Annotated in this window: 50 protein-coding genes and 3 riboswitches (1 of these 53 running past the window's edge); of the genes, 33 read left to right on the plus strand and 17 right to left on the minus strand. The window is 32.6% G+C overall.

Annotation, left to right across the window (positions count from 1 at the left end; all coding sequences use genetic code 11):
• Positions 1 to 151: 151 nt before the first annotated feature.
• The gene (gene poxB, locus CN925_RS06325; protein WP_098845416.1) at positions 152 to 1,888 is read right to left on the minus strand and encodes a ubiquinone-dependent pyruvate dehydrogenase; all 1,737 of its coding nucleotides are present in this window, start codon (positions 1,886 to 1,888) and stop codon (positions 152 to 154) included.
• Positions 1,889 to 2,138: 250 nt separating this feature from the next.
• Here poxB and CN925_RS06330 point away from each other — a divergent pair, with 250 nt between their 5' ends.
• Positions 2,139 to 2,516 carry a MerR family transcriptional regulator gene (locus CN925_RS06330; protein ID WP_098845417.1) on the plus strand — a complete coding sequence of 126 codons (378 nt, stop codon included), beginning with the start codon at positions 2,139 to 2,141 and terminating at the stop codon, positions 2,514 to 2,516.
• A gap of 22 nt (positions 2,517 to 2,538) precedes the next feature.
• The gene (locus CN925_RS06335) at positions 2,539 to 4,203 is read left to right on the plus strand and encodes an acyl-CoA dehydrogenase family protein (protein WP_098845418.1); all 1,665 of its coding nucleotides are present in this window, start codon (positions 2,539 to 2,541) and stop codon (positions 4,201 to 4,203) included.
• A 65-nt stretch (positions 4,204 to 4,268) separates the two neighbouring features.
• Here the strand turns inward: CN925_RS06335 and CN925_RS06340 are convergent, their stop codons facing one another.
• Positions 4,269 to 4,817 (minus strand): hypothetical protein, encoded by a 549-nt coding sequence (locus tag CN925_RS06340; protein ID WP_098845419.1) that lies wholly within the window; start codon positions 4,815 to 4,817, stop codon positions 4,269 to 4,271.
• 117 nt (positions 4,818 to 4,934) lie between these two features.
• Here CN925_RS06340 and CN925_RS06345 point away from each other — a divergent pair, with 117 nt between their 5' ends.
• The 4 genes from CN925_RS06345 to CN925_RS06360 all read left to right on the plus strand — a co-directional run bounded on the left by CN925_RS06345 (position 4,935) and on the right by CN925_RS06360 (position 8,746).
• Positions 4,935 to 5,234, plus strand: coding sequence for a metal-sensing transcriptional repressor (locus CN925_RS06345; protein WP_098845420.1), 300 nt, complete (start codon positions 4,935 to 4,937; stop codon positions 5,232 to 5,234).
• Between the two features lie 15 nt (positions 5,235 to 5,249).
• A complete protein-coding gene (locus CN925_RS06350; protein ID WP_098845421.1) occupies positions 5,250 to 7,643 on the plus strand; it encodes a heavy metal translocating P-type ATPase in 2,394 nt (797 codons plus the stop codon).
• A 12-nt stretch (positions 7,644 to 7,655) separates the two neighbouring features.
• Positions 7,656 to 7,856, plus strand: coding sequence for a cation transporter (locus CN925_RS06355; RefSeq protein ID WP_098845422.1), 201 nt, complete (start codon positions 7,656 to 7,658; stop codon positions 7,854 to 7,856).
• A gap of 83 nt (positions 7,857 to 7,939) precedes the next feature.
• Positions 7,940 to 8,746: an EexN family lipoprotein gene (locus tag CN925_RS06360; RefSeq protein ID WP_098845423.1), complete on the plus strand. Its 807-nt coding sequence runs from the start codon at positions 7,940 to 7,942 to the stop codon at positions 8,744 to 8,746.
• 63 nt (positions 8,747 to 8,809) lie between these two features.
• Here the strand turns inward: CN925_RS06360 and CN925_RS06365 are convergent, their stop codons facing one another.
• From CN925_RS06365 to CN925_RS06385, 5 genes are read right to left on the minus strand one after another with little or no spacing between them, the layout of a single operon-like run.
• Complete coding sequence (locus tag CN925_RS06365) at positions 8,810 to 9,856, minus strand: ThiF family adenylyltransferase (protein ID WP_098845424.1); 1,047 nt, start codon at positions 9,854 to 9,856, stop codon at positions 8,810 to 8,812.
• Positions 9,853 to 10,620 (minus strand): thiazole synthase, encoded by a 768-nt coding sequence (locus CN925_RS06370; protein ID WP_098845425.1) that lies wholly within the window; start codon positions 10,618 to 10,620, stop codon positions 9,853 to 9,855. The genes CN925_RS06365 and CN925_RS06370 overlap by 4 nt, the downstream gene beginning before the upstream one ends.
• Before the next feature lie 2 nt (positions 10,621 to 10,622).
• Positions 10,623 to 10,826, minus strand: coding sequence for a sulfur carrier protein ThiS (thiS, locus tag CN925_RS06375; protein ID WP_098845426.1), 204 nt, complete (start codon positions 10,824 to 10,826; stop codon positions 10,623 to 10,625).
• A gap of 26 nt (positions 10,827 to 10,852) precedes the next feature.
• Positions 10,853 to 11,944, minus strand: coding sequence for a glycine oxidase ThiO (gene thiO / locus CN925_RS06380; RefSeq protein WP_098845427.1), 1,092 nt, complete (start codon positions 11,942 to 11,944; stop codon positions 10,853 to 10,855).
• Positions 11,928 to 12,542, minus strand: coding sequence for a thiamine phosphate synthase (locus CN925_RS06385; protein ID WP_098845428.1), 615 nt, complete (start codon positions 12,540 to 12,542; stop codon positions 11,928 to 11,930). The genes thiO and CN925_RS06385 overlap by 17 nt, the downstream gene beginning before the upstream one ends.
• 90 nt (positions 12,543 to 12,632) lie before the next feature.
• Positions 12,633 to 12,742, minus strand: a riboswitch (TPP riboswitch).
• 232 nt (positions 12,743 to 12,974) lie between these two features.
• Positions 12,975 to 13,089: riboswitch (TPP riboswitch) on the plus strand.
• Positions 13,090 to 13,225: 136 nt separating this feature from the next.
• Between CN925_RS06385 and thiC the strand changes: the two genes are divergently transcribed.
• A complete protein-coding gene (thiC, locus tag CN925_RS06390; RefSeq protein ID WP_098845429.1) occupies positions 13,226 to 15,004 on the plus strand; it encodes a phosphomethylpyrimidine synthase ThiC in 1,779 nt (592 codons plus the stop codon).
• Positions 15,005 to 15,251: 247 nt separating this feature from the next.
• On the opposite strand, the gene CN925_RS06395 is transcribed toward thiC, so the two are convergent.
• The 5 genes from CN925_RS06395 to CN925_RS06415 form a co-directional block, all read right to left on the minus strand.
• A complete protein-coding gene (locus tag CN925_RS06395) occupies positions 15,252 to 15,431 on the minus strand; it encodes a small acid-soluble spore protein H (RefSeq protein WP_056467551.1) in 180 nt (59 codons plus the stop codon).
• A gap of 144 nt (positions 15,432 to 15,575) precedes the next feature.
• Complete coding sequence (locus CN925_RS06400) at positions 15,576 to 15,701, minus strand: YjcZ family sporulation protein (protein WP_098845430.1); 126 nt, start codon at positions 15,699 to 15,701, stop codon at positions 15,576 to 15,578.
• A 171-nt stretch (positions 15,702 to 15,872) separates the two neighbouring features.
• On the minus strand, positions 15,873 to 16,133 hold the full coding sequence (locus CN925_RS06405; RefSeq protein ID WP_098845431.1) for a hypothetical protein: 261 nt from the start codon (positions 16,131 to 16,133) through the stop codon (positions 15,873 to 15,875).
• 181 nt (positions 16,134 to 16,314) lie between these two features.
• A complete protein-coding gene (bcaP, locus tag CN925_RS06410) occupies positions 16,315 to 17,721 on the minus strand; it encodes a branched-chain amino acid transporter BcaP (RefSeq protein WP_098845432.1) in 1,407 nt (468 codons plus the stop codon).
• Positions 17,722 to 18,144: 423 nt separating this feature from the next.
• Positions 18,145 to 18,324 (minus strand): H-type small acid-soluble spore protein, encoded by a 180-nt coding sequence (locus CN925_RS06415; RefSeq protein ID WP_056471502.1) that lies wholly within the window; start codon positions 18,322 to 18,324, stop codon positions 18,145 to 18,147.
• Positions 18,325 to 18,657: 333 nt separating this feature from the next.
• Between CN925_RS06415 and CN925_RS06420 the strand changes: the two genes are divergently transcribed.
• The gene (locus tag CN925_RS06420; RefSeq protein ID WP_098845433.1) at positions 18,658 to 19,617 is read left to right on the plus strand and encodes a LacI family DNA-binding transcriptional regulator; all 960 of its coding nucleotides are present in this window, start codon (positions 18,658 to 18,660) and stop codon (positions 19,615 to 19,617) included.
• Positions 19,618 to 19,755: 138 nt separating this feature from the next.
• On the opposite strand, the gene CN925_RS06425 is transcribed toward CN925_RS06420, so the two are convergent.
• Positions 19,756 to 20,655 carry a LysR family transcriptional regulator gene (locus CN925_RS06425; RefSeq protein WP_098845434.1) on the minus strand — a complete coding sequence of 300 codons (900 nt, stop codon included), beginning with the start codon at positions 20,653 to 20,655 and terminating at the stop codon, positions 19,756 to 19,758.
• Positions 20,656 to 20,786: 131 nt separating this feature from the next.
• Here CN925_RS06425 and CN925_RS06430 point away from each other — a divergent pair, with 131 nt between their 5' ends.
• The 7 genes from CN925_RS06430 to CN925_RS06460 all read left to right on the plus strand — a co-directional run bounded on the left by CN925_RS06430 (position 20,787) and on the right by CN925_RS06460 (position 28,295).
• A complete protein-coding gene (locus CN925_RS06430) occupies positions 20,787 to 22,052 on the plus strand; it encodes an APC family permease (RefSeq protein WP_098845435.1) in 1,266 nt (421 codons plus the stop codon).
• A 642-nt stretch (positions 22,053 to 22,694) separates the two neighbouring features.
• Positions 22,695 to 22,842, plus strand: a riboswitch (FMN riboswitch).
• 310 nt (positions 22,843 to 23,152) lie between these two features.
• The gene (gene ribE, locus CN925_RS06435) at positions 23,153 to 23,800 is read left to right on the plus strand and encodes a riboflavin synthase (protein WP_098845436.1); all 648 of its coding nucleotides are present in this window, start codon (positions 23,153 to 23,155) and stop codon (positions 23,798 to 23,800) included.
• A gap of 12 nt (positions 23,801 to 23,812) precedes the next feature.
• On the plus strand, positions 23,813 to 25,006 hold the full coding sequence (locus tag CN925_RS06440; protein WP_098845437.1) for a bifunctional 3,4-dihydroxy-2-butanone-4-phosphate synthase/GTP cyclohydrolase II: 1,194 nt from the start codon (positions 23,813 to 23,815) through the stop codon (positions 25,004 to 25,006).
• A 15-nt stretch (positions 25,007 to 25,021) separates the two neighbouring features.
• A complete protein-coding gene (gene ribH, locus CN925_RS06445) occupies positions 25,022 to 25,483 on the plus strand; it encodes a 6,7-dimethyl-8-ribityllumazine synthase (protein WP_088014180.1) in 462 nt (153 codons plus the stop codon).
• A 277-nt stretch (positions 25,484 to 25,760) separates the two neighbouring features.
• Positions 25,761 to 26,759, plus strand: coding sequence for an MBL fold metallo-hydrolase (locus tag CN925_RS06450; protein WP_483295173.1), 999 nt, complete (start codon positions 25,761 to 25,763; stop codon positions 26,757 to 26,759).
• Positions 26,760 to 26,832: 73 nt separating this feature from the next.
• Entirely contained in the window at positions 26,833 to 27,315 is a 483-nt protein-coding gene (locus CN925_RS06455; protein ID WP_180232875.1) for a YbaK/EbsC family protein, read from the plus strand.
• A gap of 158 nt (positions 27,316 to 27,473) precedes the next feature.
• Positions 27,474 to 28,295, plus strand: a complete 822-nt coding sequence (locus CN925_RS06460) for an MBL fold metallo-hydrolase (protein WP_098845476.1) — start codon at positions 27,474 to 27,476, stop codon at positions 28,293 to 28,295.
• A 47-nt stretch (positions 28,296 to 28,342) separates the two neighbouring features.
• Here CN925_RS06460 and CN925_RS06465 read toward each other — a convergent pair whose 3' ends face one another.
• Positions 28,343 to 29,530 (minus strand): YhgE/Pip domain-containing protein, encoded by a 1,188-nt coding sequence (locus tag CN925_RS06465; protein ID WP_098845439.1) that lies wholly within the window; start codon positions 29,528 to 29,530, stop codon positions 28,343 to 28,345.
• A gap of 182 nt (positions 29,531 to 29,712) precedes the next feature.
• On the opposite strand from CN925_RS06465, the gene CN925_RS06470 reads away from it, so the two are divergent.
• Positions 29,713 to 30,321: a TetR/AcrR family transcriptional regulator gene (locus CN925_RS06470; protein WP_098845440.1), complete on the plus strand. Its 609-nt coding sequence runs from the start codon at positions 29,713 to 29,715 to the stop codon at positions 30,319 to 30,321.
• 66 nt (positions 30,322 to 30,387) lie between these two features.
• On the opposite strand, the gene CN925_RS06475 is transcribed toward CN925_RS06470, so the two are convergent.
• The gene (locus CN925_RS06475; RefSeq protein ID WP_098845441.1) at positions 30,388 to 31,236 is read right to left on the minus strand and encodes a MurR/RpiR family transcriptional regulator; all 849 of its coding nucleotides are present in this window, start codon (positions 31,234 to 31,236) and stop codon (positions 30,388 to 30,390) included.
• Between the two features lie 580 nt (positions 31,237 to 31,816).
• On the opposite strand from CN925_RS06475, the gene CN925_RS06480 reads away from it, so the two are divergent.
• The 12 genes from CN925_RS06480 to CN925_RS06535 all read left to right on the plus strand — a co-directional run bounded on the left by CN925_RS06480 (position 31,817) and on the right by CN925_RS06535 (position 50,708).
• Entirely contained in the window at positions 31,817 to 33,076 is a 1,260-nt protein-coding gene (locus CN925_RS06480) for a helix-turn-helix domain-containing protein (protein ID WP_098845442.1), read from the plus strand.
• Positions 33,077 to 33,563: 487 nt separating this feature from the next.
• Positions 33,564 to 37,712: a S8 family serine peptidase gene (locus CN925_RS06485; RefSeq protein ID WP_098845443.1), complete on the plus strand. Its 4,149-nt coding sequence runs from the start codon at positions 33,564 to 33,566 to the stop codon at positions 37,710 to 37,712.
• Positions 37,713 to 38,291: 579 nt separating this feature from the next.
• Positions 38,292 to 42,461, plus strand: a complete 4,170-nt coding sequence (locus tag CN925_RS06490) for a S8 family serine peptidase (protein WP_098845444.1) — start codon at positions 38,292 to 38,294, stop codon at positions 42,459 to 42,461.
• Positions 42,462 to 42,627: 166 nt separating this feature from the next.
• Positions 42,628 to 43,698 (plus strand): GerAB/ArcD/ProY family transporter, encoded by a 1,071-nt coding sequence (locus tag CN925_RS06495; protein ID WP_098845445.1) that lies wholly within the window; start codon positions 42,628 to 42,630, stop codon positions 43,696 to 43,698.
• The gene (locus CN925_RS06500) at positions 43,695 to 45,161 is read left to right on the plus strand and encodes a spore germination protein (protein WP_098845446.1); all 1,467 of its coding nucleotides are present in this window, start codon (positions 43,695 to 43,697) and stop codon (positions 45,159 to 45,161) included. The genes CN925_RS06495 and CN925_RS06500 overlap by 4 nt, the downstream gene beginning before the upstream one ends.
• An 8-nt stretch (positions 45,162 to 45,169) precedes the next feature.
• Entirely contained in the window at positions 45,170 to 46,285 is a 1,116-nt protein-coding gene (locus CN925_RS06505) for a Ger(x)C family spore germination protein (protein ID WP_098845447.1), read from the plus strand.
• A gap of 125 nt (positions 46,286 to 46,410) precedes the next feature.
• A complete protein-coding gene (cobU, locus tag CN925_RS06510) occupies positions 46,411 to 46,977 on the plus strand; it encodes a bifunctional adenosylcobinamide kinase/adenosylcobinamide-phosphate guanylyltransferase (protein WP_098845448.1) in 567 nt (188 codons plus the stop codon).
• 10 nt (positions 46,978 to 46,987) lie between these two features.
• Positions 46,988 to 47,728, plus strand: a complete 741-nt coding sequence (gene cobS, locus CN925_RS06515) for an adenosylcobinamide-GDP ribazoletransferase (protein ID WP_098845449.1) — start codon at positions 46,988 to 46,990, stop codon at positions 47,726 to 47,728.
• Entirely contained in the window at positions 47,725 to 48,324 is a 600-nt protein-coding gene (locus CN925_RS06520) for a histidine phosphatase family protein (RefSeq protein ID WP_098845450.1), read from the plus strand. The genes cobS and CN925_RS06520 overlap by 4 nt, the downstream gene beginning before the upstream one ends.
• 15 nt (positions 48,325 to 48,339) lie before the next feature.
• The gene (locus CN925_RS06525; RefSeq protein WP_098845451.1) at positions 48,340 to 48,837 is read left to right on the plus strand and encodes an ECF transporter S component; all 498 of its coding nucleotides are present in this window, start codon (positions 48,340 to 48,342) and stop codon (positions 48,835 to 48,837) included.
• Positions 48,818 to 49,588: a hypothetical protein gene (locus CN925_RS06530; RefSeq protein ID WP_098845452.1), complete on the plus strand. Its 771-nt coding sequence runs from the start codon at positions 48,818 to 48,820 to the stop codon at positions 49,586 to 49,588. The genes CN925_RS06525 and CN925_RS06530 overlap by 20 nt, the downstream gene beginning before the upstream one ends.
• 31 nt (positions 49,589 to 49,619) lie before the next feature.
• On the plus strand, positions 49,620 to 50,708 hold the full coding sequence (locus CN925_RS06535) for a DNA alkylation repair protein (RefSeq protein WP_098845453.1): 1,089 nt from the start codon (positions 49,620 to 49,622) through the stop codon (positions 50,706 to 50,708).
• Positions 50,709 to 50,771: 63 nt separating this feature from the next.
• On the opposite strand, the gene CN925_RS06540 is transcribed toward CN925_RS06535, so the two are convergent.
• Both CN925_RS06540 and CN925_RS06545 read right to left on the minus strand, forming a co-directional pair.
• Positions 50,772 to 51,644 (minus strand): hypothetical protein, encoded by an 873-nt coding sequence (locus CN925_RS06540; RefSeq protein ID WP_098845454.1) that lies wholly within the window; start codon positions 51,642 to 51,644, stop codon positions 50,772 to 50,774.
• Positions 51,645 to 51,988: 344 nt separating this feature from the next.
• Entirely contained in the window at positions 51,989 to 53,236 is a 1,248-nt protein-coding gene (locus tag CN925_RS06545; RefSeq protein WP_286138280.1) for an MFS transporter, read from the minus strand.
• 496 nt (positions 53,237 to 53,732) lie between these two features.
• On the opposite strand from CN925_RS06545, the gene CN925_RS06550 reads away from it, so the two are divergent.
• From CN925_RS06550 to CN925_RS06570, 5 genes are all read left to right on the plus strand, one after another.
• Positions 53,733 to 54,107, plus strand: coding sequence for a hypothetical protein (locus tag CN925_RS06550; protein ID WP_098845455.1), 375 nt, complete (start codon positions 53,733 to 53,735; stop codon positions 54,105 to 54,107).
• A 273-nt stretch (positions 54,108 to 54,380) separates the two neighbouring features.
• Positions 54,381 to 54,659, plus strand: coding sequence for a hypothetical protein (locus tag CN925_RS06555; protein ID WP_098845456.1), 279 nt, complete (start codon positions 54,381 to 54,383; stop codon positions 54,657 to 54,659).
• 208 nt (positions 54,660 to 54,867) lie between these two features.
• Positions 54,868 to 55,539, plus strand: a complete 672-nt coding sequence (locus tag CN925_RS06560) for a response regulator transcription factor (protein WP_098845457.1) — start codon at positions 54,868 to 54,870, stop codon at positions 55,537 to 55,539.
• An 8-nt stretch (positions 55,540 to 55,547) separates the two neighbouring features.
• Positions 55,548 to 56,783 carry a sensor histidine kinase gene (locus CN925_RS06565; protein ID WP_098845458.1) on the plus strand — a complete coding sequence of 412 codons (1,236 nt, stop codon included), beginning with the start codon at positions 55,548 to 55,550 and terminating at the stop codon, positions 56,781 to 56,783.
• A gap of 451 nt (positions 56,784 to 57,234) precedes the next feature.
• Positions 57,235 to 57,671: the start of a glycerol-3-phosphate dehydrogenase/oxidase gene (locus CN925_RS06570; RefSeq protein ID WP_098845459.1), read on the plus strand. 1,210 nt of this gene lie beyond the right edge of the window; 437 of the gene's 1,647 nt are visible here — the first part of the coding sequence; the start codon lies at positions 57,235 to 57,237; the stop codon falls past the right edge of the window.

Consider the following 57,671-nt stretch of genomic DNA (forward strand, 5'->3'; position numbering starts at 1 on the left):
TAACAGGTTCATGAGGAAGTACACCAGCGAAAATGTGAAAGTTCCTTACTCCTGACAGGTTTTAGTGGAAATCACCCAAAAATTGGTGTAGTTGACAATCTCATTTTTCAACACTCTGAAAGAACCCGTTCAAATCGAACGGGTTCTTTCATTATAGATGGAATCGGTCTAAAAGATTCGTTTTAGCAAGATCAATGACGTCACTTGCATGTCCATTTAATACAGCTTTTAATGTCCATAATGTAAATCCATGTGCTTGTTCAATAGTTACTTTAGGAGGCATTGCTAGTTCTTGACGGTTTACTAAAACATCGATTAATGTCGGTCCATTGTGTTCAAACGCACGTTGTACAGCGGATTCTAAATCAGCGGGATCCTCAACACGAATACCTTCAATTCCCATTGCTTGTGCTAAAGATGCAAAGTTAGGATTTTCTAGAGATGTTCCAGTTTCTAAGTAACCAGCAGCCTTCATTTCTAATTCTACGAAACTTAGCGCACTATTATTAAATACAACCATTTTTACAGGTAATTTATGTTGATGTATTGTTAATAAATCTCCCATTAACATTGATAATCCACCATCACCGCATAACGCGACGACTTGACGACCTGGTTGTGAAACTTGAGCACCGATTGCTTGAGGCATGGCGTTGGCCATCGTTCCATGATTAAATGAACCAAGTAATCTTCTTTTTCCATTCATTTGTAAATATCTTGCAGCCCATAAAGTTGGCGTACCGACATCACATGTAAAGATAGCATCTTCACTTGCAAGGTCACTTACAATTTTAGTTAAATACTGAGGGTGGATCGGTGTACGTCCTGGTGTTCCTACAGCAAATTTATCTAAGTCTTCACGAACATTTTTATATGCTGCAACATACTTTTCTAGATGGCTTGAATCTTTTACATCAGTTAAGAGAGGTAATAACTGACTAATTGTTTCTTTTACATCTCCGCATAGTCCATAAGTAAGTGCAGCTCGTCGGCCTAGATGCTCAGCTCGAACATCTACTTGCAAGATCACTGCATCGTCTGGGTAAAATTGTCGATACGGAAAATCTGTTCCAAGCATTAATAAAACATCGCAATCCATGATCGCGTGATACCCTGATGAGTAGCCAATTAATCCGGTTAACCCAGCATTGTATGGATTATCGTATTCAAGGAATTCTTTTCCTCTAAGTGCAATAACCATTGGAGATTTTAACTTCTCACAAAGGAGCATTAAGTGAGAATGAGCACCTTCACATCCTGCTCCGCAAAGTAATGTAATTTTCTTACCATCGTTAAGAAATCCTGCCAGTTTTTCCAATTCAGGTTTAGATGGACTAATCAGTGGATTCGTTACGTGAATAACTTGTTCAGGAACTGTTTGACGATCTTCTAAAGCAGCTATGTCTCCCGGTAAAACAAGTACAGATACACCTTTTCTTGCGATTGCATGTTGCATTGCGATCGTTGCTAGACGAGGCATTTGTTCTGCTCTATATACCGTTTCACAAAAATGACTGCATTCTTTAAATAATTGCTCAGGACGAGTTTGTTGAAAATACTCACTTCCAATTTCGATGCTTGGAATCTGAGCAGCAATCGCAAGCACAGGAATACGGCTTCTGTGACAATCGTATAATCCGTTAATTAGGTGAAGATTACCTGGACCACTGCTTCCTGCACAAACTGCAATACTTCCACTCATTAGCGCATCTGAACCTGCAGCAAAAGCCGCAACCTCTTCATGGCGAACGCCAATCCATTCAATTCTTTTTGAGTTTTTAATTGAATCCAAAACAGCATTTAAAGAATCGCCAACAATACCATAAATTCTAGTAACTCCTGCCTGAATCAATGAATCAATCAGTAAATCTGCAATAGTTTTCCTCATTGAAATCTCCTTCTAGTTCACTATGATTAGGAACTAATTGAATTTAATAAGCCTAAGGCTACAGATAAATTTATGCTTTGCAGAAATTCAAAACGTTATACCAAAAAAAGGCAGGAAAAGTAGAAGGTAGTAAGAATACATATTTTTAAAAAGTCCTTTATCTTCAAATTTTTTGTCGAAGGAATCTATCTTGAAACTTACGCTTACGTAAGATTTATAATGAAGCTATAGCTAGAAGGAGGAGGGCATTTTGACATTCTATTCGATTCGAGAGATGACAAATGATTTTAACATGACTCATAGAACTCTTAGGTATTATGAAGAAATCGGATTATTGATGCCTACCTATACAGAAAGTGGTAGAAGAAGGTACTCTCAAAAAGATCGTACACGTCTTTATTTAATACAAAGAGGTAAAAATTTAGGCTTTAATCTGCAAGAAATAAAAGAAATGATAGATTTATTTACGATTGATCAGACAGGTGAAAAACAATTACAAAAAACAATTGAATATGGAAATCAGAAGGTTATAGAGTTAGATAAAAAAATAAACGATTTAATTCAATTAAAAGAAGAAATTATTAAAATGAAGGGTAAACTTGAGCGGAATTTATTAGAGATTCAGTAATAATACTTGGAGGGAGAAGTACATGAATTTTTATAAAGAAGATCCTAATCTACAGATGACTTTAAGAAAATATTTTAATGAAGATTTTTTTGCATGGGCTAATAAAGAATTAGAAGAATTTGGAGAGCTTTGTGCGAATGAAATCGATCAACGTGCAATTCACACAGATCGAGAAGGTCAACCACGTTTAATCAAATACGATGCATATGGTAATGATATTTCACATGTTTGGGTAAACGAAGGTTATAAGCAAACTGTAAAAGATACTTATAATAGAGGGATTGTTAGCTATATTCATAAACCAATTCCAGAACTTGGTATAAAGGGGAATTATATTTATTCCTATGCGCAAGGTTATTTATTATCACAGACTGAAGCTGGGTTTTATTGTCCAGTAACATTATCAATGGCTGCTACGTTTTTAGTTGAAAGATATGCAAATGAAGCATTAAAAGAAAAATATCTCCCGCATTTATTATCGACTGGGGAAACAGAATTATATGAAGGAGCGACCTTTTTAACTGAAAGACAGGGTGGTTCAGATGTTGGGGCCAATGTAGTAAAAGCAGTTAAAGAGGGAGAGTATTATCGTATATACGGAGAAAAATATTTTGCTAGTAATGCAGGTCAATGTGGGATTACAACGATTTTAGCAAGAATTGAGGGAGCTGTACCTGGAAGTAAGGGATTAAGTTTATTTTTAGTGCCTTGGAAGAATGATGACGGTACAAATAATGGATTCACGATTCGTCGCTTAAAAGATAAGTTAGGTGTAAGAGCAGTTCCATCAGGAGAAGTTGAATTTAATGGAGCGAAAGCATTTCTAATCGGAGATCCTTCCAGAGGAATTAACTACATGATGGAAGCATTGAATTTATCTAGAATATGTAATGCTGTAGCTTCTGTTGGAATTATGAGAAGAGCTTATGTAGAAGCGAAAAAATATGCTGAAAATAGACCAGCATTTGGACAAATATTAACGAATTTTCCAATGATACAAGAGACATTAGCAAAACTTGCAACCATTCAGGAAGTACAAACAAGTGCAGTATTTAATTTAGTGGCCTTATATGATCGAGTGGTTGGTAATGAAAATGGAACAACCGAAGAACAAACATTAGTAAGACTTTTAATTGCTATATTAAAAATGCGTACTGCAGAAGAAGCAATTCATTTCTCACATGAAGCGATTGAAATGCATGGAGGGAATGGTTATATTGAAGATTTTGTTACACCTCGACTTTTACGAGATGCTCAAGTACTTACAGTTTGGGAAGGAACAGCAAATATTTTAGGTTTAGAGATTTTAAGACTATTTAACAAAATGAATGGTTATCAAGTTTTTAAATCATATATTGAAGAAAAATTAGTAAATACACCTCAAACATTAGTAGATGAGAGTGAAATCGTAAAGAAAAAGCTAGAGGAATTAAATGAAATTGTTCTTTATACAGCTAATTTAGATGCTAATACTCAAACATATAATGTAAAGAAAATCGCAAATAAAATGGCAGATTTAGTTGAGGCAGTTACTGCTCTTGAAGATGCAAAAGAGCATATTCGAAAAGAATACATTGCAAAAGTATTGATCCATGAACGATATTTTAAAGATGAAATTAATAAGGAACAAATTCATTTAAAGTATTTTGATGAAATTGTTCATTACAAAGTTTCAATTAATAAATGAAATGCTCTACTAAATAGAAATTTTTAAAATAGGAAAGACACCCTATATTTGAGGGTGTCTTTTTACTATTTCAACTCATTCATATTATAGTTCTTGGAAACAGAAGTAGTTTCAAAATGAGTAAAAGAATAAAACACAGTTAAGATGAGCAACATGCTAGAAATAATAATTACTGGAAAGAATGATGATAGTAGTTTTGGAAATCGCTGACTTAAAAACATAGTAGAACAAAATATGCATGAACAAGTTACTAATAATAAACAAATTAATAATAAAGCTTTTGCCTCACTTATAGATACCATGACAACAATCATACTCCCCATCATACCGGCCATCATTCCAGTAAAGATCCCCTCGATTAGTGCAAGAAAATGTAATCGAAAGCCGATACATAATCCGATGAGTGCAGATACGCCCATTGAAATAAGTAAGGAATTGAAAAATTGTTGGTGATTTGAAAGTGTAATGAGCACACCTATTGTTAAACCAGTAGACATACTGATCATCATCATATACATCATTTGATGCATCTGGTCATTATTTTTGGGTTTGAGATGGATTGAAATGATCGTTATAAAGAGCATTAAACTAATACATACCCAACTGGTGAACATATATGATACCCCCTAACTAGTCGCTTTTTTATCATCATATGGACAACATAAAATAATTAGAATTAAAAATTGACACCTATACCCCCTATGAGTATATAATGATAGTGAGGTGATAAGATGGAAAATTGCCATGATGATCAAATGGTTCCAAGAAGTGAAGAAGAAATTAACGATTTAATGAAACGTCTTCGCAGAATAGAGGGGCAAGTAAGAGGTATTCAAAAAATGGTGGAAGAAGACCGTTATTGTATAGATATTTTGACACAAATTATGGCGGTTGAAGCCGCTATGAAAAAGGTAAGTTTTTCTTTAATTGAAAGACATGCGAATCATTGTATGGTTAAGGCAGTTAAAGAAAATAATGGCGAAGAATCGGTAAACGAATTAATGGAGGTTATTAAGCGTTACGTAAAGTAAAGGGGGGTGATTAGAATGAGTGATGCAAAGCAGTTAACCCTCGGTATAGAGGGGATGACTTGCGCCGCATGTGCAACCCGAATCGAAAAAAGCTTAAACCGAATGGACGGCCTACAAGCAAATGTGAATCTTGCATTAGAAAAAGCTACTATTATCTATGATACAGGGCAATATCAAACTTCTGATTTAATAGAAAAAATCCATTCGATTGGTTATGAGGTTGCAGTTGAAAAAATTACGTTAAATATTGAAGGAATGACATGTGCTGCTTGTTCAGCTCGAATCGAAAAAGTAATAGGAAAAATGGATGGGGTTGTTCAAATAAATGTGAATCTAGCTATGAATATAGCAACGATTTCTTATTTACCTGAAGTATTAAGAATTCAATCCATTATAGATAAAATTAGTCACATCGGTTATGTTGCATCCTTAAAAGACGAAAATGGAGTGAAAGAAAAAGACACAACAAGAAACAAACGGATTCAATTAATCGTTTCAATCTTACTTTCAATTCCGCTATTGTATTCGATGGTATCTCATCTGCCATTTAGTACAAATATTTGGATGCCACATTTATTAATGAATCCATGGTTACAACTTTTGTTTGCAACTCCAGTTCAGTTTATTATAGGTTGGCAGTTTTATGTCGGAGCATTTAAAGCAATACGAAATTATAGTGCAAATATGGATGTGCTTGTAGTCCTTGGAACTTCAGCTGCTTACTTTTATAGCTTAGTTGAGTCTATTAAGACAATAAATAATGGTATGTATACGCCACATCTATATTTTGAGACAAGTGCGGTTTTAATAACATTAGTTTTACTTGGAAAATATTTTGAGCATATTGCGAAAGGGAAAACGACTGAAGCAATTTCAAAACTCATGGAATTACAAGCTAAGGAAGCAATCGTTATAGAAAATGGAAAAGAAATTCATGTACCATTGGAAGCTGTAAAGGTTGGAGATCTCCTTCTAGTAAAACCGGGTGAGAAAATACCTGTCGATGGTATGATTGTATCAGGTGTTTCTACAGTTGATGAATCAATGATTACGGGTGAGTCATTACCAGTTGATAAAAAGGCTGATGATAAAGTTGTTGGGGCAACAGTTAATGGAAATGGTATTTTGACGGTTCGAGCTGAAAAGATCGGTAAGGATACGGCACTAGCAAATATAGTGAAAATAGTTGAAGAGGCACAAGGTTCAAAAGCTCCTATTCAAAGATTAGCAGATCGAATTTCGAATCTATTTGTTCCAATTGTAATTGGCATAGCTATATTAACATTTATCATTTGGTTTTTTGTAGTCGATCCACAAAATTTACCTAAGTCAATTGAAGTAGCAATAGCTGTTTTAGTCATCGCATGTCCTTGTGCTTTAGGACTTGCTACGCCAACTTCGATTATGGTTGGAAGTGGAAAAGGTGCGGAAAATGGGATTTTATACAAAGGTGGAGAATTTTTAGAAACGACACAAAAAATTAATACAATCATTCTTGATAAAACGGGTACTGTTACAAAAGGCAAGCCCGAAGTAACTGATCTCATTAATATAAATCAGCGAGAGGATTTATTGAAGCTCATTGCAAGTGTAGAAAAAATGTCAGAGCATCCACTAGCACAAGCAATTGTTCAATACGCTCTTAAACAGCAATTGCAACTAGCTGATATTACAGAATTTACTGCCATACCTGGATATGGAGTAGAAGCTTTGATTGAAAATAAAAAGGTATATATCGGTACTAGAAAGTTAATGAATGAAAAGAATATCGATTTTTCGCCAGTTGAAGAACAATTAATCATATTTGAATCTGCTGGGAAAACAGGAATGCTAGTAGCAATCGACGAGAAGCTGGAAGGTATTATTGCAGTAGCCGATACAATTAAAGAATCTTCAAGAAATGCGATAAAAGCATTAAAGGATTTAAAAATAGAAGTTTTTATGGTAACCGGTGATAATAAACACACAGCAAAGGCGATTGCAGATCAAGTTGGGATTGAAAATGTATTTGCTGAAGTTCTACCAGAGAAAAAAGCAGATATCGTTGCAAAACTGCAAAAACAAGGGAAGATTGTTGCGATGGTTGGAGATGGGATTAATGATGCTCCGGCTCTTGCTAAAGCTGATATTGGTATGGCGATCGGTACTGGTGCAGATGTGGCGATTGAAACAGCAGATGTTACGCTAGTAGGTGGCGATTTATCACATATTCCAAAAGCTATTAACTTAAGTAAGAAAACAATGAATAATATACGTCAAAATTTATTTTGGGCGTTATTTTATAACAGTTTAGGTATACCGATTGCAGCTTTAGGGTTGTTGCAGCCATGGATTGCAGGTGCTGCAATGGCTTTTAGCTCTGTATCGGTTGTCATAAATGCATTAAGGTTAAAACGCATAAAAATTTAGGAGGGTTTAGTAATGGAAACAGTTTTAAAAGTAGAAGGTATGACATGTGGACACTGCAAAGCTGCAGTTATGAAAGCGGTAGAAGGTGTGCCTGGTACAAATAATATAATCGTAAGTTTGGAAAATAAAGAAGTAACATTCAATACTTCAAACGCTGAAACAATTGAGAAAGTGAAAGAAGCTATTGAAGATCAAGGGTATGATATCGTTTAAACAAAGTGTTATCTAACAAATTAAAGGCGGACTACGGGTTCGCTTTTTATTTTGGGAAAAATACTATAGCGGGGGAAATTTAGATGAAATACATATTGTTATTACTTAGCTTTTTTACTGTTCTTGCATTAAGTGGTTGTGAAGGTAAGACACACACGGGATCAACTCATCAAAATATGAATCATGAAACAAAAGAAGAAATGAATTCTACTCAAGTAAAATTTTCATTTAATGGTAGTCCAGAGAGTGATAAGAAAGTAGAGTTACACATACAGGTTAATAGTTTAAAAGGTAAACCAGTTGATCAGTTCGAAATTGAACATGAAAAATTGATGCACTTGATCGTTGTAAGTAAGGATTTGTCATTTTTTGACCATTTGCATCCACAATATAAGGGAAAAGGATTATTTACAGTCACACCAAACTTCCCAAATGGCGGTGAATATAAGTTATTTGCGGATTTTATACCTAAGGGCTCCGATAAAAATTTAAAATCCGAATTAGTGAAAGTATCGGGACATCAAGCCAAACCAATTTCACTAATACCAGATAAAATATTAACAAAAGTAATTGATGGAAAAGAGGTTACTTTAAAATTTAATAAATTGACGACAAATGATGAAGTTAAAATGACATTTACGATTAAAGATGCTAAAACAAAAAAAGATATAAATGATTTACAGCCTTATTTGGGTGCTATTGGTCATGTTGTTGCGATTAGTGGGGATACGAATACTTACCTACATGTCCATCCGATGAATGAAAAATCGAGTGGACCTGATGCAGAATTTATGACTAGTTTTCCTAAAAAAGGATTATATAAAATATGGGGACAGTTTAAACAAAATGGTGAAGTGTTTATTGTACCATTTGTTGTGGATGTACCATAAATTAAACAGAAAAAAGCAGGGAACATTTTCCTGCTTTTTTCTATTATTTAGATCTTACTAGTTTTATAAAATATTTGGCTCCATATCTGCGGTTTTTTCTATTATATCAATAACTTTACGATAAAGTTCTTTCGCTACTGTAGGTTCCTTTGTCCCATGAATAATTGCTCGACCATCTTTAAATAAAACAATGCGATGATCTTCAATAGTACATGACAACAAATAAGGATTTACGATCAAATCATCTACTAATCCTAGTAATCTTTGAGAGAGGCTACTTAGTGTTGGTAGTTGAGGAGACTCTGTTTTTAATTGGACTGCATCTCTTCCGCATAAAACATATGACTTCATCTGGTCATCATTTTTTAAAAATGGATAACTTCTTATAGAGCCACATGTTGGGCACTTTTTATTTTTCAATTTTTCGATGTTTATATCAGACTTTTCATGCTTCCAAACATCAATTGATTGTAAGATTGGTGAAATTTCATAGTTCGTAAGATATTGCAGGGCATAGGTTACTTGGTAGGCAGCAATCATTTGTACAATTGGACTGATAACTCCTACTGTATCGCAAGTCATATTTATAGTTGGTATATGATTTAATAAACAGTTAAGACAAGGAGTTTTTCCTGGAATAATTGGAAACGAGAGGCCATAGCTTCCAACACACGCACCAAAAATAAAAGGAATACCATGCTTAATGGCTGCATCATTCACAACCATTCTAGTTTCGAAATTATCTGTTGCATCTAGTATGATTGTGTGACCTTTAATCAGCTCTTCAATATTAAGACTAGTAATATCTTTTATTATACTAGTAATGGACACTTCACTATTAATTTGTTGAAGTCGATTTTTAGCTGCAATTACTTTAGGTAATTTATTTCTAGCATCTTCTTCAATATAAAGAGACTGCCTTTGTAAATTTGTCCATTCGACGTAGTCACGGTCAACAATTGTTATATTTCCAATGCCTGCTCTGACAAGCATTTCTGCTATTGATGAGCCTAGTGCACCTACACCAATAATAATGGCACTGGATTTTTGCAAGTTTGATTGACGATCTTTTCCTAAAAATAATTCTTGTTTTGCATAACGGTTTGTCAAGAATTCACCAACCCTGTGATTGGGCTACTAGCTTCACCATAATTTTTTTCTTCAATTCTGCCTGCCTCATAACCAAGCCTTCCTGCTTCAATAGCAAGCTTCATCGCAACAGCCATTTTTACAGGATCTTTTGCATTAGAAACCGCTGTATTTAAAAGTACACCATCAGCTCCTAGCTCCATTGCAAAAGCTGCATCTTTTGGAGACCCGATTCCGGCATCTACTATAACAGGTACATTTGATTGCTCAATGATAAATTTTAGATTTAAAGGATTAATAATTCCTTTTCCGGAACCGATTGGAGATGCACCTGGCATAATCGCATGGACACCAAGTTCTTCTAGTCTTCTTGCAAGGACAACATCGTCAGAAGTATAAGGTAATACTATAAACCCTTCATTTAATAACATTTCTGATGCTTTTAATGTTTCGATTGGATCGGGTAGTAATGATTTATCACACCCAATTACTTCAACCTTGATCATATCGCATAAGCCTGATGCTTTTGCCAATTTTGCAATTCTAACTGCCTCTTTAGCAGTTTTTGCACCAGCTGTATTTGGCAATAATCTATATTTGGATAAATCTAATTGCTCAAGAAAATTTGGTTGAGATTCCTCAAAAATATTCATTCGTCTAACAGCAAAAGTTAGGATCTCAGCTTCCGATACTTCAACAGCTTCTTTCTGGACTTCAAATGAAGGGTATTTTCCTGTTCCTAATAATAATCTTGAATGAAACGTATGATTTCCTATTTTTAACATGATTAGCCACCACCTACAAAATGTATAAGTTCTACAGAATCTCCGTTAGAGAGATTAGTTAATGAATACTGCTCTTTATAAATAATTTCTTTATTAACTTCGACAATAACAATTCGGTTTTCTAATTGATATTCATTAAGCAGATCCTGAATTGTACAAGTTTTGCTGGAAATTTCGATATTCTTTCCGTTTAATCTTATTTCCAAATGTCTACACCCCCAAATCATTAAAGTTAACGATTGATTTTAAATGCTTCAATCCAGCTATGATCGACTTTTTGTTTAAGAATCAAATCCCGAATTAATTTTCCAGTTGCTGGTGCAAGTAAAACACCATTTCTAAAATGGCCGGTCGCAAATAAGATTTGATCATCCTCTGGATGAGTTCCTATAAAGGGATGATAGTCGAGCGTTCGCGGTCGTAATCCTGCCCAGAAAGAATCAATTTTCATCTCTTCAATTTCGGGAAGCATTTTTTTAGCGTTTTGTATTAATGACTCAATCCCTTTTAAGCTAGGGTTCTCATTCCATTCGTTATCCACCATCGTAGCTCCGATCACAAGGCGACCGTCATTTCTTGGAACAATATAATTTTGTTCATGGAAAAGAGTGTGTTTTAAAGCAACTTTTTCACTTCTGACCGAGATACATTCACCTTTAACGGGAATAATTTCGTGATGTAATCCAAGCTGTTGAAACAATGAATTACTCCAAACGCCGCTTGCAATTACAATCGTTTCTGCTTCAAAATTGCCATTTGTTGTTTTAATTAAATAATGTGAATCGTTTTTTTGAATCTGAAACACATGTGTATATTCAAAAATAGATGCACCTAACATTTGAGCACCTTTGCAAAACGCGTTACAGACAGAAACAGGTAATACATTTACATCGTCTTCAATATAAGCTGCTCCAATTATGCTAGGATGGACTCCAGGTATCTGTTTTTTTAACTCCTCCTGGTTATACCAAAGCGCTGAAGTTTGAGTGAGTAGCGGAGTTAATTGTTTTTTTTCTAAATCTGTATAAGCTAGTTTGAAAATGCCACCATTTTTAAGTTCAATATCAATTCCACAAAGTTCTTTTAATTCTTCTCTAAGGTGAAAATAAGTTAATTGACTGTTTCTAGCAAATGAAAAAAATGACTCAGATTGATCCCACTCGGAATGGGCACCAAGCATTCCAGCAGCAGCTTTAGTTGTTTTCTGTCCAACTTGCTGACCTTCAAGAACTGCGACATTTATGTTTTCTTTTGCTAGATAATAAGCTATTGAACAACCTATTATTCCACCACCAATTACAGCAACATCAAATTTCTTGTTCATAAGCAAATTTGCACCTTTCAAAATATTGCAGCGCAGCTTCTAGAGGATTTCGGGCAGAAAATATGCCAGACATTACAGCTATACCATCTATATCGTTCTCTTTTAGAACTTGGATATGTTCAGGTAATATTCCTCCGACTGCATAGATCGGTATCGTTAACGTTTTTTTCATTTCAGGAATTAGTTCAATCCCGTTTGGTGTTAATCCATTTTTACACTTAGTTTCAAAGCAATGACCGTACATAATATAGTCAGCTTGATCATTTTCTGCCTGTATTGCTTCAGTTAGTGTATGGACTGATTTTCCTACTCGTAAATTAGGAAAATATTCTTTTACATCAACAAGAGGAAGACCATGTCCTGGTAAGTGAATATTTGATAGATTAGAGAAAATAGCGATATCTAAACGATCATTTAAAACAATTTTTTTCATATCTACTTTGTTTAATTTTAGTAGATTTAAGAGTGATAGTAGCTCGATTGCTGTTTTGGACTTTTCGCGAATTTGTACATAGTCGACTGCATCGATTATTTGAATTATTTTTGTAGCAAGTACTTCGACTGAGTGCTGATCATCTGTAATTGCAATAAGTTCCATGTCCCAGCCTCTTTCATTTTCAAGATTTTTTCAAACAAAAAAACCACTTTCCTAAAAAAAAGAAAGTGGTTACATTACACGCGAAGAAAAATATAAAATGCGCCACTTTCCTACGCAGGTACTAGCCTGTTCAGGTTTTGAGGGTTTAAAAGTAACTACTTTATTCTCAGCCCTTATCAAGGGATCCCCTAGTGATGAATATGTATGAAAATTAATTTTAGCATAGCATATAAAAAATAATATTCAATACTAAATTTTTTTACTAGTCCATTTTTTTACTAGAAATATGGCTTGAAGTGTAGTGAATTCAAGTGTTTTTGAGAGTATAAAAAAACCATAATTTTTTTATTTTGGGATTTCTGTAAAAATTTAGGGAAATAAAAACATTTACATTTTAAATTTGCGGGTTTATATTTAGTTTGAACAATTTAATCGATTGACTAGGGGTGTCCAATTATTTGGGCTGAGAGAGAAACGTTATTAAGTTTCTTAACCCTCAGGACCTGATCTGGTTCATACCAGCGTGGGGAAGTTAGAAATTTTTCATTAATGATTATCTAATTGTTAATGTAGTTTTGCTAACACTTAGCCGGGTCTTTAAAATAAGACGCCGGCTTTTTTCATGCTTTGAATGGATTGGATTTCGTCCTTTTTAATCAAATTATAAAGGGGAATGAAATCAAATGAACAATTCTGTAAATGAAATGAATTTTTCTATCATGTCTAGTTTTTCAGGGAGTAAGAAAGTGTATGTTGAAGGATCTAGACCTGACATTAAGGTGCCAATGCGTGAGATTCAATTAAGCCCAACAACTGGCACTTTTGGCGAAGAAGAAAATGCTCCAGTTAGAGTATACGACACAAGTGGACCTTACACAGATTCAGCTAGCTCAGTTGATATTCGAAAAGGACTTAAGGCGATTAGACAAAACTGGGTAATCGAACGAAATGATGTTGAAGAGTATGAAGGGCGTGAAATAAAGCCTGAAGATAATGGATATCGAAAAGAGACAGATCAACAAAATGTTGAAGTATTTAAAGGGTTAAAAAGAAAACCGTTACGTGCAAAGGATAATCAAAATATTACTCAAATGCATTATGCTCGTAAAGGGATTATTACACCTGAGATGGAATTTATTGCGATTCGAGAAAATGTTTCTGCTGAATTTGTTCGTGATGAGGTTGCAAAAGGAAGAGCTGTCATTCCATCGAATATTAATCACCCTGAAAGTGAGCCAATGATCATCGGTCGTAATTTTCATGTGAAAATAAACGCCAATATAGGTAATTCAGCTGTCACGTCTTCGATTGAAGAAGAAGTAGAAAAAATGACATGGGCTACTCGTTGGGGAGCAGATACGATGATGGATCTTTCAACTGGGAAGAATATTCATACAACACGTGAATGGATCATCCGTAACTCACCAGTACCAGTAGGCACAGTTCCGATTTATCAAGCACTAGAAAAAGTTAATGGAATTGCTGAAGATTTAAGTTGGGAAGTGTTTCGAGATACTCTAATCGAGCAAGCGGAACAAGGGGTAGACTATTTTACGATTCACGCGGGTGTATTATTACGCTATATTCCATTAACAGCAAAACGAGTAACAGGAATTGTATCTCGTGGTGGTTCTATTATGGCTCAGTGGTGTTTAGCTCACCATAAAGAGAACTTTTTATATACTCATTTTGAAGAAATTTGTGAAATTATGAAGCGTTATGACGTAACATTCTCTTTAGGAGATGGTCTGAGACCAGGTTCAATCGCCGATGCAAATGACGAAGCACAGTTTTCCGAGTTAGAAACATTAGGCGAGTTAACAAAAATTGCATGGAAACACGATGTTCAAGTTATGATTGAAGGACCAGGACATGTACCAATGCACTTAATTAAAGAGAATATGGATAAACAATTAGAAATTTGTCAGGAAGCACCATTTTATACATTAGGACCGTTAACGACTGATATTGCTCCTGGCTACGATCACATTACATCAGCAATCGGTGCAGCAATGATTGGTTGGTTTGGTACTGCGATGCTTTGTTATGTAACTCCGAAAGAGCATTTAGGTCTTCCAAATAAAGAAGATGTAAGAGTAGGTGTTATTACATACAAAATAGCGGCGCATGCAGCTGACTTAGCAAAAGGACATCCCGGTGCACAAAAAAGAGATGATGCACTTTCAAAAGCAAGATTTGAATTTAGATGGCGTGATCAGTTTAATCTTTCTCTTGATCCTGAAAGAGCAGTTGAATACCACGATGAAACATTGCCTGCTGAAGGGGCTAAAACAGCACATTTTTGTTCAATGTGTGGTCCAAAATTCTGTAGTATGAGAATCTCACAAGATATTCGAGACATAGTAAAACAAGAAGAACTTCAGAATGATTCAACCATTGAAGAAGGAATGAAAGAAAAAGCACTTGAATTTAGAAAACAAGGCGGAGAAATCTATCAATAAGGGTGTGAGCCTTATATGAATAGGGTAGAAGAAATCATAAACGAAATAAAGAATCTAGAAAGAAATATGAATCAATTAAAAAGTGAACTGCACACAATTCAAAAAAATTGTGTGCATGATTTCCAGAAAAAAGATACGATACAAGAATGCCTTAAATGCAATCTAATCGAAAGCTTAAGTTGGTAATATGGAGTAACAAAGCAAAAACAAACCTCATTAATAAAGAGGTTTGTTTTTTACTCAAGAATTAATGTTCTGACAAACTATTGATTGAAACTTCTTCTTCTCGATCTGGTTGACCTAGCGGATAGATTCTGGCAGTTTCATTTGTCTCATCAACATGTTGAATGTAAATTGGCACTCCATTATATGTCACATTAGCCATCTCAGGTGAAGAAGCAATTTCTTGAGCGCGTTGTTTGTTCATAAGGAACCTCCTCTTAATTAAAAATAGAAACCTAACATATTATTAACAAGGGGATACCCTGAGTATTCATATTCAAGTACAAGTTTTTATATAAAAAAAAAAACTCCTGTTAAAATTTAACAGGAGTTTTATAGTTTTTATTGATTACCAGTGGTGTCCATATCCATCATATCCAGACCAGCAAGCTGCTCCAACAATGATTAATAAGATGAATAGAACAACGATTAAAGCAAAACCGTTAAGATGGTGTCCGTGATGTCCAGTACTCATACATGTGACCTCCTTCATACGATATTTAAGGGAAAACTCCCTTAGGGTCATGAACTAATTGAAATTACAATTAGGAGAGGTGGATAATGTATCGTATGTTTTTTTGCCAACTATGAAACTAGTCTATAATGTAATTAGGCTTATACCTAGACGTAAGTTTTAATAAATGATTTATTTTTCCTTAGGAAGTGAAATGGCTGTTTCAACTACATAACCATTTTGAAACTTCACAGCAATTGTACCTAAATAATTGTCAGTAGGCTGGAGTGATTCGGTACAAGTAAAATATCGAATATGCACTACTTCTTTTGTATCTTTACTAATCTTTTGACAAGCAAGTAAATTACTTAGTCGTTTTAGTGCGATATCTCGTTTCACTCCAATAAGATCTTTTTTAATAAATGATTCATAATAATTTTTTAATGGGAACATTTTAACAGCTCCTGTTCATTCGAAAATTAAAATTTCTTAAGTCGTATCATATCATAAATTTTTTTTGCTGTAGATATCTATAGTTATTCTAGATTGTTTAGGAAAATATGTAACAGACAACAAAATCCCACTATAGGTTACTATAGTGGGATTTCTATACTTTTGCAGATTATTTTATTACTTATGCAGTTTGATTTGAATCCTTATCAAACTTATTTTTATTGTTTAGTTTACTATTTTTATATCCGTATGCTACGTAAATTACTAAACCGATTACTAACCAAACTACGAAACCTTTCCAAGTAAATGATGAAAGTTGAAGCATTAAATATACACAGAATACAACAGCTAATACAGGTACTACAGGTACCCAAGGAGTTTTAAATCCACGCTTTAAGTCTGGACGAGTTTTTCTTAATACAAGAATACCAAGAGAAACAGCAGAGAAAGCGAAAAGAGTACCGATATTTGTTAATTCAGCTAATTTGTTTAATGGAATTAAGCCAGCGAATAAAGCAACTAATCCGCCAGTTACCCAAGTGCTTGTTACAGGAACTGAAGTTTTCTTATTAACTTTTGATAATTTACCTGGTAATAAACCATCTTTACTGATTGCATAGAATAGACGAGTTTGTCCAAACATCATTACGATTAATACTGTTGTAATACCGATGATTGCGCCTAGTGAGATGAATCCAGCAGCCCAATCTTGGTGGATAAATGCTAGTGCAAAAGCAACAGGGTCTTTAACACCTAATTGATCAAACGGTACGATACCAGTAAGAATTAATGAAACGACAATATATAAGATTGTACAAATTGTTAAAGCAGAGATAATACCGATTGGTAAGTTGCGTTGAGGGTTTTTAACTTCCTCAGCTGCGGTTGATACTGCGTCAAATCCAAAGTAAGCAAATACTACTACAGCAGCACCAGCTGTTACTCCATGGAAGCCCATTGGCATAAATGGAGTCCAGTTATGTGGTTCAACGTACCAAACACCTACTACGATGAAAAGTGCAACTACTGCTAATTTTACAATTACCATGATCGTGTTAAGTTTTGCTGACTCTCGAACACCTCTAGTAAGAATAAACGTTACAAGTAAAACAATGATTACTGCCGGTAAATCAATAATAGTATGTTTAGAGGGATCAAATGCACTTGTTAAAGCTGTTGGAAGATTTACTCCAAAACCGTGTAATAAACTTTGGAAGTATCCAGACCATCCACTTGCAACTGCTGAAGATGCAAGTCCATACTCTAATACCATATCCCAACCTAATATCCATGCGATGACTTCACCAAAAGCAACATAACTATAAGTGTAAGCGCTACCAGCCTCTGGAATCATTGATGCAAATTCAGAGTAACAAAGTGCAGCGAATGTACAAGCTAAACCTGCGATAATAAAAGAAAGAATAAGTGCTGGACCGGCGTAATCAGCTGCTGCTACGCCAGTTAATACGAATATACCTGTACCGATGATGGCACCGATACCTAACATTGTAAGATCAAACGCTCCTAGAACTTGTTTAAGTGAACTAGGCGAACTACTGGTAACTGATTTTTTTCGAAATAAATTCATATGAGCCTCCTCTAATCCTATTTTTAGTAATTTTTTAATTTTCTATTTAAAAAGTTAATTATTTTCTAATTTTACCTTAAAAAATAGAAAATTCTGACAATTAGCTCCGAAGTAATATTATAGATTGTCTCTTAAGTGATTTTTATGATAACACACTTATTGAAATATTCAAAGAATTTTTCGACTTTTTTTTCAATTTTTTAAAAAATATGTAGTAAATTCGACATATTACTGAGTACCCAGTGGTTAGGTTAAATTGAAATAAATAGAGGCTGTGCCAAAAGTAATAATTATTCTCTTAAATAATCATAAATTCTTTGGTTTCATTTGTAATCAGTCCAAATAATTATGTTTTTGTGTTTTTTCTTCAAAAATAAAATAAACCTCCTTAATGGAGGTTTATTTTTGAGTCTTTTTTATCATTTAATGTTCTTTTAAGTGACTTAATGATACTTCTTTATCATTTTGTGGTTGATCTAGAGGATAAATTCTTGCTGTACCTTCATTTTTATTAACATGCTGAATATAAACCGGTACTCCATCGCATGTTACATTAATCATACCAGGTGCTGCTACGATTTCCAATGCTCTTTCGGTATCCATCATATTACCTCCTTTAATAACTAACCTATTTTATTATTCACATAGTAAAGTTAGAGTATTCATAGAAAATAAGTGCTTTTATTGCGGAATATGTAAAATAGGGCAAAGAGGAAGATTATTGGAGCATAATCAATTTTGTAGTCATTTCTTAACTCGTTTCTTTTCTTGTTGTATGATAGCTAAGTAAGCGAAAAATAAGATTGAACTACACATAAATAGTAAACAAAATAAGCCAAAAAGTAATTGCATATTCATACCTCCTTTTTATTATGAGAACAGAGTAAAGTATGGAACTAGTTTCAGAGCAAGAAAAAGTTTAGAAAAGGTGAGAAAATGTCTAATATTAAAGAAATTGCGAGGATTGCCGGCGTTTCGGTTACAACAGTCTCACGAGTTTTAAATGATGAACCATATGTTAGTGAGGAAAAAAGAAAAGCAGTCTTAAATGCAATTGAGCAAACCAATTACCAACGAAATCAAAATGCAGTCAATTTAAGTAAAGGTAAAACGAATTTAATTGGAGTAGTCATTCCGTTCTCGCACCATCCGTACTTTGGCTTGCTAATTGATGGGATTGCAAATGAGGCGATAAAAAATAATTATAAGCTCGTACTATTTCAATCAAATTACGAGGAGAAAAGAGAGATAGAAGCATTAGAGATGCTACAGCATAAACAAATAGACTCACTCATTATCTGTTCTAGAATTTGTTCAATTGAAATGATTGAAGCGTATAAGCAATATGGACAGATCATTTTATTTGAAGATACGAGAAATACAGGGATTTCTTCAACCTTTATCGATCATTACAATAGCTTCATGATTGCATTAGAATACTTATATAAAAAGGGTCATCGAAAAATCGGTTATTGCATTGGCCGAAGAACAGGCATGAATAGTAAGCAAAGAGAGACTGCCTATATTGATTTTCATAAGAAATATAATGAGTCAATAATTAGCGACTTCGTATTTGATAATTGTTATTATTTCGAAGATGGTGAAAGAGTTGTCCAATCTTTGTTAAATTTAAAAGAGAGACCAACAGCTTTGTTAGTAACTAGTGATCAAGTAGCTGCTGGTGTGCAAACTTGTTGTAATGAACATGGAATAGTTATTCCTCGTGATTTAGCAATAATCGGGTTCGATAATCAACCAATTGCAAAAGTAATGAAGTTAACTACAGTCGAAATTCCATTAAGGGAAGTGGGTAAGAAACTTTTTATTCAAGCGATTAATTCTGATGTTACACAAGAAGAAATTGCGTTTAAGTTAATTGAACGGCAGACCGTATAAAAAAAAGCTAGTGAGGAACTAGCTTTTTTTTATGGTTGAGGGATAGTGAAGTCCAAATATAGTCTCAAAATGTGGCCATAGTCAAAAAAATAACAAATTGTTCGTACTTTACCATGAGCATCTATTTCCAAAGAGAAACTAGCTTTTGATCGACTGATTCCATAAATGTGATTGTTCTCTAACAACTTCCATAAATTTTCTAGCAGCACGTGATTGCCATCTGTTTTTATGCCAAGACATAATCGTAGATACACTCCCTAAATTTGTATCCCAATTGATGACTTTTAGTTTTTGTTGCTTCATTTCATTTTGAACTGTTACGAGTGGGAGGATGGATATTCCAAGTCCACACATAACACATTGTTTAATTGCCTCAACACTCCAAAATTCCATTCCGGACTCAGTTGCGATTCCTTTACTTCTTAGGAATGCCTCAAAATAATCACGATAACTGCCTTGTTCTGTGAGAATGATATTTTCATTTGCATTTAGTGTAAACGATGAAAGTGTCCTAGTATCAGAAGATGGAGGTAGCAAAATGACAAGTGGTTCTTCTATTAGTGTTTCTGTATACAAATCAGAATCTGTTAATGGTGCCTGTAGGAAAAAGCCAATATCCAAATCACCTCGACGTAATTCATCTTGCAATTCCCAACATGAACCAGATTTCATCATAATATTTACTTTTGGATTTTCTAAACGAAAAGCTTGGATGATCTGTGGAAGACGATAGATTGTTAAAGATTCCGGGGCGCCAATTTTTAATGTGGTTACCTCTTCATTTTCCATTTGGAATACATCTTTTGCTTTTGAATAGAGTTGAATCATTTCAATGGCGTGAACTAAAAAGTTTTCACCGACTTCAGTCAGATAAACTTTTTTACCTAAGCGGTCAAATAAAGGCACTCCTAATTCATGCTCAAGCGCTTGTATATGTGCAGTAACTGTAGATTGTGCATATCCGAGATGGACCGCAGCTTTTGAGAACCCGCCCATATCCACTATCGATTTAAACGTAATTAAATGACGGATTTCCATTATAGCCTCCTAAGTATCGGATTTACCGATGGTTTATATCGTAACTATTCATTTTACCGATGAGAATTCGGTTCATATAATTAAAATATACGAGATGACAATTTGTTTCAATTACAATTGGAGGGATCTTTGTGGGGAATCGAAAAATTGGTTTTCTTTTGCTCAGTGGGTTAATGATTGGACCTATTTTAGGTTCGGGAATTATCATTTTACCACCTGCAGTGTATGTGGTTGCTGGTAATTATGCTATTTTTGCATGGGTTATTATGCTTGGTTTAAGTTTAATATTTGCACTAATGTTTGGTAAGCTTAGTCTGCTTATTCCAGGAGATTCTGGAGTACCATTGGCTGTTGAACGTGCTTTTGGTACACAAATAAAAAACCTCTCAGCTATTTTCTTTTTACTTGCAGTTTGTTTTGGACCAATTGCAGTTGCAGGTACAGCAGGGCATTACTTACAACTACTGACGAATCAAAGTTTCTTTAATGAAAAGTGGCTAGCTTTAGGAATACTTTGTTTTGTTTATATCATTTTAACTAGAAGCATTGCTGATGTTGGAAAATTTGCCTTTTTTATGTCTAGTTTCATTGTAGTGACACTGATCGTTGGCAGTATTCATACATTATTTACAGTTAATGGGAGCTTTACTTTATCGAATCCAATTACCGTTTCTGATTTTGGAGAAAGTTTACTATTATTATTTTGGGCGTTAATCGGGTGGGAGGTCATCGGAAGTTATTCATTAGAAGTAAAAACTCCTGAACGAACAATTCCTAAAGCAGTTGTGTTAAGTTTCTCGATTATAGCAATAGTAAGTTTAACGGTTGCCTTTGCTTTTCAGTGGATTCATTCTAAAAATGGAAATATGATGGATCAATCATTAGCACCGTTACTTCGTAGTTTATTTGGAAGTTGGTCAACTCCAATTATTTCATCAATTACAATTGCACTTTGTATTAGTACGGTTCTCCTAGTAATAGGAGCAGTCTCAAGACTAATTGCCGATCAAGCTAAAAACGGTTTATTACCTTCATGGCTATCTTTTAAAAATAAAAATAATGTAGCAACTCGATCTTTACTTAGTTTGTTTTCTATTCACATAATTGTATTTTTCCTTTATTTTAATGACTTCCTAAGTATTCAAACACTTGTAGCAATTGCAAATGCATTCTTCTTATGCAACGCTTTACTAGGAGTATTGGCATGCTTGCGATTATTTGATTCCATATTTTTTAAAATTGGTTCATTTATTCTAGCAATTTGCTTTTTAGGTATACTCTTATTTTCCTCACCAGTCATTCTAGTATTAATTATATTCGTTTCAGTGTATTTCATTTGGCTACAAAAAAGGGAATCAAAACAACATGAAAAAATTTTACAAGTTGGAAATGAATAATGGAAACTTCTATAAAAATGAAGTTTCTTCTTTTAAACTAACTTTTTATAATAATTCCTTGTAGTGCATATTTATTATTTGTTTGGAAGAATCCTTACACTAAAATTTCACAACATTTTTGCAATTTGATATATGACGAAACTATTTATTTCTATTTAATTATTGCTTTTTTGGAGTGCAAAATGGACCTATTGTTAAAAAATCAAGTATTGTTTTGTAGTAATCAGGTTTATTTATTTCTAATTCTGATATAAAGGACAATGCTTTAATAATCTAATTTTCAAGTGTTCTAGGAGCATTTTATTCCTATTGTAAAGAAATGATAAAAACTAATTTTATACTAGTGAAAAAACAAATTCAGGATTCCGTAAGTTTTACTTTCTATATTGGTTATACAATCATTTTTCTCTAATTACTTTAAAATAAATATTTATACAATTTTGTATTAGTTGTAACAAAGCATGATTATTTATTTAGTAAAATAATAAAATTCTTAACTAAATAGAGTGTGAAATTTTCCATATTTTATAAGGCTTTTAACATTAATTTTGTTTTTCTTTCAATTCGTTTAAAAGAAAATAGAATCTTAAATTCTTTACAATCAAATAATTGCTAGTTATAATGAAACCAAATTTGATAATTAGTGTCCTTCGGGGTCGGGTGAAATTCCCAACCGGCGGTGTTGTATATTTATATACTAAGCCCGTGAGCTTCATATAGATTTTTTATATGTTGCTGATCTAGTTAGAATCTAGAGCCGACAGTATAGTCTGGATGGGAGAAGGATGGAGTGCATATACGGTATGTTTGTTTTCAAAAAATAATATCCGTATAGGCTTAGTTCGTTGTGCATAATTTAAATGTACAACAATAGACGTGCTACAATATTGTCGTTTAATAGCTCATATTGTATAAGCGTTTATTTAAGTATGCTTCCTTTCTTAAACATCTATCGCCCCTTAGGAGTTTTCTAAGGGGCTTTTCACTTTTTCAAATTAATTTGAATTAGAAGGTGTGATAAGGTGGATCAACTATTTATGAAATTAGAGATGGGTCTACAAAATTATTTATCGGGCTTTTTCGAAATGAGGTGAAATAACTTGTTTACTGGAATCGTTGAAGAAATAGGAACAGTAAAAAATATCGTAAAAAAGGGTAAAACTTTAGTGCTAACAATTGGTGCATCAACCATTTTAGAGGATGTTCATCTAGGGGATAGCATCTCCGTAAATGGAGTTTGTTTAACCGTTACAGATTTTACTAAAAATGAATTTTCTGTTGATGTTATGCCTGAAACATTTCAAGCATCCAATCTAAGCTCATTGGGTTCTAGCCAAAAAGTAAATTTAGAGCGAGCAATGGCTGCAAATGGAAGGTTTGGTGGTCATATTGTATCGGGTCATATTGATGGAACAGGTAAAATCGTATCAGTTAAAGCAATGGAAAATGCAGTAATTTATAAAATTAGTATTCCAAGTCAGTTTGCTAAATATTGCCTTCAAAAAGGTAGTATAACGATTGATGGTACAAGTTTAACAATATTTGAAGTTGAAACTGATATTGTAACGATTTCTTTAATTCCTCATACTCGTTCACATACGATTTTAGGCAGTAAAAAAGTTGGCGACATTGTAAATCTTGAGTTTGATTTATTAGGTAAGTATGTCGAAAAAATGCTCGGTATGAGTGAGACGAAAAAGAGTACGGCAATAACAACTTCATTTTTATCTGAAAATGGCTATATATAAAGGAGTAAGATCATGTTCTCTAAAATAGAAGAAGCAATTGAAGACTTGAAAAATGGGAAAATTATTATCGTTTGTGATGATGAAGATAGAGAGAATGAAGGAGATTTTGTTGTTATCGGAGAATTTGCAACTCCAGAAAATATCAACTTTATGGCAACACATGGTCGCGGATTAATTTGTGCGCCTGTTTCTGAAGAGATTGCCAAAAGACTAGATTTACATGATATGGTAACAAAAAATACAGATTCTCATGGAACTGCCTTTACTGTGAGTATTGATCATATCGATTCTACTACTGGTATCTCGGCATTTGAACGTTCACATACAGTTTTACAAATGTTAAATGATGAATCAACTGGATCAGATTTTAGAAGACCTGGACATATGTTTCCTCTAGTCGCTAAAAACGGAGGAGTTGTTGAGAGACCGGGCCATACGGAAGCAGCAGTAGATTTAGCACGAATGGCTGGATCAAAAGCAGTTGGTGTCATTTGTGAAATTATGAATGATGATGGGACAATGGCAAGGGTACCGGATTTAATTCAAATCGCAAAAAAGTTTAATTTAAAAATGATTACAATTAAAGATTTAATTCATTATAGACAAGAAACTGAACAACTTGTAAAAAGAGAAGTTGAAATTAAATTACCAACTGACTTCGGTGATTTCAAGATGATTGGTTATACAAATGAGATCGATGGTAAAGAGCATGTTGCGATTGTAAAAGGGAAAGTTGACGATGGTGAACCAGTACTTGTCCGTATTCATTCGGAATGTTTAACTGGAGATGTATTTGGCTCATGTCGTTGTGATTGCGGACCTCAGTTGCAATCAACATTATCGATGATTGAAGAAGCAGGAAAAGGTGTCATTGTTTATATGCGACAAGAAGGCCGAGGGATTGGCTTACTTAATAAGTTACGAGCATATAAGTTACAGGAAGAAGGCTTTGATACTGTTGAAGCAAATTTAAACTTAGGATTTGATTCAGATTTAAGAGATTACGCGATTAGTGCCCAAATTATTAAAGATTTAGGTATCACGAATATCGAACTTGTAACGAACAATCCAGCTAAAATAGATGAATTAAAATCATATGGATTACAAATAAATAATCGAGTACCGATACAAGCAGAAATGAAAAGTGAAAACGAAAAATATTTATATACAAAAATTGAAAAAATGGGACATTTATTAAACTATTAATAGGGAGAGATAATCATGAAATTCGAAGGAAATTTAGTAGGATCTGGACTTAAAGTTGCGGTAATCGTTGGACGTTTTAATGAATTTATTACATCAAAACTACTTGGTGGTGCAGAAGATGCTCTTTATCGTCACGGTGTAGAAGAATCAGATGTTGATGTTATTTGGGTACCTGGAGCATTTGAAATTCCGTTAGTAGCAAAAAAACTTGCTGATTCAAAAAAATACGATGCAATCATTACACTAGGAACAGTTATTCGTGGGGCAACTACTCATTACGATTACGTATGTAATGAAGTAGCAAAAGGTGTCGCTGCGATTACTTTACAAACTGGTATCCCTGTCATTTTTGGTGTATTAACAACAGAAAATATTGAACAAGCAATTGAAAGAGCTGGTACAAAAGCTGGTAATAAAGGTTGGGATGCTGGTATTTCAGCAATTGAGATGGCTAATTTATTAAGAACTTTAAACTAAGTATAAATATATAAGTATAAATATAATAGAAGAAACTGATTAAGGAGAGGTGAATTTTACCTCTCTTTTCTTTTTACTAAAAAGGTTTTTTTATAAATTAAAGCGTCTGAATATTTGTTTAATCTTCTAGAAATATGGTAGTGTAAATTTTAGTAAAAGTTAGTTTGGAGGTGGAAATAAAATGTTATTTTTTCTAATTTTTATATTGCTAGTTATCATTGTAACAATATTTTTAAATACATATCCTCATTTTGGGAAGAAATATTCAAAGGATAAAATGGAGTCATTTAATGCCTTAGATCATTATAAAAATGGTAAGTTTATAAATCAAATTCCTACGAGTATGAGTATGGATTTTAAAACAAATATTTCAATGCTTAGAGACTTTGTTAAGAAAAATACGAACCGTACACCTAAAGCTGGGATCCCTATGGAGAGAATCGATGTTTCATTTTTCCATTCAAAAAATAACGACTCAAAAGTTACTTGGTTTGGGCATTCAGCTTTATTTATTCGAATCGATGGAAAAAATATTTTAATTGATCCAATGTTTGGGAACGCACCAACCCCATTTCCGCAATTTGGTGGTAAAAGATATAGTGGAGGTTTACCTATTGAGATCAATGAATTACCAAAAATAGATGCTGTCATATTATCGCATGACCATTATGACCATCTAGATTACGGTACTATAAAAAAAATCAAACATAAAGTCGATCGATTTATTGTTCCTCTTGGTGTAGGGAGTCACTTGATGAGCTGGGGGGTACCAATAGAGCGTATTTCTGAACATAACTGGTGGGATGAATTTAAATTTGATCAATTAACATTAGCCTGTACGCCAGCAAGACATTTTTCAGGAAGAAGCTTAACTGATCGCAACAATACATTGTGGTGTTCATGGGTCATCATTGGTGAGGATACGAAAATTTACTTTAGTGGAGATAGTGGTTATGCACCTCATTTCAAAGAAATAGGGGGAAAATATGGACCGTTCGATCTAGCTTTAATGGAATGTGGTCAATATGATAGACGATGGTCTGCCATCCATATGCTGCCTGAAGAAACAATTAAAGCTTTTATTGACGTAAAAGGTGAAGTTCTTGTACCAATTCATTTTGGCGCTTTTACATTAGCATTTCATGACTGGAATGAACCAATTAATAGAGTTGTGGAGGCTGCTAAAGAACATGAAGTAAAGTATTCTACACCTAAAATTGGTGAAACAATTAATATTAGTAAAGGCGAATATCCTAATTCTATTTGGTGGAAGTAGTAAATCTATTCGAAAAAAAAGGATTGCACCTTTGTTTCTAGAATAATTAATAAAACAATTTTTTGAGGAAGTGATGATTGTGGAAGCATTAAAAGAAAGTGCACAAAACGTACAAGATTTAATCATTGAGTTAGGTTATTCAAATAAAGTCATTGAACTACCAAATAGTGCAAGAACTGCTAAGGAAGCGGCTGATGCGTTAAATTGTGAAGTGGCTCAAATAGCAAAGTCTATTATATTCAGATTAGAAAGCTCAAATAGTCCTGTACTAATCGTAGCAAGTGGTATTAATCGAGTAAATGAGAAACAAATCGAGAAAATACTTAATGAAAAATTAGGTAAAGCAGATGCTGATTTTGTACGTGAACAAACAGGATTCGTAATTGGAGGGGTATCACCAATTGGTCATAAAAACAAAGTAATGACATTTATTGACGAGGATCTATTACAGTATAAGGAAGTATGGGCTGCTGCTGGTCATCCAAAAGCAATATTTCAGTTAACACCTAATGAATTGATTGAGATGACAAAAGGTAAAGTTGTAAAAATTAAATAATAGAAAGCTTAAACTTTCATTATTTTAGGCACATTCAAGTGTAATAAATCAGATTTTGATTTACTATACTTAAATGTGTCTATTTGCATTGGGAATTTTTACCTCATAATCAAAAGTATGTCAGATTAAATTCGAGGGAAAGTGAGATGAATGAGCAAATGTATAACTTTATTTGTACGACTTGTGGCGTTCAATATAACAAGTCTATTGATCCTCCTGAGTACTGTATAATTTGTTCTGATGAAAGACAATACATCAATCTAAGTGGTCAAAGTTGGACAACATTACAATCAATGAAAGAACAAAACTATCAAAATAGTATTCGCTATGAAGAAGAAAATTTATATAGTATTGTAACGAGTCCTAAGTTTGGAATTGGTCAGACTGCATACCTCATTAGAAATGAAGGTTTTAATGTTTTGTGGGATTGCGTCACATTTCTAGATGAGAAAACGTTTGAAGAAATTAAGAGCTTAGGAGGAATCGATGCGATTGCTCTTTCACATCCACACTATTACTCTAGCCAAATTGAATGGGCAAAAAGATTTGATGTACCAGTATACATACACGAAGATGACCAAGAGTGGGTTACGAGAAAAAGTGATAAAATTATTTTTTGGTCTGGCGAATCATTAAATCTTAAAGAAGGAATTGAAATTCATCGATTAGGCGGACACTTTAAAGGTGGAGCGGTATTAGAATGGAAAGCTGGAAATGAGCAAAAAGGAATACTATTAACAGGTGATATTATTCAAGTAGTTGCAGATCATAATTGGGTAAGTTTTATGTATAGTTATCCTAATTTAATTCCATTACCAGAAAAAAAAGTAAATGAGATATCGTTAGCCGTAGAAAAGCTAAAATTTGATAGGATTTATAATGCATTTCATGGAATTGTAAAAGAAAATGCAAAGCTAGTAGTCAATAATTCAGCTAAAAGATATATTGAAGCATTGAATGGGAATTTATTCGATACTTAATAGACTAAAAAAGGACCAAGTTTTGTTTGGTCCTTTTTTTAATTTCATTAAACATTTAACGTTTGATGTACTTTTTCTTTTTTAGATTTAAACGCAGATAATATTAAAAGAACAACGGAGATTATACCAATCCAAATAATCATATTCATAGAATGACTCATCGATAATCCTTTATCAAAATAGAAAATTTCTCTTAATCCGTCAGCACCAAATCGCATTGGGATCCATGAGTAAATCCAGTCCTTTGAAAAAGTTGGTAAAAGCTCTTTTGGCATTCCGATTAAGGAACCAGAGAAGAAAAAGATTAGGGCAAAGATAGCTACGCCACCAAATCCAATCCAAGACATGACAGCAGAAATTAGGATATGGAAACAGAAATAAGTAATCGTTAAATATAGCGCAACGTCCAAGAAGGTTGGAAGTGTAAAGCCAATCCATTTTGCCATTAAAGTTATGCCGAAACCAATTAGGAAAGATAGGACTACCCCTAAAAGTAATTGTTCAAAAATAACTTTTATTTTACTAATTGAATTTGATGTTTCTGTTTTCTTTTTCGCTAAAAAGACGATCACGGCACCAATTAAACTAGACATCCAAAGTGGTGTAATTAAACTCACTGGTGCGTTTCCATTTGCTGTATGTGTTCCAATTGCATTAACATTTTCAACCTTCGTTATGATTGGATTTGCTAATACCTCAGCTTGATTTACTGAAATTGAACTCACGCTTTTCTTTAATTCATTAAAAATTTCTGTATGAATAGTAAGGTTAAGATTTTCTACTAGATGAGATAGCATTTGACTAGCCATCGCTGATCCATTTGCATTTTTACCTTGATTAACTAGAATTTTTATTGAAATAGGTGAAGGGTTCGCTGTTTTTAATGAAGCTTGATTTTTACTTAAATCCTTTGGAAGAATAAGAGCAGCATAGTATTTTTGGTTATTTAGTCCTTTACGTACATTTTCTTCACTCGAAACTTGAATCCACTTAATTGCTGGTTTTTCATCATTTTTAGGTTTAGATAGTTCATTTATTTTTGAAACCATCATTTGACCTATATTAACAGTTCCTTTTGAAGGTACTTGAATTCCTTGATCTTCGTTTACGATCGCAATTGGTAGATTTTTAGGTGTAGGGTTAACGGATGATGCTAAAGTTAGACTGAATATAATCGCAACTACTAGTACTAGTATAGGAGCTAGTATAGCTTGTTTTTGTTTAAATAAGTTCATTGTATAACCTCCTAATTTTTTTATGATAAAATTAATGAACAACGTGTTGACTATTCTTATGTGAAGATATTACAATGAGTTTTACAAAATCACAATAAGCAAATCATACAAATGTGTTCAATACTAAACACATTTAGAAATTTGTTTAGTAAGAACTAATATTCCAAAGGGGTGATTATAAAGTGGCTCAATCATTGAGAGAATTAAAAGTTGCAAAAACGAGAGAATTAATTAAAGAGACATTGTTAGATTTAATAGAGGAAAAAGGATTCGAATCTATTTCAGTAAGAGATATTACTTTAAAAGCCGGACTAAATCGTGGTACATTTTATCTTCATTACAAAGATAAATTTGATTTACTGGAAAAAAGTCAAAATGAAGTATTGGAAGGATTAAAAGATCGACTTAAATTTGTGAGGCCAAAAGAATTAAATGAGTTTTATTCAAATGACATGGTCTATCCGCCTATTCTTAATGTGTTTCATTATTTAAAAGAAAATCAAAGATTTGTTAAAATTCTAATCAGTACAAAAGGTGACCCAGCTTTTCCGAAGAAAATGAAAGAATATATAAAAGAAACAATCTATGAAAAACTAGTAGATATTATCGAAAAAGAATATTTGATTGATATACCACATGAATACGCAACTGCGTTTATTTCATCTGCATTCTTTGGCCTTATGGAACAATGGTTAGAAAAAGAAGAACCAATTTCCCCAGATGAAATGGCAATCATGCATTTGAAACTATTGAAATTTATGAAGCAATTTGTTAGTCAAGTTGTTCGATAATGCGAGATTATTCTATTTTCTACTTCAAAAAAGTCTCAAATGAATTTGACATTTGAGACTTTTTCATTATGATCTTGTTTCTGAAATTGCTGTTCTAACTTTTTCAAATGATGCTTTAGCTTTGTGAGCATTTAAGATCATTAAGTTTACGTATAATGCATCAATAATACTTAATTGTGCAATTCTTGAAGCAAGTGCCTCCGGTCGATATTCCGTTTCCTCAGAGGATGTGTAAAGCGAGACATTAACATTTTGACTTAAAGGAGATTTCGGGAAACCTGTAATACCAATTGTTTTGGTACCGTTTTCATTTAACACTTGCAAAATACGAAGGATGTCTTTATTTGAGCCTGAATGTGAGATTACGATTGCTACATCTTCTTTTGTCAGTTGAGAAGCTGACATCAATTGAAAGTGTGAATCTGTGTAAGAGTTCGCTTTTATTCCTGTACGAATAAATTTATGGAAGGCATCCATCGCAATAACCGAAGAGCCACCTACACCGTATAATTCAACTTTATTTGCATTTAAAATAAGATTTACTGCTTTTTTAATCGATGCACTATCTAGAATTTGGGCAGTATTTTCAAGGGTACGAATATTAGATTGAAATATTTTATTTGCAATTGTTATTTCATCGTCTTTTTCGTTAATTTCTTCGTGGATTTGCTGAATCGGCGTCATAATTTCTGTTGCTAATGCAATTTTAAGTGCTTGGTATCCTTTAAAACCAATTCTTTTACAAAATCTAAATACAGTTGCATCAGCAACGTTTAAGTCTTCAGCTACTTCTGTAATCGTACTGTGAATAATATGCTTTGGGTTTTGTAATATATAATCAGCGATTTTTTTTTCTTTATCACTTAATCGCGCATAATAAGAACGAATCTTACCTAAGCTGTTCGTTTGTTCCATATTCTTGACACCTTTCCTTAGGGAATTGATTTTTAGAATAAAAAATTTTTAATATAGTTAATTAAAAATGTTACTGTTTTAAAGATTTAGAAAATAAATATAATTTACTTAGTAATTATTATATAGGAAAAAAGAGTTTTTTTTAATAATAATATGAAAACCCTATCTCGTGAAAATTATTTCGTATATTATCATTTTTGTCAAAAAAAATTTTTCCACACGTTATTTTTATAATTGTACTAAGAAAGAGTTTGATTTTTATATTGAGTAAAAGTGGTTTAGGGTTAATCAAAAACAAAGAACATTTGATTCATAATCTAGTGAATTAGGCGGGGAATTATGTAAAATAAGGGTTTTTGATAGGTTGGGTCTTTGGAAATAAAACAAGAATAAAAAATAGTCTTTAAGGTAGGATTTCATTTTTGAGTTCTATCTTTTTTTTAGTTATTTTGTATTGAATTTGATAAAAAATTTCCTAGTATTAGGTAAAAATCATTAATTGTATTTTCCTTAAAAGGATATTAAAATTTAGTAAAGAATATTTAGATAAATATGTTTATAGAGATAGAGGAGGGTGCATATGATTGAGGGGGAAATCATAAAGTTTTATCGTGAAAAAATGGGGTTAACTCAAGCTATGCTTGGAGAAGGTATATGTACAACTACTCATGTGAGTAAAATTGAAAGAGGTAAGACAGCATACTCACCTGATATTATTGCTTTATTTTCAGATCGTTTAGGAATCAATATTAATCAAGAAGTCCAATCTTTTTATAATTTAGAAAAAAAATTACATCTTTGGCATGATGCATTAATCATGAAAAAAGAAGCCCAAATAGAAGAAATTAAAGCTGAACTTGAACAAATGCCCTTTATTGACTATTCACAATATGCAGCCCACTATAATTTACTAAGAGCTAGATATTATTTTCATATTCAAAATTTAGATATGGTTAAGCAAATACTCCAATATGTGAAAAAAGAATTTAATGATTTATCTCCTTTCGAGAAAAATTTATTCTATCATCTTCAAGGTATGTACTATATATCGAACTATACTAGCCTAAGTAGTGAAGATCATCAAAAGGCAATTAAAGTATTAAAGATGATAAATATTGATGAGTATCGAAATGAAGAATACTATCACCATTTAGCAATCGCCTATCATTTTGGAAGTTCAAAAATTTTAGCATATAAATATGCCGAAATGGCACTTAAGTTTTTTCAAAGGACGAATAACTATTTATTCGCAATTAGTTCCGAAACTCTTATGCTATTACAGTATGGCAGTGAACTAGAGATGAATTTTAATGAAGTTGTAGAACGCTATAAAGATTTAATTCATAACTGCGAAGTATTAGGTGATCGCGAACGCAAGGCTATTTTATTAAATAATCTCGGAGTGAAATACTTCAAGCGAGAAGAATATGAAACGGCTTTGTATTATTTTGAGGAAAGTATTAATGAAACCGAAAATAAAAAATCAATAAATTATTTAAGGCGTTTGTGCAATTATTTAGAGACATGTACAGAAGGCACACTATTAGAAAAAGAAATCCTTCTTAGTGTGATGAAAAGAGCATTAGCATTAGCAAAAATGTTAAAAAGTCCGGTACATATTACATTAATTAAACTATTTAAGCTTAAGGCTGAGGGAGCCCGCGAAAAATTCTATCAATATCTATCGGATGAAGCACTCCCATTCTTTTATTCTACTAATAATAAGTTTTATATCGAACAATTTGGTAAGAAATTATATAAATACTATATCGAGATTAAAGAGTATCAAAAAGCTGCCGAATTATATGAATCGATTGAACATACATTTGTTAGCATGTAAACAGGTGAGGGTATCCAATAAGTTTTTTGGTACCCTTTTTTGGTGAACTGCATATAAAGTTTGAGAATCGGAATTAAAATTGAAAAATGGCTTCTAGAAGCGTTCACCCATCCTATTTTTTTAAAAGGTGGCATCCTGTGTCAGTTTACCTGATCATTGAGATGGCACTATTTTTTTGTCTTCTTGGAGATATATTTCGTAGTAATAGGCTTATTAATGGATAAATTGAACTGAAATTGTTTGAAATTGGTTTAATCTGAAGGGGAATTATGTTGGAATTTGTCGATTTTCTTAAAGGGTATTGAGTAAAGGTTGATAAATCAAGGTTTTGTATAACCCAATTGATTAATTGTAGAAAATTCTCAATAATATAATTAATAGAAAAAACGACAAATGTCATTCTATTTCGTTAATTATTAGAGAAAAAATTATTTCTAGTAATGAATGTAAAGGCAACTAGGAAGAAAAATGAACTGGAGGAAGAAAAATGGGGGAAAAGAGAGAAAAAAGTAAAGTACTTAAAAGTTTTACCGTTTTAGCTTTAACATCTAGTTTTATTTTGGGTTCTGTTGGTCAAGTAACAAATGTGTCAAATGCAGCAAGTCCAAGTAAAGCGGAAGATATTTTGGCGAACCTAAGTCAAGAGCAAAGAGCGGCTCTTAAGCACCTTTCTACTAATGAAGAAACTGGTCTACAAATTAATTCTGATATTAACTTGGAATCATCAGAAGAAACAAAAGTTATTGTAGAGTTTGCCAATAAACCAGTTAAGGTCGCTCAAATTGAGGCGAGTGTTGAAGGTAAAACTTTAACAAAAACTGATGCACAAAAATTAATTGATCAAGACCATGATACTTTTGCAAAAGATTTAGGGAAAGTTTTAACAAATACAAAAAGTAAAAAAGTAGATTATAAAATTAATCGTTCATTTAAACACGCATTCAATGGTGTGTCGATCACACTACCAGCAAATCAAATTCAGAATCTATTAAAATCAAAAGCAGTAAAAACAGTTTGGAGTAATGAGAAATTCTCAATTGATCCGCCTGCAAAAAATGAAGAGAACAAACAATTAAAAGCAGACGAGTTTAATGTAGCAAACTATTCTCCATATGATCAGCTAGATCGTCTACATGCAGAAGGCTATACAGGTAAAGGAATTAAAATTGGTATTTTAGATACAGGTATGGATTATAACCATCCAGATTTAAAAGATGCATATAAAGGCGGATATGACTTTGTCGATAATGATAATGATCCGATGGAAACAACATATGAGGATTGGAAGAAATCAGGACAACCTGAAGTAAACGGTTCTACTTATTATACAGAACATGGTACACATGTTGCAGGAATTATCGGTGGACGTGGAGTAGCTGATAGTGATTATTCATCTGTTGGTGCTGCACCAGAAGCAGATCTTTATGCATATCGTGTACTAGGTCCATATGGTGGCGGAACAAGTGAAGGAATTATTGCAGGAATTGATAAAGCAGTAAAAGATGGTATGGATGTTATTAACATGTCACTTGGTGCATCTTTGAATGATCCACTTTACGCTACTTCAATCGCTGTAAATAACGCAGTATTAAGTGGGGTAACGACAGTTATTGCAGCTGGTAATGATGGAGACGGAATGTATACATTAGGTTCGCCAGGGGCAGCTGCATTAGCTTTAACAGTTGGTGCTTCATCTGTTGCAATTGATATCTATCAATATGCCGGTGTACTGAATGGTAAAAACTACAATCTAAGACAATTAACGAAAAACTATAAAGATGATTTATCAGCACTAAAAGAGAAATCGGTTCAACTAGTCGATGTAGGTCTTGGAGATCCAGCTGGTTATAAAAATAAAGATGTAAAAGGAAAATTTGTATTCATGAACCGAGGAGTTTATACATTAGACTCTAAAGTTGCATATGCTAAAGATCAAGGTGCTTTGGGTGTGATCATGGCTAATGATGAAGCAAACAAGGCAGAGGGAGCAATTCAAACATTCCTTGGTGAATCAATGAATGCAATCCCTTCATTCTCAGTTTCATTTGAAGAAGGTTCAGTTATTTCTGCAGCATTAAAAGATGGTAAATCAGAATTTACATTTGGTGATTTCAAGAAGATTCAAACAGCATCTGATGAATTAGCAGGATTTAGTTCAAGAGGTCCTTCACGAGTCAATTATGATATCAAGCCGGAAGTTACAGCACCTGGAGTATCAATACTAGCAACTGTTCCATTTTATGTTAATGATAAAAACGTTGATGGCTCAAAACCAGAAGATTATAAATATGCTTATGCAAGACTATCAGGTACTTCAATGGCTACTCCTTATGTAGCTGGAGTATCAGCATTATTACTTCAATCAAATAAAGATCTTGAACCAGCTGATGTAAAATCAATTTTAATGAATACAGCTGATCCTTTATCAAAAGATTATAGCGTATTTGAGATCGGAAGCGGTCGAGTTGATGCATATGAAGCAATCCATTCAAATGTAGAATTACAAGTAGTTGATAAAACACCGACAATCATTAATGGTAAACAAAAATTAATAGACGAATTAACTGGTGGATTTAGTTATGGTTCAATTGGATTTGATAATAAAGATATTACAGAATCTCGCAAAGTTACATTGAAAAATAGAAGTGAAAAAGCGAAAACATTTAGTGTAAATGTTAAATTCCAAAAGGGTACTAGAGGAGCTTTAGATGCGGCTAAAAACAATGTAACGCTAACTGGTCCTACTTCAGTGAAGTTAAATGGAATTAGTTCTAAATCAATTAAGTTTGATTTAAACATTCCAAAAACAGCTGAAAAAGGCACATATGAAGGTTATATTGTATTTACAAATAATGCAGACCCTACTGAAGAATACCAAATTCCATTTGGTGGACGTGTTGTTAATGAAGGAATCGATTTCTTAAAAGCTGACCCATTATTTTCGACTGACACTAGCTGGCCAGCAAATGCATTTCCGTATCTTGGGTTTGAATTCTCATTAAAATCTCACATGAAGACGTTGGATGTTCTTTTAACAGATCCAAAGACAGGTGAAGATCTTGGTTTAGTTGGTTCATTTACACCAATCATTATCAATGATAATCAGTTGTATTATATTGGAAGAGGATTTAATTCGATTTACTTCCCATTTACAGGAGATTCGAAAAATCCAATTAGCAATGAACCGAGCTTTGCTCAACCAGGTCATTATCAATTAAAGTTGGTTGGAACAAATGATAAAGGAAAAACGTTCACAAAAGTTTCTGATTTCATTTACGATTTAGCGCCACCGACTATTAAGTCTAGTTTTGACTCATTAGATCAAAAGGTAATTGAATATAATGATGGACAGTTTGATAAAAATGGCGAATTTTTATACGACTTTAATATTAATTTAAATGACCCTGAAACAGATCAAGCAAATAAATTAGGTTTAGATGTCGATCAATCAAGCAATGCAGTTGTTTCATTTTATAACAGTCCATTTCCTGCAAATCCAATTAATACGGATAAAAACGGAAACTATTCTGACAAAATTTTAGTGAGAAAACAATCTGCGCCATTAGAAGTTTCGTTTTATGGTATTGATGCAGCAAGAAACTTTACTTCTAATCCAAGTAATAAGTTAAGTGTCACATTTGTGGATGAAAATTTACCGTACTACTATTTAAAAGCTGATAAGGAAGTTCTTAATACTGGTGAAGCTGTAAATTACACTGTTCGTTCGAACAATGTGAAAAATTTAAAAACAACTAAAATTACAATGAATAATTTTAATTATGCTTCAATTGAAAATGTAGTAGTAAATGATGCAGTTAAAAAATATGGTGATGCAGAGGTTAGTGTAAAGACTACACCAGCGAGTCACGTATTTACATTTACTTATTTAGGAGATAAAGCGTTACCTGAAGATTTACCGTTATTTAATTTCGACCTAAAAACAGATAAAAAGTATGATAATGAAAGTCCTTACTGGTTTGGTATGAGTGCAACAACAATTGATCAAGCAAATGTTGAGACAAAAGATGTTTACACTTATATGGACAGATATAAACTAAAGCCAACCGTTTCTAGAATAGCAGGAGTACTACAAGTTGAAGGTGGATTAGATCCAGTTTCAGGTGGAATTAATTATGCTCTTGATCTAAGTAATGTCAACGCAAAAGTAAAAATTACGTCGTACGATGGAAAAACAGTTACTGATGCGCCAATTTTAGATAAATATGGTTATTATGATGTAGATGGATTAAAACCTGATAAAGAAGCCTATACAGTAACAGTGGATGTACCAGGTCACTTTACGATGAACCAACAAGTTGTTTTATCAAATGAAATTCGTGGAGAAACTTTAGGTAAAATTTATAAGTATAGTCTAGCAACCGCTGCAGCTGGAGACGTTAATAAAGATAATGTAATTGATGTACTAGATGCAATAGCTGTACAAACTTACTGGAATACAAATAAGGCAACAGCAGACTTAAACTTTGATAAAGTAGTAGATAAAAAGGATATGGACTTTATTGTTCAAAACTTTGGATTACAAAATCCATCTGTCGACAAAGCGCCAAAACCAAAAACTACATACAAAGGTGCAACTTTAGATAGTATTTTAAAGGATTTAGGTTTAGATAAATAATGATGTAGAAGAAGGAAGCCAGCAAGATTGGCTTCCTTTTTTATGTATAAGGAAATTTGTAATAATGATTAGTTAATTCATGAAAAAATTGAAAACATAACTGCCCCAAGACGTGCTTTTCCTGTTGAACTCCTTATCCTTTTTATCGTTACGTCCTAGACTTAATAAATATTCGAATAAAGTATTTTAAAATAGTTTTTCCTTATTCTATTAATAAGAAAAAGCTATTATTTTGGGGTTTATTTAAAATGATTAAAAAGATAAATAAAAATAATAATAAGTTTTCGCGATGAATCTGATGTTTCTTTAAAAAATAGTAAAATTGGGTTATTTCGATAGTTTTTTATGGAAGAATTTAGGCGAATCTTGTCGAATATAGAGAGAGAAATTTTGAAACTTAGGTAAATAAGGGGAATGATAACCCAATTGACCGAAAATTGAAACAAATTGATAATAAATGTAGAAAGTAAATTTGATGTAAAGAGTTAAATATGAAAATAAAAAGTAGTTTACTATTTTATCAATCATAGATCTTCATTGAATTTTACTTTAGATAAAGAATAGCCAGGAGGAAGAAGAATGGGGAAGAGAGTAAAGAAAAGTAAGTTAGTTTCAGGCTTTACTGTATTAGCTCTATCATCTAGTGTTGTTGTTGCACCGATTGCACATGTAACGAATGTTTCAAAGGCAGCAGGGAAAACGAAGACAGAAACAATACTTGCAAATTTAACTTCTCAACAACGAGCTGCTTTAAAACAAATTACAACGAATGAATCGACAGGACTTCAAATTTCATCAGACATTGACCAAACGTCTACAAAACAAACTTCAGTTATTGTTGAGTTTGCAAATAAGCCTGCGAAAGTGGCTCGAATTGAGGCACAAGTAGAAGGTAAATCATTAACTGAAGCACAAGCAGGGAAATTAGTTGATCAAGATCATACTACTTTTAGTGCAGAAGTGGGACAAGTTCTAAAGGATGAAAAAAATAATAAGGTAGATTTCAAAATTAAGCGTTCATATAAACATGCCTTTAACGGTGTTTCAATGAGTCTACCAGCAAACCAAATTAAGAATCTATTAAAATCAAAAGCAGTTAAAACTGTATGGAGTAATGAGAAATTCTCAATTAACCCTCCGAAAGAATCAGATAAAAATAGTGAGTTAAAAGCAGATGAGTCTAAAGTAGCGAACTATACGCCATATGATGGCTTGGATAAGCTACATGCTGAAGGCTATACAGGTAAGGGCATTAAAGTGGGTATTCTTGATACTGGTATCGATTACAACCACCCAGATTTAAAAGATGCTTACAAAGGTGGATATGACTTTGTAGATAATGATAACGATCCAATGGAGACTACATATGCTGATTGGATCAAAGCTGGTAAACCAGGTACTGCAGATGGAGCTGACTATTATACTGAGCATGGTACTCACGTAGCAGGTATTATTGGTGGACGTGGTGCATCTAATAGTGAATATAAACAAGTTGGTGCAGCACCGGAATCTGATATTTATTCATATCGTGTACTTGGACCTGGTGGGTTTGGAACGACTGAAGCGATTATAGCAGGTATTGATAAAGCGGTAAAAGATGGTATGGATGTTATTAATATGTCATTAGGTGCATCGTTAAATGATCCACTTTATGCAACTTCTATTGCTGTTAACAATGCTGTATTAAGTGGTGTGACGACTGTTGTAGCTGCAGGAAATGATGGAGACAAAATGGATACACTAGGTTCACCTGGAGCGGCTGCATTAGCACTTACTGTCGGAGCTTCATCCGTTGCAATTGATCTTTATCAATTTAACGGAACTCAGGATGGAAATGAGTACAAATTTAGACAATTAGCTCAAAACTACTCTGATAATGTAACGACATTAAAAGGAAAGAACTATCAACTTGTTGACGTAGGTTTAGCGAATCCATCTGATTTTACAGGAAAAGACTTAAAAGGCAAGATTGCTTACATTCAACGTGGAACGATTGCTTTGATTGATAAAATTAAAAATGCAAAAGCAGCTGGTGCAGTTGGTGTATTAATGGCTAATAACATTGATAACCAAAGTGAAGGAGCAATCCAAGCATTCATAGGTGAGTCGGTAGATGCTATTCCTTCATTCTCAGTATCATATGAAGAGGGATTAAAAATCACAGCAGCGGTTAAAGCAGGAAGAAATGAAGTTTCTTTTGGTGACTATACTAAGTTACAAACAGCTTCTGATGAATTAGCAACATTTAGTTCAAGAGGTCCATCACGTGTAAACTATGATATCAAGCCAGAAGTAACTGCACCAGGTGTTTCGATTCTTTCGACTGTACCATTTTATGTAAATAATAAAACAGACGATGGATCAAAACCTGAAGATTATAAGTATGCATATTCGCGCTTGTCTGGAACATCAATGGCAACACCATATGTCGCAGGTGTATCTGCATTATTACTTCAATCAAATAAAGACTTAAAACCAGAAAATATTAAATCAATCTTAATGAATACTGCAGATCCATTATCAAAAGCATATAGCGTATTTGAAGTAGGTAGTGGACGTGTAGATGCATATGAAGCAATTCATTCAAATGTAGAATTAGAAGTAGTTGATAAAACACCAACGATCGTAAATGGAAAAGAAAAATTAATTAATGAGTTAACCGGTGGAATGAGCTTTGGTTCATATGGATTTGATAATAATGATATTGCAAGTTCTCGCAATGTTACGTTAAAGAATCGTAGTGAAAAAGCGAAAACATTTAGTGTTGACGTGAAATATCAAACTGGATTAAGAGGATCAAAGGATGCAGCTTCAAATAATGTTACATTAACAGGTCCTACATCAGTTAAATTAAACGGTATTAGTTCGAAATCAATTAAGTTTAATTTAAACATTCCAAAAACTGCTGAAAAAGGAACATATGAAGGTTATGTTACATTCACGAATACGCAGGATCCAACTGAAGAATATCAAATTCCATTTGGTGTTCGTGTAGTTGAAGAAGGGATTAAATCATTTGATTTATTTAATCCAATGTATTCAAATAAAATTACAAATCCAACTTATGCATATCCGTTTATCGATGCTAGTGTGTCATTAAAAACACATTTGAAATCATTAGATGTTATCATTCAGGACCCAACAACTGGTCAAGACTTAGGTATTATTGGTTCATTTAATACACCAGTAATGAAAGAAGATGTCGTTTACAATGTTGGTCGACTTGTCGGTTCATATTACTTCCCATTCACTGGAGATGCGAAAAATCCGATTAGTAGTAAATATGAATTAATTAAACCAGGTCACTACAAATTAAGACTAGTTGGTGTGAGTGAAAGTGGAAAAACATTTGCTGAAGCAAGAGACTTTATGTTGGAATATGCTGTTCCGAACATGACTTCAAGCTTTGACAAGTTAGATCAAAAAGTTATCGAGTATAGTGATAGTCAACTTGATGAAAAAGGACAAATGTTATATGACTTCAACATTAACGTAAATGATCCAGAAATTGACGAAGCGAAAAAATACGGTATTAAAGCTGATCAATCAGATAACACAATTGTTTACACGTATAATTCCTTCTTCCCATCATTACCAATTAACGTAGATAAAAATGGCGATTATACTGATCAAATCTTAGTTGATAGCAAATATGCAGTATTACCTTTAACATTCTATGGAATGGATGCAGCATTAAATCCTACTTCACAAATTAGAGTCGCTTTTGTAAAAAATACAACTCCGTATTATTACTTAAAAGCAAATAAACAAAACATTGTAACTGGTGATACTGTAAATTACTCAGTTAAAGCAAATAATATTAGTAACTTAAAAACTACTAAATTAACGCTTCAATTGAATAATACTCAAGGAATCATTGACAATATTTTAGTTAATAATGAAGTTAAAAAATATGGCGACGCTCAAGTTACAGTAAAAACATCGCCTACTACTTGGGATTATATGACACAATATGATTTTACTTTTACTTACTCAGGTTCAGCTAATTTACCAGAGGACATTCAATTATTTAATTTCGATGTTAAAACAATCGATAAATCATTTACAACAGGTCCAGCGATTAACTTCTCAGGTAACGGTGCATCTACTATTGATACATCAAATGTAGAAACGAAAAATGTTTACACTTATATTGACGGTTACAATGTAAAATCAACAGTTTCAAAACTAACAGGTACAGTTCAAGTAGAAGGTACAAAAGATCCTGTAACAGGGCAAACAAATTATGCGATCGATCAAACTAAACTAGGTGCAAACATTACATTAACATCCTATGATGGTAAAACTGTTTTACAAGCACCAGTTACATCAAAACAAGGTGATTATGCTTTTGATGGTGTTAAAATAGACAGTAAACCTTATACGGTATCTGTTGATGTACCAGGTCACTTTACTATGCATAAAACAATGGAACAGTTAGTTGATACTATTCGTGGTGAATTAGTTGGTAAGCAATTACGCTACTTATTAGATGTTGCACCAGCAGGTGATGCTAATAAAGATGATGTAATCGACGTATTAGATGCATTAGCTGTACAAACTTACTGGGGTACAAACAAAGCATCTGCTGACTTCAACTTTGATAAAGTAGTTGATGCAAAAGATATGGATTATGTAGTTAAGAATTTTGGATTACAAAATTCAACAGTTCCAAACCCTCCTAAAGCTAAAAAATCATATAAAGGTGCTACATTAGATAGTATCTTAACAGATTTAGGCTTAAACTAAACAAATCATAAAAGCAGCCTTCTCCCGATTATTCTTTGGGAGAAGGCTTTTTATTGATTTGAGCATTTCCTTAACTCGTGCAATCAATAAGCACTGGTAAAAATATACATAAAGAAATTCACTTTAGGTTAACTTAAAGGAACAAAGGATTTATAGGAGATTTTTTATGAATAAAAAGTATATTTATTCAACTCATATTTATATCTTGCTTATTATGTCGACCGGGTTTATGTTGCATGTGTTTATCGTACCTAGTGTGTTGACATCAACTCATCGGGATTCTTGGGTTACGGTAATTGCTAGTATCCTTCCTTTTTTAGTTTGGAGTGCTTTAGTTTTTTATTTATATAAAAAGTTAAATAATGAAGATATTTTGTCTGTCATGTTTAAAGTATTGTATAAACCATTAGCTTACATATTTTCAGCTATTTTTGTAGCTTACTTTTTACTTTCAGCTTTCGTTACATTTCGCTTTACATTAACTTGGGCTGATATAAACTATACACAAGATATTCCACAAATCGTCGTAGCGCTTTTAATTGCATTGATATGTTTCTATGCGTCAAGTAAAGGGATTCGTACAATTAGTACAGCTGCATTTTTAATTCTACCTCCTGTTGCTTTTTTTGGGTTTTTGGTTGGAATTGGGAATGAAAAGAACAAAGATTTCGAACTATTATTTCCTTTATTCGAAAGAGGATACCAAGATTTTTTTCATGGTTTTATTTATTCTTGTTCAGGTTTTTTTGAGATCATCTATATTTTATTTTTAACCTCCTTTTTGAAAGATAAAATAAAAGTAAAATGGCTAATGATTGTAAGTTGTATATTATTAATGTTAATTTTAGGACCATTAACAGGAGCGATTATGGAATTTGGACCACTTGAGGCAGAAAAAATGAGAAATCCTGTTTATGAACAATGGAAGATTTTAACCTTAGGTGAGAATATTACTAGATTAGATTTCTTATCAATTTATCAGTGGTTATCGGGCGCTTTTATTCGGATTAGTTTAAATTTGTACATCGGAAATTATATTATCAACTACAATGGACGGAAAAAATGGAGTTTGCCACTATTATCACTTGTTCTAATAGTAGCGGTAATGATTCCGTGGAACGATTCAGCATTTTATAATTTTTTGCAATTCTACTACTTTCCAATCAATTTAATTTTTTTATTATGTACGATGTTACTATTTTTAATTATTACAAAATTAAAAGGTGATTTTGCATGACAAAAGAATCGACAACTTTAGAAAACCTTAATCTACTAGAATTTATGGAGTCATTTAATCACTCTTCGGATATTGAATTTAGAACGAAATCCTATAAAGAAGGAGAAGACTCACATTTTGTCATCATCATGTTTTGTCCTAACTTAATAGATGCTCAATTTAGCAATCAAATTATTAATGACATATTTAACATCGTCCACAAAGAAGAAAAATTTGATTTTGAGCTATTGAGAAATATAGTCGAGGCTAAAAGATTAAAGGACGGAGTTACGATTAAAAAAGAAGTTGAAGAAAACTTATTTTCCGGAAATTTAGTCATATTTAGTTCTTATTTTAATGATATTTTCTTTATTCCCGTTGCAGATCCTCCACAACGAAGTCCGGAAGAATCAAATTTAGAAAATTCAATTCGCGGTCCACGAGACGGATTTGTAGAAAGTTATTCAATTAATATGGCATTAATTCGACAAAGGCTTAAGACTTCAACATTAAAAAGTGTCGAATTTACAATCGGTGAACGTAGTCATACGAAAGTTTTATTAGTTTATATGGAAGATATTATTAATCCTGAAATTCTTTCAGAGGTTAAACAACGCCTAAGCAAAATTAAAAAAGATGTAGTTGTAAGTAGCTATGAAATTGAGGAAGCCTTATATGATCAACCTTTCTCGATCTTCCCGCTTTTAGATAATATTGGTAGACCAGATTTCGTCGTACAATCAATAAATCAAGGTAGGTTTGCAGTCATTGTTGATGGGAATCCTACTTGTCTAATCGGACCGGCAAACTTACATCAACTTGTCTATTCACCTGAGGATATCCATTCAAGCTTTTACTATGTAAATGTAGTTAGGTATCTTAGAATCGCGGCAATCTTCACCACGATTTTTCTACCAGGATTTTATATTGCAATGGCTACCTTTCATATTGATCAAATACCTTATCCCTTCTTGGCGACAATTGGTATGTCAAGAAACGGTTTGCCATTTTCAGCTCCATTAGAGGCCAGTTTAATGTTGGTTTTTTTTGAACTATTTAAAGAAGCGGGGATTCGGTTACCAAAAGCGGTAGGTCAAACTGTAGCCGTGTTAGGAGGATTATTTATTGGTGATGCTGCAATACGTGCTGGACTAACTTCACCTGCAATGCTTGTCGTTGTAGCATTAACCGTTATTTCAGGTTATACATTAATTAATCAAAATATCTCAGGTAATATTGTATTTCTTCGTTTTTTTATTTTATTTTTATCTGCTGTCGCAGGCTTAATTGGTTTTTTTACTGGATTTTTTCTATTTACAACGATGATTGTTTCATTAGAAAGTTTTGGTCAACCTTATATTACGCTCCTTTCTGTTCCAAAAAAGTCTGATTTTCTAAATGTAATTATCAAATTACCTCAAAAGTTTAAAACGAAACGAAACCTATCACTCCATCCAGTTGATCAAGACCGAAAGAAGGAGTGAGAAATAAGATGAAAAAATTGCTTATCATTCTATTGGTAATTTTTCAATTATTCATTTTAACAGGATGCTGGGGGGCACGTTCAATTATTGAACAAACATTAGTCACTAGTTTGGGCATTGATTTTAAAGATAATCAGTATGTTGTCACGATTCAAGCACTTAACTTTTCAAATATTGCAAAGCAAGAAAGTGGGGCATTGCAAGTACCAGCCCCTCCTTTAATTGGTCAAGCAAAAGGTAAAAGCATACAGTCCGCAATTTCTAAAATAGAATCACATTCACCAATGCCTTTATATTATGGCCATGTAAATAGTGTCATTTTAAGTAAAGAGGTTATTGATAAAAGATTGAAAGAAGTTAATTCCTTTATTAGTGGAAGACCACAATTAAGATATACAATTTGGATTTATGGTACCGATCAAGACATTAAAGATATCTTAATGAGTCAAAGCTTCTTTAATTTACCTTTTTTATATACGGTAGTAATGAAACCAGATGAAAAGAGTAGAGGGGGATTAGTCTTTTTAAAATTAAAATTTCATCAATATATTTCAAGATATACACAGCCAGTAGGAACGATATTGATTCCATCATTAGGGATTGAAGATAAGAAATTTAAAGAAAAAGAAATAGACAAGGTAGCCTATATTAATGGAGCCTTCGCAATATCGCAGAAAAAGTTTAAAGGTAAACTGGATTTAAAAGAATTAAAAGCACTAGATTTTATGCATCAAGAAAATTACAGTTTGCCGCTGCCATTCGCCAAAGATAAATTGAATATAATCGTTAGAAGCTCAAATAGTTCAGTTAAAGTCATTAAAGGAGGTAAAAAGCCCAAGTATATTATTAAAGTAAAAACCAATGTAAACATTGTACAAAATGAGAACAGTTATAGTAGAAAGAAAATTGCTTCTAAAATCAGAAGTAAAATGAAAAATGAAATTTTAATGACAATAAAAAAAGGAGAAGTACTTCACGCCGATCTTCTCAACATTTCAGAAAAACCGTATCGATTTCATCGAAAAGAATGGGATATAAAAGCATTGAATGAAGTCGATGCTAAGTCAATTAAGGATATAAAAGTTGATGTTCATATTTTAGGTAATAAATCTTATAAAAGATGAAAGAACTTATAAAGAAGGTTATTTTTATTAAAGATACCTTCTTTTTTCTGCTCATTTTTATTGAAAATGAATTATGATAGAAAAGAACAGAATAAAAGGAAGTTTTTGATTGTGGGGGGAAGAAGTTGATTTTTGTAATTGGTGGAGCGCGTAGTGGAAAGAGTTCTTACGCAGAAAAAAGAATAAAAGAATTACAAACAAATACAGATGAAGTAGTCTATATTGCAACTGCTATACCTTTTGACAAAGATATGAACGAAAGGGTTAAAAGACATCAAGAAGACCGTCCGATTAATTGGCATACTGTTGAACAATATAAACAATTTAATCAATTAAAAATGAATGAAGAATTTATAAAATCCAAATATATTATTTTAGATTGTATGACGGTTATGATAACTAACCTAATGTTTGATCATTATACCGATATTGATTATGAGACCATTAAGAATGATCAAATAAATAAACTAGAATTAGAGATAGAAAATGAAGTGAACGAGTTGATAGACGTTTGTGATCAACATGGTAAAACATTCATAATTGTATCGAATGAGGTAGGTTATGGACTTGTTCCTTCTTATCGACTAGGAAGGATTTTTAGAGATATTGCTGGGCGTATCAATCAAAAAATTGCTTCAAGAGCAGAAGAAGTTGTTCTCGTTACAGCTGGTATACCATTAAAAATTAAGTAGGAGTTCCGATATGAATCGATTTAAAATGATCCTCAGTTTTTTTTCAACCATCCCGGTTAAAAATTACAATTTTATTGAGGACGAACTAGGAAGAGGAATTAGATTGGTTCCGTTAGTAGGTGTGTTATTTGGTTTAATACTCGTTAGTTTTAATGCTGGAATTTCAATTGTTTTGGACAAAGAAGCAACTGCATTTCTTATTCTATTAGTCTATTTATTCTTAACGGGTGGATTACATTTTGATGGAGTAGCTGATACGTCAGATGGAATTTTTAGTCATCGTTCAAAAGAAAGAATACTAGAAATTATGAAAGATAGTCGTATTGGCGCATTTGGTGTTATTTCCTTAATTGTATTATTTTTAGGAGATTGGTTGTTTCTATCAAAGTCTACATCATTCGCTATTTTTTTATTTCCAATCATTGGAAGATGTAATGCCTTATTCACATGTAGAGTAAGTACTTATGCTAGAAATGAAGGATTTGGAAGTCAATTTATCATTGAGGCCAAAAAATCTAATTCATTATTTGTTCTAATTGTCTATGTGTTACTCATTTGTGTAAGCAGTATTTTAATGAATGAACTAGCAATTATTCTTGCGGTATGTATGACGTTTATTTTTATTACTTTCATAACGAAAAGAATCAATCAAAAACTAGGTGGAATTACAGGGGATGTAATTGGATTTACGATTGAAGTTTCCCAATTATGCTTTTTAATTTTTGCTGTTATAGGTGAGAGATTAATATGAGAATATTTCTAGTTAGGCATACAGAAAGCATTGGAAATAGACAAAAGGTTTATGCAGGATTGACTGATTTTGATTTAACAGAAAAAGGCTTAAGTCAAATAGATAGTGTGATAACCCAGTTAACGAAAATAATTGAGCTTACTTCACATTATACTTTATATTCCAGTCCACTTCGTAGATGCACTTTATTAAGTGATGCGATTGAAGAATTAATCGGAGAATCGAAAATAGTTGATCAAAGGTTGCAGGAGACAAATTTTGGGCTATTTGAAGGGAAATCCTATACTGATCTTTTAAATGAAGTGCCTGAAGTTTTAGAAAAGTGGAATGAAGATCTGATTCATTTTCAAATTCCGAATGGGGAAAGCTTAAAGCAGTGTGCAGAACGAGTTCATACATTTTGTCATGATATTAAATCAAAAAACAATGATGTAATAGTTGTATCACATGGAGGAATTATGAAGCTACTACTCTTAAATTTACTTCATTTAGATTTAAGTCATTTCTGGAAATTTTATACGAGTAATGGATGTATTATTGAAATTGAGTATAATGATGGATTTGGATTTTTGAAAAATATTATTCAACTAAATTAAAAGGGATGGAGAAATTTGAACACTAAAAGAATTGTTTTACTATCATTATTTATCGCATTAAGTGCAGTACTGTCTAATATAAAAATAGTCTATTCAATTGCATTTGATTCATTGCCTGCTTTTTTAGCTGCTATGTTGATTTCACCAATTGCAGGCGGTATTGTAGGTGCACTAGGTCATTTGCTTACAGCACTTACTTCAGGTTTTCCGTTCACAGTACCAGTACATCTATTTATCGCAATACAAATGCTTGTGATTGTTTGGCTATTTGGCGTATTATTTAAAAAAATGAATCAATACATAGCAATAGTAGTGGCAATTATTTTAAATGGTCCAGTGGCAACTTTATTAAGTGGTCTATTAATTGCTTATTTAAATCACTCGTTTACAGTTAAGACTGTTAGTAGTTTTTTTATGTTAATGGTTATGCCTTTAACATTAGCATCGGTGGCAAATATTGTTTTAGCATTTATACTTCAAAAGGTGATGAAACGTGCAAATTTTAACATATAGAGATTTAACTTTAATGCATATAGATGGGAATCGTTATTTTACAATTGCTTGTGATAGCTGCGGTGGAATTGGAATGAGTGAGCTTGATTTCATTAAAGTGGATGAGGAAATTGTTGGCTATTTAACAGCGAAATTGTGTTTAGTTGAAACAATCGCATTTAAAGCGAAGCCTACTGTTTTAATTAATACATTATGTGTAGAAATGAACGGAAGAGGTAAGCGAATAATAAGCGGGATAGAAAAAGCGATTAAAGAATATAATGAAGCTAATTTTTATGAAGACAACTTAGAAATAACGATTACTGGAAGTACAGAAGAAAATATTCCAACAAAACAAACAGGTTTAGGTATTACTTTAATGGGAGAAATTTTTAATCCGTTTAATAAAAAAGAAGTCATTTCAGGGGATCTTGTAGTATTAGTTGGATATCCAAAAGTAGGAAATGAAGTATTAGAGGATTTAAATGAAAATAAAAACGAGATCATTAATTTTCATTCATTAAAGCACTTAATAAATAACGAAGATGTCTTAGATTTATTACCAATCGGTTCAAAAGGCGTTCAATTTGAATTGAATCAGTTGAAGGAAACAAATAATATCGATATAAAATTAGAAAATCAATCTAGTATCTCATTACATAAATCAGCAGGTCCCGCGACATGTGTTCTAGCAATCATTAAAAAGGATGCGATTGAGGGATTAAAAAAACAAATCTCACAGCCAATCACTTTATTAGGTGAGATTATATAATAGTTTGAAATAGAATGATTGGAGATTTAAAATGGCAGATGCTCTGAAGAATGTATATAACCGAGAGTTAATTTCAAAAATCGCAAACGAAATCTATACCGTTTATCCAGATTTTGATCATGAAACTTTTATGGGTAAGGTTTTAAATGAAAGTTGGGAAGAAAAAACATTAAAGGAAAGAATGAGGCATATTACGATTTGTTTGGGGGATTCACTCCCAAACAAATTTGAAAAATCAATAGAGATTTTAACTCGTATAGTAGAGAAATTTCCAAAAGGCCAATTAAGTAGTATTTTTTTTCCTGATTTTGTTGAAGTGTATGGTTTAGATCATTGGGAAAAATCAATAGAAGCCTTAGAAATATTCACACAGCACTCAACATCGGAATTTGCTGTTAGACCGTTCATTATTCAAGACCAAGAACGAATGATGACGCAAATGTTAAAATGGTCTACTCATCCAAATGAACATGTGAGAAGACTCGCAAGTGAAGGATGTCGTCCAAAATTACCATGGGGGATGGTTCTAAAAAGTCTAAAAAAGGACCCAACTCCAATCCTACCTATTCTAGAAAACTTAAAGGAAGACGAGTCATTATATGTTCGCAAAAGTGTAGCGAATAATTTAAATGATATTTCTAAAGATCACCCAAATCTAGTCGTAAAGATTGCAAAAGAATGGTATGGTAAAAATCCCCATACTAATTGGATCATAAAGCACGCATGTAGAACCCTATTAAAAAAAGGTAATAAAGAAGCTTTAACCATTTTTGGATTCCAAATGACAAATGCAATCCATATCGACCAATTTCAATTACAATCAGACAAAATAGAAATTGGTGGAGACTTAAACTTTTCATTTACAATTCATAGTAACGAACCGACCACCACAAAACTTAGAATCGAATTTGCAATTGATTATGTAAAGTCAAAAGGTAACCGTACAAGAAAGATCTTTAAAATATCCGAAAACACAATTGAAAATAACAAAATATTATCATACAACAAAACACACTCATTCAAAGACTTATCAACAAGAAAACACTACCCAGGCCAACATAGCATCACACTACTAATCAATGGGGTGGAAAGTGGTACTTATGATTTTACGGTAAAATAAAAAAGAGATTCCAACATTATTTTTTGGAATCTCTTTTTTCGTTTAGTCAATCTATTCTTCCATTTAACCTTGTCTTTTGTGCATCATGACATCTTCAGTTAATGGAGTAAAGCCAAGTTTTTCTTGTAAAACACTTTTAGGAATTTGTGACTTAGTGATTGTAACTGCTGTAACTTTTCGATTGATGTTTTCATTATGGATGATCGACATGATATCATAAAAATAAGGTATAGCCGCTTCAGTATAAGCAACAGCTAATATTTCCGAATACCTAGTATCCGGCCGTATTGTCATAGCCAAATAGGCAATGACTTGATTTTCTAGCTTACATTCAACGGCATAGTCAAATTCAATTGAGCTATAATACTCATTCATCATGGCAACTTGTTCGTTAGTAAGAATTTGTTGCTTCATTTTTAAATCTTTCCAAACATTAAATTGAAATTGATCTTTTATCTCATACGAAAATCCAGGAATACTTTGGAGTGTTTTTATAAGAAGTGGATAATGCGCACCAACGATTTGAGAACGACTAGTAATGTTAAAGCCTTTTGATAAGAAATACTCTATTTGTTTTGACCACTGTCCTCTAAATCGTTGTGCAAATAGTTTTCCACCGTATTCCTCACTAACAGCAAATTGATAAACTCTTTCAAACAATTCATCTCTTACAGTATCCTCATATTCAGGTAACACCCATGGATAACCTAATGAAACAAATTCCCCTTTACCTGAAAAACTCATATAACCAACAAGTTGATCTCCGTCAAAAGCAAAGCATCTAGATTTTTCATTAAATTCAGATTGTTTTTCAAATAATGTTGGAGTTAACGTTGGTTTCCAAGCATATGGTAGAGACTTTGTTATCTTGTTCCAAAAATCATATTGCAAATTAAGATCTGTTGGACTCTCATAAAAACGATACTCTATAGTCATATCAATATCCTTTCCTAAATCGTACTAATTTTAATAGTATCAAATTAATTTGGATTTGAATCTTTTTGAGTAGCTAATTAAAAAACAACCGTAACGGCGATTAGGGTCAATTAAATAATGATCACACTAATTAAGGTATGATTTTATAGTCGTTCTGTTGCCTATAAAAAAGCATTGAGTAAATTCAACTTGATCTACATCCTTATCAAGGGCAATTTTCCAAAATAAAAGAAAGCAATCAACAGATGATGTAAATCTACAAAAATTCGTAAAAACGTCAAAAAATTTTAAACATCCCTTGTTGCTTTTGTGTTTATATTATTATGAAATCATTTTAGATCAGTCTAGAGAGTAATCTTATTTTGTTTATAATCTAATTGTTTAGATGACATTTTATAGGCCATAATCCCAAATAATATTCCAGCCAATCCTCTGAATATCGTTGAAATAATCATTGCGATATTCATACTGAATGATTCAAGTAAAAAAACACCAAGTTGTGGAGCGATGAAGGAAACGATTGAAAGTAAGAAATTATAATTAGCGATATAAGAAGTGCGATGTTCTTCTTCAGTCGCTTCTAGTAAACTATTAAATAATATTAAAACTGTACCAGATACAAAGAATCCTGATGTAAAGTTTACGATAAATAAGTATACATAATTTGTTGATAAAATATTTAAAATAGGTGCAGAGGCCATACCGATTGAAATCCAAATTAATAATTGAGTATTACTATAACGATTCGCCATTCTTGCCCACCAACGAAAGCTAACAATTTGTGAAAGTTGGTTGCTTACAGTAAATAAACTAATCCAAAAAGCCGTTGCATGAGCAAATCTTATTTGATAGATCGAAAATAAAGACCATGCCATCTGCCATGCGAAATTAAAAAATAGTGCACAAACTAAAAATGTAATATAAGGTTTATATTGAAAAAGGTGTTTCGAAAAAGGAGAATAATGATTAGAGATTTCAATTTTTTGCTTCTCTTCTTTATGTTTCAATAGATAAAAGAACTCGATCATCCCAAAAATAAATGCGAATAAAAAAAGTAATTGATATGGAAGCGCACTTTTTGGATTAATGGATTTCATACATATTCCTGCTAAAAGCGTTACAATCATTCCTGTAAAGGTTAGTATTCTATTACGATTGCCAAAAAATGCATTTCGGCGATCAGCAGGAATTAAATCACCAATAAATGCTTGCCAACTTAAATTTGAAAATGTACCGGGAAAATTCATTAATGCAATTAAAATAACAAAAAACCATGCGATATGCTCAGATTTAATAAATGGAAGAAAAACCATTATCAATAGGAAAAAACGAGTAAAGAAAATGGAGTAAGCTGTGAATTTTCTTTTTTCTTCTAATTTATTAACCATAAAAGCAGCTGGAAGCATTGCGGCCATTCCGACAATTGAAGGTAAGGAAGAAATTAAACCAACCTGATAATTGTTAGCCCCTAAAATGGCAATAGCAAACAAAATAAAATAGTTATTCGACAAACTGATCGCGATTGTAGATGCAGCTCCATTTTTAATGCTCTGGGATTCATTATGTAGCACATCTTGTTTACTGTAAATCAACTGACTTTCCTTCTTCCTTTTTTAATTTCATAATTTCGATATGAAATTAAATTTTAAATTTTAAAATAATTCAGTAGAACAATAGCATATTTATGCACTAAATTCTATGTTTTAGAACCAATTTTTAATGTTAAATAATGGCATTATTAAGAGAAGGAATTACCAAAAATTAGTTATTCATTTCTGAGTTTAAAAATTGCATTTTATATTATTTTTGACTAAACTAGAATAATCTGTCTGATGTACTAAGATTCATATTTAAAACATATTAAATATTGGAAAGAACAATTTTTAATTGTTAAGCCATACTAAGATTAGAATTGACGTAAAATAATTCCAATTATTTCATCGTCAATTTTTTATTTCACTTTAAGATGATGGTTACGTGGGCAGTAGCCATTTCCACTACGTCCCTGACTTCGCCAAAAAATGGCTGGTCAAATGAAGTTTTCTTTATTTTACATAATTAAGAATATACGGCAAGGAGAAGAGACATATGTTTTCACCAGTTTACAAAGTAAATGATGATGGAGAAATTTACTTAAGTACAAAAGGCTTTTCAGTAACCTACGACCAATTTAAAGAGGATGAACAAGGAAACGCATATGTAATTGTAAAAAGCGATGAAGAACCACTAATTAGAGTGAAACTACTTCTACATAATATTGGAAATGCAAAAACACCAGAATTAGAAGTAAAAAACAAATCAGGATTAGGTCAAGTGGAAATAAGATTAATTCGAGTAAAAATTAAAAAATTCAAAAATGGATGGGGAGCAAAAATCCCTCTATCGAATGGTGAGGTGACGATTAAAGGAGATATTCCAAAACACGTCAAGATCCAAGTAGTTCGAAAAATTAAACTAGCGTAGTATTTAAATACGGTAATACAATTATTATTCTAATTTCTTAATGGAAAGATTATTAATTCTTATAGTTTTGCACTTATTTATTTCATATTTTTAAAGATGTCTCGGTAGCAGACATCTTTTTTAATCAAAGAAAAGCCTCAAGGATATTTAATATCTTGGGGCTTTTCTTTGATTAAAAGGGATTTCTAAAAATATTAGGAAACAAATTTTAAGAAAAAATTAAGGATTCTATTACATAATTAAATTAATTCAATATAAAGGAGTGCGAATCACATGGAAGAATTAGAATCAAATTTAGTTGAAAATAATCAAAAAACGAATTTGAATAATCGTTCAACAACATTTGAATTTTCTCCAAAAGTAATTTCCATTTTATTAGTAATAAATTTAGTAATTGGCGTTTTCACATTAATAGGAGTTGGCTATTTAAGTTTTAAAACCAATGATCGTACCCAAATGATGAGAAACTTCCGAAATGGAGGAGACTTCCCACATAACGGGGGTGGAGGATCTTTTAATCAACAACCTCCTTCATCAGATAGCAGCAATTAGATATACAATTTCAGTTTTAATCGGATCATCTGTACTTTACACATTTGGTGGTATGATAAGTGTAGGTGGGAAAAATTGTATTTACATGTTTCAAGTACAGCCAGAGTGAAGCTTCAATATGAGATAAATTCAAGCAATACGATTTGGATAAATAAAGTGGAGCGTTGAATGTAATGAACGCTTCTTTTTAGTCTAATGGAGGAAAAAAATGAGAATTTTAGTTGTAGAAGATCATATAGAAGTTTTAAATTCAGTCGTTGAATTATTATCAAATGATTTTAAAGTAGATAAAGCGTTAGAAGGGGAAGAAGGCTATTTCTTGGCGATGCAAAACATATATGATGTGATTGTGTTAGATGTAATGTTGCCTGAGAAAAATGGTTTTGAAATTGTTAAGGACTTGAGAAAAGTAGGGGTACATACACCAGTTCTTTTTCTAACTGCCAAAGATTCACTTGAAGATCGTGTTGAAGGATTAAACTTAGGAGCGGACGATTATTTAGTAAAACCATTTCAAGGGCCGGAATTACTAGCAAGAATCTATGCATTACTTAGAAGAAGTGGTAAATTAACAATTGATAGTTCATTGAAATACCAAGGAATCATATTAAAAGGAAAAGAGCATCCTGTTGAAATAAATAATGAACCGATTCATTTAACAATTAAACAATATGAATTACTGGAATACTTCATTCAAAACCAAGGAAAGATTTTAATGAAAGAACAAATTTTTGATAGGATTTGGGGATTTGATTCTGATACGACTGTTGCAATTGTAGAAGTATACGTACATCAACTCCGAAAAAAGCTAGATCCATATCATTATGGTAGTATGATTAAAACAGTCAGAGGTATCGGATATATTATGAAAGATGACTAGGTGAAGAGATGTTTAAAAAAACAAAAATTCGTTTAACGATTATAAATTCAGTAGTATTTATCTTCATAATTGGAATCCTTTCGTTCATTATCTATTCATATACAAATAATCGTTTATATAAAGAAGTCGATCAATCACTTTTATGGAATATTAATCGTATACAAAATAGTGATGATCCATATCGCTTGCCAATATCCAATCGAGATCCACGTATTTTAATGATCATGTGGGATGAAAATAAAAAATTAGTAAATCCCATGCCAGGTATGAATGCGATTATTTTACAAGATGAGCTTAAGCATCCTACAAAAATTAATGAAATATATAATGATAAAATCGGTGATATGAATTATCGAACGATTTCAATTCAAGGTGAAACCAATCGTGGGAAAATTACACTACAAATATTACGTAATATCGACTCAGAAAAGGATTTACTTGATACATTATTAATCATATTAATTATTGGTTGGGTTTTGGGAAGTGCATTATCAGTTGTAGCTGGTTATGTTTTGGCTGGCCGCGCACTCGTACCAATAAGAAACGCATGGCAAAAACAACAAGAATTCGTATCGGATGCATCACATGAAATCAGAACGCCACTAACCGTAATTCAATCACGTTTGGAGTTATTGCTAAGAGAGCCAGACGCAACAATCGAAGAAAAGGCACAAGATTTTTCAATTATGTTAAAAGAGAATAGGCGCCTTTCTAAACTAGTAGCAAGCTTATTAACTTTAGCTAGATCAGATTCAGGGCAAATACAATTAAATAAAAAAATATTCTCCATAAATGAATTGTTAGAAGAAGTTGTATCGCACTTTACTGAAATCATTTCATTTCAAAGTAAAGAAATCTTTATATCAATTAAAGATACGTATTTTTACTTTGGTGATCAAGAAAGAATTCATCAATTACTTGTGATTTTAATTGACAATGCAATGAAATTTACAAACGAAAATGATACGATCCAAATTAACTGTAAACAAGTAAAAAATAATCTTCTTATTCAGGTTATAGATAGTGGAGTGGGAATAAAAGAAGAAAATCTGCCTCGAATATTTGACCGATTCTTCCAGGAAGATGTCTCACGTACATCAAAGAATGGAATTGGGCTCGGCTTATCCATTGCTAAATGGATTGTTGAAGAACATGGTGGGAAAATAAAAGTTCAAAGTAAAATTGGAGAAGGAACTAGTTTTGGAATATCTTTACCAATTATGTCCTCTTCAAAAAATAGCTAAGTTCCAAGAAATTGCAAATTAAGAAAATAATTTGGTGAAATAAAGTAAATTTCCGACATTATTTCCTAAGAAATAGCGATAAACTACAATAATTGAATTAAACCAAAAAAATTAATACTTGCGAGAAAATCCACTATAAATTAGTGGTTTTTTTTGTGAAGAAAAATAAGGAACTCCGATACATTAATTTAGGGATGAAAGGAATCATTAATTGTTGAATTGAATATGTTTTAAAAGATAAATTGAGTTATATTGTACGATTAGATGAGTGGTAAGTTAATACAACTTTAAGATATAAATAAGGATACACTTAAATACTTTTTAATTTGAAACTTTAGGACCTTTCTACATGCGGGTGAAATTGTAGCGGTCCTTTTTCATTTTTGGTTTATTTCTTTTTTATACCAGTTTTTTTAGAAAACTAGAAAAATTGTTGAAGTGAGGTTTTACAATGGAAGAACAATTTTCGAGTTTAAATAGGAAAAAGATCAAGAAAACATTAGCTGAAAAAGAATTCGATTTATTAGTAATTGGTGGAGGGATTACGGGATGTGGTGTTGCACTTGATGCAACTACTAGAGGGATGAATACTGCTCTAGTTGAGATGCAAGATTTTGCTTCGGGTACATCTAGTCGTTCTACTAAGCTAGTTCACGGTGGATTACGATATTTAAAACAGTATGAATTTAAAATGGTAGCAGAGGTTGGGAAAGAACGGGCAATTGTTTATGAAAATGGACCACATGTGACTACACCTGAATGGATGTTACTTCCCATTTATAAGGGTGGAACTTTTGGTAAGTTTACTACTTCTATTGGCCTTAGATTATACGACTATTTAGCAGGGGTAAAAAAAGAAGAGCGAAGAAAAATGTTAAATCGAAAAGA

This window comes from Bacillus sp. AFS055030, from assembly GCF_002574545.1.
Classification (GTDB): domain Bacteria; phylum Bacillota; class Bacilli; order Bacillales; family Bacillaceae_G; genus Gottfriedia.

Coding starts and splice junctions, on each gene's coding strand:
- CN925_RS06465 (WP_098845439.1), bottom strand. CDS start 29,530: ATGAACTTATTTAAACAAAAACAAGCTATACTAGCTCCTATACTAGTA.
- CN925_RS06425 (WP_098845434.1), bottom strand. CDS start 20,655: ATGGAAATCCGTCATTTAATTACGTTTAAATCGATAGTGGATATGGGC.
- CN925_RS06480 (WP_098845442.1), top strand. CDS start 31,817: ATGATTGAGGGGGAAATCATAAAGTTTTATCGTGAAAAAATGGGGTTA.
- CN925_RS06360 (WP_098845423.1), top strand. CDS start 7,940: ATGAAATACATATTGTTATTACTTAGCTTTTTTACTGTTCTTGCATTA.
- CN925_RS06450 (WP_483295173.1), top strand. CDS start 25,761: ATGGAGTCATTTAATGCCTTAGATCATTATAAAAATGGTAAGTTTATA.
- thiO (WP_098845427.1), bottom strand. CDS start 11,944: ATGAACAAGAAATTTGATGTTGCTGTAATTGGTGGTGGAATAATAGGT.
- CN925_RS06345 (WP_098845420.1), top strand. CDS start 4,935: ATGGAAAATTGCCATGATGATCAAATGGTTCCAAGAAGTGAAGAAGAA.
- CN925_RS06550 (WP_098845455.1), top strand. CDS start 53,733: ATGTTTTCACCAGTTTACAAAGTAAATGATGATGGAGAAATTTACTTA.
- CN925_RS06370 (WP_098845425.1), bottom strand. CDS start 10,620: ATGTTAAAAATAGGAAATCATACGTTTCATTCAAGATTATTATTAGGA.
- ribH (WP_088014180.1), top strand. CDS start 25,022: ATGAAATTCGAAGGAAATTTAGTAGGATCTGGACTTAAAGTTGCGGTA.
- CN925_RS06495 (WP_098845445.1), top strand. CDS start 42,628: ATGAATAAAAAGTATATTTATTCAACTCATATTTATATCTTGCTTATT.
- CN925_RS06490 (WP_098845444.1), top strand. CDS start 38,292: ATGGGGAAGAGAGTAAAGAAAAGTAAGTTAGTTTCAGGCTTTACTGTA.
- CN925_RS06485 (WP_098845443.1), top strand. CDS start 33,564: ATGGGGGAAAAGAGAGAAAAAAGTAAAGTACTTAAAAGTTTTACCGTT.
- CN925_RS06540 (WP_098845454.1), bottom strand. CDS start 51,644: ATGACTATAGAGTATCGTTTTTATGAGAGTCCAACAGATCTTAATTTG.
- bcaP (WP_098845432.1), bottom strand. CDS start 17,721: ATGAATTTATTTCGAAAAAAATCAGTTACCAGTAGTTCGCCTAGTTCA.
- CN925_RS06385 (WP_098845428.1), bottom strand. CDS start 12,542: ATGGAACTTATTGCAATTACAGATGATCAGCACTCAGTCGAAGTACTT.
- CN925_RS06395 (WP_056467551.1), bottom strand. CDS start 15,431: ATGAACAAACAACGCGCTCAAGAAATTGCTTCTTCACCTGAGATGGCT.
- CN925_RS06460 (WP_098845476.1), top strand. CDS start 27,474: ATGTATAACTTTATTTGTACGACTTGTGGCGTTCAATATAACAAGTCT.
- CN925_RS06505 (WP_098845447.1), top strand. CDS start 45,170: ATGAAAAAATTGCTTATCATTCTATTGGTAATTTTTCAATTATTCATT.
- cobS (WP_098845449.1), top strand. CDS start 46,988: ATGAATCGATTTAAAATGATCCTCAGTTTTTTTTCAACCATCCCGGTT.
- CN925_RS06340 (WP_098845419.1), bottom strand. CDS start 4,817: ATGTTCACCAGTTGGGTATGTATTAGTTTAATGCTCTTTATAACGATC.
- CN925_RS06560 (WP_098845457.1), top strand. CDS start 54,868: ATGAGAATTTTAGTTGTAGAAGATCATATAGAAGTTTTAAATTCAGTC.
- CN925_RS06475 (WP_098845441.1), bottom strand. CDS start 31,236: ATGGAACAAACGAACAGCTTAGGTAAGATTCGTTCTTATTATGCGCGA.
- CN925_RS06335 (WP_098845418.1), top strand. CDS start 2,539: ATGAATTTTTATAAAGAAGATCCTAATCTACAGATGACTTTAAGAAAA.
- CN925_RS06420 (WP_098845433.1), top strand. CDS start 18,658: ATGTCTAATATTAAAGAAATTGCGAGGATTGCCGGCGTTTCGGTTACA.
- CN925_RS06440 (WP_098845437.1), top strand. CDS start 23,813: ATGTTCTCTAAAATAGAAGAAGCAATTGAAGACTTGAAAAATGGGAAA.
- CN925_RS06350 (WP_098845421.1), top strand. CDS start 5,250: ATGAGTGATGCAAAGCAGTTAACCCTCGGTATAGAGGGGATGACTTGC.
- thiC (WP_098845429.1), top strand. CDS start 13,226: ATGAACAATTCTGTAAATGAAATGAATTTTTCTATCATGTCTAGTTTT.
- CN925_RS06415 (WP_056471502.1), bottom strand. CDS start 18,324: ATGGATACCGAAAGAGCATTGGAAATCGTAGCAGCACCTGGTATGATT.
- CN925_RS06405 (WP_098845431.1), bottom strand. CDS start 16,133: ATGTTCCCATTAAAAAATTATTATGAATCATTTATTAAAAAAGATCTT.
- CN925_RS06500 (WP_098845446.1), top strand. CDS start 43,695: ATGACAAAAGAATCGACAACTTTAGAAAACCTTAATCTACTAGAATTT.
- CN925_RS06355 (WP_098845422.1), top strand. CDS start 7,656: ATGGAAACAGTTTTAAAAGTAGAAGGTATGACATGTGGACACTGCAAA.
- CN925_RS06455 (WP_180232875.1), top strand. CDS start 26,833: ATGATTGTGGAAGCATTAAAAGAAAGTGCACAAAACGTACAAGATTTA.
- CN925_RS06565 (WP_098845458.1), top strand. CDS start 55,548: ATGTTTAAAAAAACAAAAATTCGTTTAACGATTATAAATTCAGTAGTA.
- CN925_RS06400 (WP_098845430.1), bottom strand. CDS start 15,701: ATGAGTACTGGACATCACGGACACCATCTTAACGGTTTTGCTTTAATC.
- CN925_RS06535 (WP_098845453.1), top strand. CDS start 49,620: ATGGCAGATGCTCTGAAGAATGTATATAACCGAGAGTTAATTTCAAAA.
- poxB (WP_098845416.1), bottom strand. CDS start 1,888: ATGAGGAAAACTATTGCAGATTTACTGATTGATTCATTGATTCAGGCA.
- CN925_RS06555 (WP_098845456.1), top strand. CDS start 54,381: ATGGAAGAATTAGAATCAAATTTAGTTGAAAATAATCAAAAAACGAAT.
- CN925_RS06520 (WP_098845450.1), top strand. CDS start 47,725: ATGAGAATATTTCTAGTTAGGCATACAGAAAGCATTGGAAATAGACAA.